The sequence below is a fragment of the Seonamhaeicola sp. ABD4_175 genome, assembly GCF_056160885.1.
Map to the genome: position 1 here is coordinate 403,699 of NZ_JBSWYC010000004.1, position 57,671 is coordinate 461,369.

The 57,671-nt window shown below is 31.0% G+C and carries 58 protein-coding genes and 1 tRNA gene (2 of these 59 only partly in view); 18 read left to right on the top strand and 41 right to left on the bottom strand.

Annotated features, from left to right (window positions below; all coding sequences use genetic code 11):
- The 18 genes from ACXAG4_RS14505 to ACXAG4_RS14590 form a co-directional block, all read right to left on the bottom strand.
- Positions 1–388 carry the 5' end (the start) of a hypothetical protein gene (locus ACXAG4_RS14505; protein WP_475296804.1) on the bottom strand. It extends 428 nt beyond the left edge of the window, so only the first 388 of its 816 coding nucleotides appear in the window; the start codon lies at positions 386–388; its stop codon lies off the left edge, out of view.
- A complete protein-coding gene (locus ACXAG4_RS14510; protein ID WP_475296805.1) occupies positions 381–1,151 on the bottom strand; it encodes a class I SAM-dependent methyltransferase in 771 nt (256 codons plus the stop codon). The genes ACXAG4_RS14505 and ACXAG4_RS14510 overlap by 8 nt, the downstream gene beginning before the upstream one ends.
- Before the next feature lie 21 nt (positions 1,152–1,172).
- Positions 1,173–2,075, bottom strand: a complete 903-nt coding sequence (locus tag ACXAG4_RS14515; RefSeq protein WP_475296806.1) for a glycosyltransferase family 2 protein — start codon at positions 2,073–2,075, stop codon at positions 1,173–1,175.
- Positions 2,068–3,318 (bottom strand): glycosyltransferase family protein, encoded by a 1,251-nt coding sequence (locus tag ACXAG4_RS14520; RefSeq protein ID WP_475296807.1) that lies wholly within the window; start codon positions 3,316–3,318, stop codon positions 2,068–2,070. Before ACXAG4_RS14520 ends, ACXAG4_RS14515 begins: the two co-directional genes overlap by 8 nt.
- Positions 3,318–4,424 carry a non-hydrolyzing UDP-N-acetylglucosamine 2-epimerase gene (gene wecB, locus ACXAG4_RS14525; RefSeq protein WP_475296808.1) on the bottom strand — a complete coding sequence of 369 codons (1,107 nt, stop codon included), beginning with the start codon at positions 4,422–4,424 and terminating at the stop codon, positions 3,318–3,320. Before wecB ends, ACXAG4_RS14520 begins: the two co-directional genes overlap by 1 nt.
- 15 nt (positions 4,425–4,439) lie before the next feature.
- Positions 4,440–5,375, bottom strand: coding sequence for a glycosyltransferase family 2 protein (locus ACXAG4_RS14530; RefSeq protein ID WP_475296809.1), 936 nt, complete (start codon positions 5,373–5,375; stop codon positions 4,440–4,442).
- Entirely contained in the window at positions 5,372–6,208 is an 837-nt protein-coding gene (locus ACXAG4_RS14535; RefSeq protein ID WP_475296810.1) for a glycosyltransferase, read from the bottom strand. Before ACXAG4_RS14535 ends, ACXAG4_RS14530 begins: the two co-directional genes overlap by 4 nt.
- A 78-nt stretch (positions 6,209–6,286) precedes the next feature.
- Positions 6,287–7,453: a glycosyltransferase gene (locus tag ACXAG4_RS14540; protein ID WP_475296811.1), complete on the bottom strand. Its 1,167-nt coding sequence runs from the start codon at positions 7,451–7,453 to the stop codon at positions 6,287–6,289.
- A gap of 10 nt (positions 7,454–7,463) precedes the next feature.
- Positions 7,464–8,495, bottom strand: coding sequence for a glycosyltransferase family 2 protein (locus ACXAG4_RS14545; RefSeq protein WP_475296812.1), 1,032 nt, complete (start codon positions 8,493–8,495; stop codon positions 7,464–7,466).
- Positions 8,492–9,409 (bottom strand): glycosyltransferase family 2 protein, encoded by a 918-nt coding sequence (locus ACXAG4_RS14550; RefSeq protein ID WP_475296813.1) that lies wholly within the window; start codon positions 9,407–9,409, stop codon positions 8,492–8,494. The genes ACXAG4_RS14545 and ACXAG4_RS14550 overlap by 4 nt, the downstream gene beginning before the upstream one ends.
- A gap of 43 nt (positions 9,410–9,452) precedes the next feature.
- Positions 9,453–10,331: an alpha-1,2-fucosyltransferase gene (locus tag ACXAG4_RS14555; RefSeq protein WP_475296814.1), complete on the bottom strand. Its 879-nt coding sequence runs from the start codon at positions 10,329–10,331 to the stop codon at positions 9,453–9,455.
- On the bottom strand, positions 10,328–11,155 hold the full coding sequence (locus ACXAG4_RS14560) for an FkbM family methyltransferase (protein ID WP_475296815.1): 828 nt from the start codon (positions 11,153–11,155) through the stop codon (positions 10,328–10,330). The genes ACXAG4_RS14555 and ACXAG4_RS14560 overlap by 4 nt, the downstream gene beginning before the upstream one ends.
- 46 nt (positions 11,156–11,201) lie before the next feature.
- Positions 11,202–11,903, bottom strand: coding sequence for a class I SAM-dependent methyltransferase (locus ACXAG4_RS14565; protein ID WP_475296816.1), 702 nt, complete (start codon positions 11,901–11,903; stop codon positions 11,202–11,204).
- Positions 11,904–11,908: 5 nt separating this feature from the next.
- Positions 11,909–12,667, bottom strand: coding sequence for an FkbM family methyltransferase (locus ACXAG4_RS14570; RefSeq protein ID WP_475296817.1), 759 nt, complete (start codon positions 12,665–12,667; stop codon positions 11,909–11,911).
- Positions 12,668–12,675: 8 nt separating this feature from the next.
- Complete coding sequence (locus ACXAG4_RS14575) at positions 12,676–13,944, bottom strand: ABC transporter ATP-binding protein (RefSeq protein ID WP_475296818.1); 1,269 nt, start codon at positions 13,942–13,944, stop codon at positions 12,676–12,678.
- Positions 13,945–14,028: 84 nt separating this feature from the next.
- Entirely contained in the window at positions 14,029–14,892 is an 864-nt protein-coding gene (locus tag ACXAG4_RS14580; RefSeq protein ID WP_475296819.1) for an ABC transporter permease, read from the bottom strand.
- A gap of 22 nt (positions 14,893–14,914) precedes the next feature.
- Positions 14,915–17,386 (bottom strand): exopolysaccharide transport family protein, encoded by a 2,472-nt coding sequence (locus ACXAG4_RS14585; protein WP_475296820.1) that lies wholly within the window; start codon positions 17,384–17,386, stop codon positions 14,915–14,917.
- A 9-nt stretch (positions 17,387–17,395) separates the two neighbouring features.
- The gene (locus ACXAG4_RS14590) at positions 17,396–18,193 is read right to left on the bottom strand and encodes a polysaccharide biosynthesis/export family protein (protein WP_475296821.1); all 798 of its coding nucleotides are present in this window, start codon (positions 18,191–18,193) and stop codon (positions 17,396–17,398) included.
- A gap of 105 nt (positions 18,194–18,298) precedes the next feature.
- Here ACXAG4_RS14590 and ACXAG4_RS14595 point away from each other — a divergent pair, with 105 nt between their 5' ends.
- From ACXAG4_RS14595 to ACXAG4_RS14625, 7 genes are all read left to right on the top strand, one after another.
- Positions 18,299–20,161 carry an ABC-F family ATP-binding cassette domain-containing protein gene (locus tag ACXAG4_RS14595; RefSeq protein ID WP_475296822.1) on the top strand — a complete coding sequence of 621 codons (1,863 nt, stop codon included), beginning with the start codon at positions 18,299–18,301 and terminating at the stop codon, positions 20,159–20,161.
- 19 nt (positions 20,162–20,180) lie between these two features.
- Positions 20,181–20,948: an O-methyltransferase gene (locus ACXAG4_RS14600; protein WP_475296823.1), complete on the top strand. Its 768-nt coding sequence runs from the start codon at positions 20,181–20,183 to the stop codon at positions 20,946–20,948.
- 87 nt (positions 20,949–21,035) lie between these two features.
- Positions 21,036–21,608 (top strand): cob(I)yrinic acid a,c-diamide adenosyltransferase, encoded by a 573-nt coding sequence (locus tag ACXAG4_RS14605; protein ID WP_475296824.1) that lies wholly within the window; start codon positions 21,036–21,038, stop codon positions 21,606–21,608.
- A 161-nt stretch (positions 21,609–21,769) separates the two neighbouring features.
- Positions 21,770–21,991: a DUF2795 domain-containing protein gene (locus tag ACXAG4_RS14610; protein WP_019387375.1), complete on the top strand. Its 222-nt coding sequence runs from the start codon at positions 21,770–21,772 to the stop codon at positions 21,989–21,991.
- Between the two features lie 156 nt (positions 21,992–22,147).
- Positions 22,148–25,498 (top strand): preprotein translocase subunit SecA, encoded by a 3,351-nt coding sequence (secA, locus tag ACXAG4_RS14615; protein ID WP_475296825.1) that lies wholly within the window; start codon positions 22,148–22,150, stop codon positions 25,496–25,498.
- Positions 25,499–25,612: 114 nt separating this feature from the next.
- Positions 25,613–26,461: a metallophosphoesterase gene (locus ACXAG4_RS14620; RefSeq protein WP_475296826.1), complete on the top strand. Its 849-nt coding sequence runs from the start codon at positions 25,613–25,615 to the stop codon at positions 26,459–26,461.
- A 196-nt stretch (positions 26,462–26,657) separates the two neighbouring features.
- Entirely contained in the window at positions 26,658–26,858 is a 201-nt protein-coding gene (locus ACXAG4_RS14625) for a YgaP family membrane protein (protein WP_475296827.1), read from the top strand.
- Here ACXAG4_RS14625 and ACXAG4_RS14630 read toward each other — a convergent pair whose 3' ends face one another.
- Both ACXAG4_RS14630 and rimO read right to left on the bottom strand, forming a co-directional pair.
- The gene (locus ACXAG4_RS14630; protein WP_475296828.1) at positions 26,859–27,536 is read right to left on the bottom strand and encodes a peptidoglycan DD-metalloendopeptidase family protein; all 678 of its coding nucleotides are present in this window, start codon (positions 27,534–27,536) and stop codon (positions 26,859–26,861) included.
- A 9-nt stretch (positions 27,537–27,545) separates the two neighbouring features.
- On the bottom strand, positions 27,546–28,850 hold the full coding sequence (gene rimO, locus ACXAG4_RS14635; RefSeq protein ID WP_475296829.1) for a 30S ribosomal protein S12 methylthiotransferase RimO: 1,305 nt from the start codon (positions 28,848–28,850) through the stop codon (positions 27,546–27,548).
- Positions 28,851–28,966: 116 nt separating this feature from the next.
- On the opposite strand from rimO, the gene ACXAG4_RS14640 reads away from it, so the two are divergent.
- Positions 28,967–30,049: a serine hydrolase domain-containing protein gene (locus ACXAG4_RS14640; protein WP_475296830.1), complete on the top strand. Its 1,083-nt coding sequence runs from the start codon at positions 28,967–28,969 to the stop codon at positions 30,047–30,049.
- A 42-nt stretch (positions 30,050–30,091) separates the two neighbouring features.
- On the opposite strand, the gene ftsY is transcribed toward ACXAG4_RS14640, so the two are convergent.
- The 11 genes from ftsY to recR all read right to left on the bottom strand — a co-directional run bounded on the left by ftsY (position 30,092) and on the right by recR (position 38,286).
- Positions 30,092–31,045 (bottom strand): signal recognition particle-docking protein FtsY, encoded by a 954-nt coding sequence (gene ftsY / locus ACXAG4_RS14645; protein WP_475296831.1) that lies wholly within the window; start codon positions 31,043–31,045, stop codon positions 30,092–30,094.
- Positions 31,046–31,324: 279 nt separating this feature from the next.
- Positions 31,325–31,477: a DUF4295 domain-containing protein gene (locus ACXAG4_RS14650; protein ID WP_475296832.1), complete on the bottom strand. Its 153-nt coding sequence runs from the start codon at positions 31,475–31,477 to the stop codon at positions 31,325–31,327.
- A 7-nt stretch (positions 31,478–31,484) separates the two neighbouring features.
- Entirely contained in the window at positions 31,485–31,667 is a 183-nt protein-coding gene (rpmG, locus tag ACXAG4_RS14655) for a 50S ribosomal protein L33 (RefSeq protein ID WP_133354867.1), read from the bottom strand.
- Between the two features lie 26 nt (positions 31,668–31,693).
- Positions 31,694–31,930: a 50S ribosomal protein L28 gene (rpmB, locus tag ACXAG4_RS14660; RefSeq protein WP_147134259.1), complete on the bottom strand. Its 237-nt coding sequence runs from the start codon at positions 31,928–31,930 to the stop codon at positions 31,694–31,696.
- Between the two features lie 79 nt (positions 31,931–32,009).
- Positions 32,010–33,263 carry a competence/damage-inducible protein A gene (locus tag ACXAG4_RS14665; protein WP_475296833.1) on the bottom strand — a complete coding sequence of 418 codons (1,254 nt, stop codon included), beginning with the start codon at positions 33,261–33,263 and terminating at the stop codon, positions 32,010–32,012.
- Entirely contained in the window at positions 33,263–33,604 is a 342-nt protein-coding gene (locus ACXAG4_RS14670; RefSeq protein ID WP_475296834.1) for an Hpt domain-containing protein, read from the bottom strand. The genes ACXAG4_RS14665 and ACXAG4_RS14670 overlap by 1 nt, the downstream gene beginning before the upstream one ends.
- Positions 33,604–34,215 carry a fumarylacetoacetate hydrolase family protein gene (locus tag ACXAG4_RS14675; RefSeq protein ID WP_475296835.1) on the bottom strand — a complete coding sequence of 204 codons (612 nt, stop codon included), beginning with the start codon at positions 34,213–34,215 and terminating at the stop codon, positions 33,604–33,606. Before ACXAG4_RS14675 ends, ACXAG4_RS14670 begins: the two co-directional genes overlap by 1 nt.
- A gap of 49 nt (positions 34,216–34,264) precedes the next feature.
- A complete protein-coding gene (locus ACXAG4_RS14680; RefSeq protein WP_475296836.1) occupies positions 34,265–35,041 on the bottom strand; it encodes an exonuclease domain-containing protein in 777 nt (258 codons plus the stop codon).
- 95 nt (positions 35,042–35,136) lie between these two features.
- Entirely contained in the window at positions 35,137–36,474 is a 1,338-nt protein-coding gene (locus tag ACXAG4_RS14685; RefSeq protein ID WP_475296837.1) for a dihydrolipoamide acetyltransferase family protein, read from the bottom strand.
- Between the two features lie 89 nt (positions 36,475–36,563).
- On the bottom strand, positions 36,564–37,658 hold the full coding sequence (locus ACXAG4_RS14690) for a glycosyltransferase family 2 protein (RefSeq protein ID WP_475296838.1): 1,095 nt from the start codon (positions 37,656–37,658) through the stop codon (positions 36,564–36,566).
- A 10-nt stretch (positions 37,659–37,668) separates the two neighbouring features.
- Positions 37,669–38,286, bottom strand: coding sequence for a recombination mediator RecR (gene recR, locus ACXAG4_RS14695; RefSeq protein WP_475296839.1), 618 nt, complete (start codon positions 38,284–38,286; stop codon positions 37,669–37,671).
- Positions 38,287–38,361: 75 nt separating this feature from the next.
- Here recR and ACXAG4_RS14700 point away from each other — a divergent pair, with 75 nt between their 5' ends.
- Complete coding sequence (locus ACXAG4_RS14700) at positions 38,362–39,810, top strand: sodium:solute symporter (protein WP_475296840.1); 1,449 nt, start codon at positions 38,362–38,364, stop codon at positions 39,808–39,810.
- Here the strand turns inward: ACXAG4_RS14700 and ACXAG4_RS14705 are convergent.
- Positions 39,781–40,143: a CoA-binding protein gene (locus tag ACXAG4_RS14705; RefSeq protein WP_475296841.1), complete on the bottom strand. Its 363-nt coding sequence runs from the start codon at positions 40,141–40,143 to the stop codon at positions 39,781–39,783. The genes ACXAG4_RS14700 and ACXAG4_RS14705 overlap by 30 nt on opposite strands.
- A 133-nt stretch (positions 40,144–40,276) precedes the next feature.
- On the opposite strand from ACXAG4_RS14705, the gene ACXAG4_RS14710 reads away from it, so the two are divergent.
- Positions 40,277–42,766 (top strand): TonB-dependent receptor, encoded by a 2,490-nt coding sequence (locus ACXAG4_RS14710; protein WP_475296842.1) that lies wholly within the window; start codon positions 40,277–40,279, stop codon positions 42,764–42,766.
- A gap of 434 nt (positions 42,767–43,200) precedes the next feature.
- Here ACXAG4_RS14710 and ACXAG4_RS14715 read toward each other — a convergent pair whose 3' ends face one another.
- Entirely contained in the window at positions 43,201–44,211 is a 1,011-nt protein-coding gene (locus tag ACXAG4_RS14715; protein ID WP_475296843.1) for a 3-oxoacyl-ACP synthase III family protein, read from the bottom strand.
- 259 nt (positions 44,212–44,470) lie between these two features.
- Between ACXAG4_RS14715 and htpG the strand changes: the two genes are divergently transcribed.
- The 6 genes from htpG to ACXAG4_RS14745 all read left to right on the top strand — a co-directional run bounded on the left by htpG (position 44,471) and on the right by ACXAG4_RS14745 (position 49,805).
- Positions 44,471–46,381: a molecular chaperone HtpG gene (gene htpG, locus ACXAG4_RS14720; protein ID WP_475296844.1), complete on the top strand. Its 1,911-nt coding sequence runs from the start codon at positions 44,471–44,473 to the stop codon at positions 46,379–46,381.
- 107 nt (positions 46,382–46,488) lie between these two features.
- Positions 46,489–46,713, top strand: a complete 225-nt coding sequence (locus ACXAG4_RS14725) for a hypothetical protein (RefSeq protein WP_475296845.1) — start codon at positions 46,489–46,491, stop codon at positions 46,711–46,713.
- A 152-nt stretch (positions 46,714–46,865) separates the two neighbouring features.
- Complete coding sequence (locus ACXAG4_RS14730; protein ID WP_475296846.1) at positions 46,866–47,240, top strand: VOC family protein; 375 nt, start codon at positions 46,866–46,868, stop codon at positions 47,238–47,240.
- A 148-nt stretch (positions 47,241–47,388) separates the two neighbouring features.
- A complete protein-coding gene (locus ACXAG4_RS14735; RefSeq protein WP_475296847.1) occupies positions 47,389–48,081 on the top strand; it encodes a helix-turn-helix transcriptional regulator in 693 nt (230 codons plus the stop codon).
- Between the two features lie 75 nt (positions 48,082–48,156).
- Positions 48,157–48,789: an MOSC domain-containing protein gene (locus tag ACXAG4_RS14740; RefSeq protein ID WP_475296848.1), complete on the top strand. Its 633-nt coding sequence runs from the start codon at positions 48,157–48,159 to the stop codon at positions 48,787–48,789.
- Between the two features lie 95 nt (positions 48,790–48,884).
- Entirely contained in the window at positions 48,885–49,805 is a 921-nt protein-coding gene (locus ACXAG4_RS14745; RefSeq protein ID WP_475296849.1) for a sterol desaturase family protein, read from the top strand.
- Positions 49,806–49,809: 4 nt separating this feature from the next.
- Here the strand turns inward: ACXAG4_RS14745 and ACXAG4_RS14750 are convergent, their stop codons facing one another.
- Positions 49,810–50,475: a M15 family metallopeptidase gene (locus ACXAG4_RS14750; RefSeq protein ID WP_475296850.1), complete on the bottom strand. Its 666-nt coding sequence runs from the start codon at positions 50,473–50,475 to the stop codon at positions 49,810–49,812.
- A 540-nt stretch (positions 50,476–51,015) separates the two neighbouring features.
- Here ACXAG4_RS14750 and ACXAG4_RS14755 point away from each other — a divergent pair.
- Together ACXAG4_RS14755 and ACXAG4_RS14760 are read left to right on the top strand one after the other, a co-directional pair.
- Positions 51,016–52,278: a DUF819 family protein gene (locus ACXAG4_RS14755; RefSeq protein ID WP_475296851.1), complete on the top strand. Its 1,263-nt coding sequence runs from the start codon at positions 51,016–51,018 to the stop codon at positions 52,276–52,278.
- Positions 52,279–52,330: 52 nt separating this feature from the next.
- Positions 52,331–53,032, top strand: a complete 702-nt coding sequence (locus ACXAG4_RS14760) for a DUF4369 domain-containing protein (RefSeq protein WP_475296852.1) — start codon at positions 52,331–52,333, stop codon at positions 53,030–53,032.
- A 138-nt stretch (positions 53,033–53,170) separates the two neighbouring features.
- Here ACXAG4_RS14760 and ACXAG4_RS14765 read toward each other — a convergent pair.
- From ACXAG4_RS14765 to ACXAG4_RS14795, 7 genes are all read right to left on the bottom strand, one after another.
- Positions 53,171–53,244: transfer RNA gene (locus tag ACXAG4_RS14765), tRNA-Thr, on the bottom strand.
- 58 nt (positions 53,245–53,302) lie between these two features.
- Positions 53,303–53,569, bottom strand: coding sequence for a hypothetical protein (locus ACXAG4_RS14770; RefSeq protein WP_475296853.1), 267 nt, complete (start codon positions 53,567–53,569; stop codon positions 53,303–53,305).
- A gap of 50 nt (positions 53,570–53,619) precedes the next feature.
- Entirely contained in the window at positions 53,620–54,030 is a 411-nt protein-coding gene (locus ACXAG4_RS14775; RefSeq protein WP_475296854.1) for a 6-pyruvoyl trahydropterin synthase family protein, read from the bottom strand.
- Positions 54,014–54,550 carry an isopentenyl-diphosphate Delta-isomerase gene (gene idi / locus ACXAG4_RS14780; protein WP_475296855.1) on the bottom strand — a complete coding sequence of 179 codons (537 nt, stop codon included), beginning with the start codon at positions 54,548–54,550 and terminating at the stop codon, positions 54,014–54,016. Before idi ends, ACXAG4_RS14775 begins: the two co-directional genes overlap by 17 nt.
- 111 nt (positions 54,551–54,661) lie before the next feature.
- On the bottom strand, positions 54,662–56,647 hold the full coding sequence (locus ACXAG4_RS14785) for an OmpA family protein (protein ID WP_475296856.1): 1,986 nt from the start codon (positions 56,645–56,647) through the stop codon (positions 54,662–54,664).
- 12 nt (positions 56,648–56,659) lie between these two features.
- Complete coding sequence (locus ACXAG4_RS14790) at positions 56,660–57,580, bottom strand: PorP/SprF family type IX secretion system membrane protein (protein ID WP_475296857.1); 921 nt, start codon at positions 57,578–57,580, stop codon at positions 56,660–56,662.
- 53 nt (positions 57,581–57,633) lie between these two features.
- Positions 57,634–57,671 carry part of the coding region annotated (locus ACXAG4_RS14795; protein ID WP_475296858.1) for a T9SS type B sorting domain-containing protein on the bottom strand (this coding region is incomplete at its 5' end). Its footprint extends 3,516 nt past the window's final position, so 38 of the 3,554 annotated nt are shown.

Below are 57,671 nucleotides of genomic sequence, written 5' to 3' on the forward strand. Positions count from 1 at the left end.
CTTCTTTAATGTTCCAATCTGCTAAAATTTCTTTAAAATTAATAATAGTAAAAAATGTATTTACCATAAATGGATTGTATTTTCTATGCTTAATTTCACCACCTTCTCTTACTCCAGAGACCGTAATATTTTCTTTCTTCATTTTATCAATTATAGAAAATACCACATTACTTTCCTTAAATATAACATCTTCATCTGCCATCACTAACCAATCTATACCTTCTTTTGAAAGTTTTTTGAACATATAAAAAATACTATAAATACCGTGCATACCATTAGTACCATCAACAACATATTTTCTAATATCCTTTGGAAAGAGATGTGATGTTACATTGTATAACTCAAAATTTGCTACTGTAGTTAATATTCCTATTTTGGCTTTATACATTTGGCTTTTTATTTTTCACAATATAATTTGATAATTCATCATTATCACCTTTATAAATAAAAATCATATTATGATAAAAATGCATAGAGATGATATGTTTATCATAATACGTTTTCTGATAATTTTCAATAATAAACTCCTCATTATTTAGACAATCTATTAAAGATTTAAAAAAACCATTGATAGTATTTCTATTATCAAAATTGGTTGAATCACCTCCATAATCCTCCCAATAAGAAGTTTGGGTATCTTCAACCACATAAATCCCTCCTTTTTTTAGCTTAGGAAAAAGATGCTTAAATGTTTTTATCACATGTTCGTTTACGTGACTACCATCATCAATGATAATGTCTAGTCCTCCTGTTTCTTTTATAATTTCATCTAAAAAATCATAATCTACTTGACTGCCTTTAAATATTTTAATTCTCTTTTCTTGTAGAAATGATTTATCATAAATGTCTAAGGCGTATATTTTTGAAAATGGAAAATATGATTTCCACATTCTTAGCGAATTTCCTCCTATATAGGGGTCTTCATAACCTCCAACACCTATTTCTAAAATGGTATTTTTTTTAAACTTATATTTTTGAAAATGGTTTTGATAATGTGGAGTATAAAAATGATACCCATATTTATCTGTTTTATGAATCCTAGCTATTTTCGATAAATTAAAAGGATATAAAAATGCTTTAAAATACCTTAACTTATATTTTATTTTTAGTTTTTGTTTATATGAAAGGTTGTTCTTTAGCGTGTTGAGCATTTAATTATATGATGTATTTAATTATTTTTTTGGGTTCCAATACAATTTGGTATCAGCTAATTTAGAATATTCTAAAAATTCTTTATTTGATAATCTATTAGCCTGTTTTAATAATCGCGGAAAATTAACAAACAAATCCCCTAAAGCTTGCAAAATAGCTAATAAGGCTCTAAAATCGCCTTTAAAAACTTTTGTTTTTAATTGAATCCACAAGGTATATAAAAACCTTCTAGGGATCGTTTTTAATGGATAAAATAAAACATACAAATACCAACCAGATCGTAAAGACCGCCTTAAACGGATTCTATAATCTTTATGGCTTTTTCGTCCTTTAACATCAACGCGATGGTGTACTAAAATATCGGGGACATAGTGTACCTCCCAACCAGACTTAAATAGCTGATAGCTGGCAAATTCTTCTTCGCCATAAAACACAAACCATTCAGGGTAATGAGGAATACTTCTCCAAGCTTCCATACGCCAAACATGACCACACCCTACAAAACCTTTAACACGCCTATTGGCTAACTTTTGGTTTAAGCTATTAGGTAAAGACCTTCCCCAAAAAATCCTAAAGGCTATAACGGCACATCTTTTATGAGATTCAAAAAACACTTTAATGCTTTCTAAAGTATTTTGCGATACAATATGTGCATCATCATCTAAAGTAATAGCATATAGGGCTCGGGTTAAACCAAGCAACTTGTTTCTACTGTAAATAAGCCCCTTGCTTTTAGAGTTTTTAATTAATTGAATAGAAGGATACTGTGTTGCTATAAAATTTGAAGTACCATCAGTAGAACCATCATCACATATAATACATTCTACATACTCTTGTTTTAGTAAATGAGCTATACTACTTAATGTTATTTTTAAATCAGTAAGCCTATTTTTAGTGGTTATTAATATGGAAAACTCAATCATTATTTAAAATTGCTTCAAGCTCGTTTTTTAAATAGTTTACACCTAAGTAGTTTTCTAAATCCACCCTATCTAAAGCTAAAACTTGAGTTGTTTCTTTCCACTTTAGATAAAGTAATTCTATAATTTCTGAAATTCGTTTCACATCAGTAACAGCAGCACAATAAATATAATCACTTCCTAGTAAACGTCTGGTTTCACTTTGCTCTGGTCCTAAATGAATAATGGGCTTATTGGCTGAAACACAATGCGGAAATTTACCTGGTAAAAAAGGACTTGCTTCTGCATGGGCTTCTAGAATAATATTGGCTGAAACATGATTTTGAAGCCACATAACTTCTCTAAAAGATACATTTTTGAGTTGTAGTTCTAATTGAGGCATGTTTTTAGCATAATTTTCTAGTGTACTTTTATGGTAATCTGCTCCTCCTATTAAAATTAACATAGAATTGCTCTGTGCGTCTGCATTGTTTTCTAAAAATAATTGAAAGCCTTTAATTAAACCTTCCGGATTTCGCTGCTTTAGCAAACTACCAGCATGTAAAATAGTAAACACCTTATTATTAAAATAATTTGGCAATTCTGCTTGCACCTCAATTTCAGTAATTTGATGCGGAATAACAATCCCTGTTTTACTAAAATTATTGAAAAAAGACGCCATCCAGTCTTTCAATAACAAACTTGGAAAAGCACTATATTTAGCATTAACAGAAAGCGTTTTAAAAAAACGTTCTTTTATTTTGTACCCTGGATCTTTCCAAGTGTAAGGTTTAGGATAACAACTAAAAGGATAAGGATCATGTATATAAGCCATCCATTTACTATGTAACTCTGGCATGTTATTCACAGCATAATGTGGTCTAAAACTAGCACCTTTACTAAGAGTTAAAATTAAATCAAATGGTGATACCTCATGCTTTTTAATGGCTGCTTTAATACTGTTTACATCATTAAAAAAAGTAAATGAAAAACCAAAAACGTGCTCTAAATACCTTGCTAAGTTTATTTTAAAATGCCTTTGTATAACCCGTTGTCCTCTGCTTAAAAAATAGAATATGGTGTGTTTTTTTTCTTGTATTGAAATACATTCAATGCCTTCAATTTTAATAGCTTTTCTTGTATAATGCAGTACAGTAACCCCATAGCCAACAGTAACTAAGTTTTTAATTAAACCCACATTGGCTTTAGAACCACTGCTATCATTAACATCTATAGAATCTACTATAACTAGTATGTTATAAGCCATTAAACTAAAAGATTATGTTTAATAAAATTAACTATTGTAACAGCAGCATCACCATGACCATACGGATTAGATAATTTACCTGTATTTTCTTTACTCATAAGTTGTTTAGCGGTAGCTATAATTTTTTTAGTCTCTGTTCCTACTAAAAAAGAACATTTAGCCTTTATACCTTCTTCACGTTCGGTGGTGTTTCGTGTTACTAAAACAGGGATATTTAATGAAGGGGCTTCTTCTTGAATACCACCCGAATCTGATATTATTAAATTAGATTGACTCATTAACCAAACAAACGATGGATAATTTAAAGGGGGTATTAAATGAATATTTTCAACATTCGATAATTTTTCATAAACCACACCTTGCACATTGGGGTTTAAATGTACTGGATAAACAATTTCAACGTCTTTTTGTTTTGATATTTCTAGAATAGCCTCACAAACATTTTCAAACCCTGTACCAAAACTTTCCCTTCTATGCCCTGTTACTAGAATAATGTTATTATTAAAATTTATGTTAGATTTTAAATTTTCAATAAAAGTATTGGTATAGCCCTGTTTAATTTTTTCTAAAGTAATTTTTAAAGCATCTATAACACTATTACCAGTAACTACAACCTTATTTTCATTAACACCTTCATTTAAAAGATTGTTTTTTGCTTGCTGTGTTGGTGCAAAATGATAATCTGAAATTCTCCCTGTGAGTTGCCTGTTTAATTCTTCTGGAAATGGAGATTGTTTGTTGTAAGTACGCAAACCTGCCTCAACATGAGCCACCTTAATATGACGATGAAAAGCAGCCAAAGCTACCAATGCCGATGTAGTGGTATCGCCATGTACCAAAACCATATCAAACAGTTCTTGTTCTAAAATATCATCCATTTCTAGCAATATCCTAGAGCTTAATCTATTTAAACTTTGATTAGGTTGCATGATATTTAAATCGAAATCTGGCACTAGCTGAAAAAAATCTAATACCTGATCTAGCATTTCTCTATGTTGAGCGGTAACACAAAGTTTAAATGGTATGTTTTGTTTAGCCAACTCTAAACAAACGGGAGCCATTTTTATAGCTTCGGGGCGCGTACCAAAACAGATGAGTAATTTCAATTTTTATTTTTTAGGTTAAGAAGTTGTTTTTTTAAATCTAAAAATTTTTATCCAAACAGGGTACAAAACATACTTTAATTGATAAAATAGCCTACGTTTTATATTGGGTTTTGTTTCTTTAATAATACATTTTACTAGTTTAAAATCTCTAAACGAAATTGCCAAATTCATTAAATATTTAAACAAATAAGGCGTAAGCAATCCTTTATTGTATAAATTAGAAACAACCAAGTTTATAGCTTTCTTTTTAGAATTTATTCTAGTCTTGTCTTTTTGCCAATATTCCCCTGTATTGGAGTTTGCGTGTTTTCTATTAAAGTAAAGGTGCTTTTTTATTAAAGCCCCTCTCATGTTTGTACTTAAAATACGTTGATAACATTCCCATTCCTCTGCATACATTAAACGTTCATTAAACCTACTGCTTCTAAAACACGCTTTTTTCCACATAACTGTGCAAGATGCAAAAGGTGTTTTTTGGGTTACTACGTCTTCTAAAATTTGATGATTGGTTTGTACGTAGTTTAAATTAGAATCCTCATCAATTAAATTAGAATCTAATGCACCTATAAAAGACTGTTTTAAATAATTACAAAAATGTAAATCCTCATGTTTTTTAAATACCGATAAGCATAGCTCTAAATTTTGTGGATGTACAATATCATCATCATCAAAAAAAATAATGTAATCTCCGGTTGCTATATCTAAACCATAATTTCTACACCCAGGTAAGCCTTTTAAATAAGTATCTGTTCTTTTAAAAAATTTAAACCTACTGTCTGCTTTTAACAATGGGGCTATAGCGGTTTCTGTATTATCACTACCCCCATCATCAATAATTAAACATTCCCAATGGGTATAGGTTTGTGCTTGTATAGACTTTAAAGTTTCTACAATAAAATGAGCTCTATTGTAGGTGGCCATGATTATGGATACTTTTGGGACATCTTTCATCTTAAAAGTGATTTTATCCATCTTAATGGCATCAAAACTGCTTTACCTATTTTAAACTCTAACCGTTCTATATTTTTTATTTTCTCTTTTTCCTCTCTTTCTATTCGTTTAATTAAATGATGTATAGTTATTTCAAATTTATCAATGTACAAATCTTTGTTTTTAATATAAATATACTTCAATAATCTATACTTTTTACTATTGGCTTTAGTTGTGGTAGAATCAGAACGTTTTCTATAATTATATAATGGTTCTTTAATAACATGAGCAACTCCTCCTTTTGCAAGTAACCTTATAAAAAATTCCCAATCTTCAAACCCCTCTCTCATACTCTCATCATAACCACCACAAAGTTCCCAATCCTTTTTTTTAAACATTGATGTGCCTAAAGCTTGATTTACAAACAAAAAATCTTCAAGTTTTCCTCCATTTGGTTTATATATTAAACTTGTTTCATTTTCAAAAAGTAAATTTGCATAACATGTAACCAATTTTATATCATTTTTTTCTAAAAAAACATTAATAGCCTTTTCACTAAACATTGTTTCAAAGATATCATCACTATCTAAAATTAGAATATACTTACCATGAGCTGCTTTAATACCTTCATTTCTTGCTGTACTTTGTCCTTTATTTTCTTGTGTAATTAATATATCTATTTTAGATTCTAATTCTTTTAAAATAGCTTTTGTTTCCTGATTAGAACCATCATCAACTACAATTATTTCTTTATTGCGATAAGTTTGATTAATAGCAGAATTTACAGCCTGTTCTACATATTCAAAATCATTATAACATGGAATTATTATTGATAGTAAAGAATTATTTTTCATAAGTAACAACTAAATATTTTATTCATACAAATGTCCATACTATTCTTTATTTTAAGAACACATCCACTTTTTTAATTATTAAACAAACCTATTCATGATTTCAGTTAATTTATTCACATAATTTTCCTTTGTGTAAAAATCTATATGCTTTTTGTTTTTCCCTCCTTCTAAGTACCTCATTTCTTTTGATTTTGCTAATTTTTTTAATGCTTGTAACAATTGATCTTCATCATTTTGGATTAAAAAAGGAGAGTCTTTTAATAACTCTTGACACCCTGGATGATTTGTTGATATTACAGGTAACCCATACAACATGTACTCCATAACAGCATTAGGAACCCCCTCAATAGCAGATAGTAAAACACCTATATCTAAAACTGAAAGAACTTTTTCAACCTCTATATTAGATAACAAAAGAACTCTATCATTCAAATTAAAATCTACAACTTTTCTTTGCAGATTTTCGTATTTATTTGAAGTTAATTCAGTGTTATTCCTATTTCCTAAAAAAACCAATTTTGAATTAGGGTATTCTTTAATAAACTTATTAAAAGTATTAAGTAACAGTTCATGAAATTTTTCTGGCCTATAGTGAGCTACCATACCAATAATTAACTCATCTCCATTAATGGCTAATTCTCTCTTAACTATTTCAGTATCATATGCCTTATATTCCATAGATAAGTATTGAGGTAATACAAAAGCCCTGTTTTCAGTTAGACTGTAATCTTTTCTAAACAAATCAAGCCCATTACTAGCATTTGCAATTACACAAGGAATATTGTTTGCTGCAATAGTTTCAAATACATCACACTTTTGAATGTCTAACCCCAACTGATGCCAAAAAGTAAATTTAACAGTTGGAAGTAATTTGTATAAAAAATAAGCGACTTTAGATGGATAATTTAAAAATGGCAAAATAACATCAATATCTAAAGGTTTCAGCCCTTTCCTCATTCGTAACAAATACTTAAAAGACCAATAAAAGCGTTTTATATTTTTGATGCTAAACTCTTTTCTTCCGACTAAATATGGTTCTCCAAAATGATATACTTTTTTTATACAAGAATTATTTAAACACATATCAAACTCCTTCGTTGTTTCTCTAGAGTGTGTCAATAGGAGATAAACATTACATCTGTATTTTCTAGCTAAAAATCTGCCTAGCCCTAAGCCTTGCCTCTCTGCACCACCTAAAGCTCCCTCATGTAAAACTAATAAAATATTCTTTTTATTAAAATTCATTTTAATAATGCTATTTTTTAAGTACAGATTGCTTAAACAAAGAAATCTGTTCTTTTAATTTTTTAACTATAACAAAAGATTTCTCTTTAAAAGGTAAAATACACAAAATGTCTTTTCTCAATTTATAATCAACACCTACTCTATTATTGGTGAAAAATATTTCAAAAACAAACCTCCTTTTTAATGCTTGCACTACTTTTTTGAGTTCTTTATTCTCAAAAACTTGTTGCTTTTTATTAATTCTTAAAATTTGTGTTAACCACTTAAAAAACTGTTTAAATTCTAACAATGAAAATTGATTATTTGAAAACAACATGTTCGTTAGAAATGCATCAGAAAACACGGTTTTATTATAATTTATTTTATGATATAAGTTTAATTTAATGGCTATATCTTGATTTATCTGAACATTTTTGTGCTGTGTAGAAACCTGATTGGTATGAGTTCTATAATAATACAAAACTTCTTGAATATTATACATTTGGCTTTCCCATGCTGTTCTTGCCCAAAAGTCATAATCTTCTGCATGTATTTTAGTTGAATCAAAACTATAATTTTTATAAGATTCCCCGTGTAACATGGTTGCACCTAAACTCATGGGATTACTTAATAATAAATGCGCCTGAATTTCTTTATGATGCTCCCTATGTTTTATAATCTTTGTGCTTGCACCAAAACATTGTAACCAACACCCACAAGCTTTAATATTGGGGTTATTTTGCAAAACATGGAGTTGTTTTTCAAATCTATTTAAAACGTTAATATCATCGCCATCCATTCTAGCAATATATTGCCCTTTGGCTTCTTTAAAACCTATATTTAAACTATCAATAAGGCCTTTATTTTGTTGTTTTTCAATAATTCGTATTCTGTCATCTTGAAAATCTTTAACAACCTTTAAAGTATCATCAGTTGAACAGTCATCAATAACTAACACTTCAAAATCTTGTATGGTTTGGTTTAAAACAGAATCTATAGCCTCCTTTATAAAAGGCGCTACATTATAAACTGGAAGTACAACAGATATTAAGGGTGTTTTCATATCCTACCCAATATTAAAACCATTAAACTTTTTATTTTAAACATCAACTTATAGAGTGGATACGCTGTAAAAGCCTTGTATAACAAATAGTATTGAGAACATTTTTTATTAGAAAATTTAAGACGTTCAAACCGTTTTATATAATAATTAGAAACTAATGTCTTTATATAATTTTTAGAAAAATTATCAATTTCAAGACGTTTCTTTTTTCTACGTTTATAGGCATTAACTATAGCATAAAAATGCCAATATTCGGCTTTATGAAGGTTATCATTATTAGAAATACTATGTTCATGCACTCTATAACGATACAAAACCTTATCTAAAAACAAATGCTTGCCCTGTTCTTCTAACTTGTAATACAAATCTTGATCAACTGCCCGTTTCATAAAAGGGTTTATACCTCCAGATTGTGTATATGCCGCTTTCTTAAAAGTAGCAAAGTGGGTTAAAGCACCATTAGCATAGGTTAAATACGATTTTCCTTTAGGGATGTTACTTCCATAAAAACTTGGCTTAGTAAAATTCATTTCTAAATCTACAAACTCATATTTTGAGGTTACGATAGCAACATCTTTATTTTTAAGGTGTGTGTTAACCATAAGCGCTATAGCTTCTGGAACCAAGGCATCATCTGGATCTAAAAAGCCCATTATGTCTCCTAGTGCTAGTGTGGCACACTTATGCTTAGTATAACCACAGCCTTTATTGGTTTTATTTAAATATAATTTAAACCTATCATCGCCTTTTATCAAATCATTAATGATTTCAATAGAATCATCCGTTGAAGCATCATCAACAATAACAGCTTCCCAATGACTGTAGGTCTGAGCAAAAATGCTTTCATAACAATCTTTAAAAAAATGTCCATTATTGTAATTAGCTATAAGTATAGAAAACTGTGGTTCTTGCATAAGTAACGCCTATAGATTTAAAATACAAACTAATAATTCTTTTTTAAATTTTTATCCATTCTTTAGGTAGCAATGATGAAATATCTAGTTCTTTATTGTTATTCCATGTTTTTGGTGCAAAAACAATTTTTGACGTATTTTTGTTTAACCATGCTCCCCACCAACTAAAGGAACTATTAGCTATAATATTGTGTTTACAAGAACTCATCAAAAACATATCTACCCAGCTATTGTCTAGGTTATTGTCAATAAAATATTTTTGCTGATTTAAATTGACGAATGCTTTTTTAACCCAGACCATATCATCTGAGAAAAAAAATAATGTTAGGTTATCATAACGATCTTCTAACTGTTTTATGGCCTCTATATAATAATCTAAATTACATACACCATGATAGGCATTTGTAATTTCATCTTCAGCATAGTCTCCTCTTCTAATATGGATAGAAATGGAATTTGTTTTTTTAATTGTTTGCAAAAGTTTTTTATTAGAACTAGACAGTGAATCAACATTAAAAGAAAACAACCTCTTAACAAGGTTTTCATATTCAATAAAATACTTATAACTCTGAAAATACCCCTGAAGATAAACATCTTGTTTAAAAGATAATAAATGTGGATTATACCTAGAAAAATTCTCAATATACTTTACAGGATATTTTAATCCAAACCTTTTTTTTATTCGATTTAATAAGCTTAACTCATTAAAAGAAATAATATCTTTTTTTTTAGCAAAATTATAATCATTTTCAAAAATATCTAATTCAAATGCCCGCGGAGTAAACCCAGGTTTCTTTTTTGTATTGTTAAAAAAACTAATATCTAATAAAAGTTTGCTTCTGTTTTTTTTTGCAAGTACACTTCCTAAAGCATATTGAAACATTTGGTTTCCTAATCCTCCTTGTAATTTTATAATTATCATTTAACTACTCGTTCTGCTAAATAATTTGTTGTGGTAAAAGCTTCATAAAGCTCTTTATATTGGTTTATTTTATATAAACCATCTTTTACAATTCTATATATATAATAATCTTCTTTTAATAAGTAATAAAAATCTTGAAAATAGGTTCTAGAGTCTATATTACAACCACCAAACTCAAACTGAATGAAATTAACTTTACTACTATCTAACATTTTTTTTGCTCCTTGTAATACATTCAATTCATTTCCTTCTACATCTAATTTCAAGAAATCAATTTGTGTTATATCATTTTCGGCACAAAAAAAATCAATAGTTTTAATTTTTATATCTTCTTTAAGATTCATACTAATATTAAAATGATCTAAACGTCTATTATATAGGCTTGCCAAACCAGACATTTCTTTATTTGAAAAAAGAGTTACTAATGTATTTTTATCACCAAATCCAAAATTATACAAATCTATATTTTTGAGTTCCTGTGTATTTTGTGTTAACTTTTCGAATGTAGATTTTGAAGGCTCAAATGAGAATATTTTATGATTTTGGGTAAAAACCTCTCCCAATAAAATAGAATAATTTCCAATATTAGCACCCACATCAAAAAGTACTAAATTATCTCTTTGTTTCAGCTTATCAAAAACATAGAGTAAAGCATTTTTCTCACCTGAATTACTGGTGTTAGTCCATCCTCCTATATTCATGCCTTGCAGAGATATATTGTGTAAATCTTCAAATAAAGCTTGATATTGTTTTTGCCCCTTTACTTTATTAAAAAAGCACTTAGCATGTTTAATACAAAATTTTTCAAAAATCCTATTTATCATTTTTAGTCAACTTATAATTATTCAAAACATTTAATGAATAAAATAATTAGCTAACAAACTTTTTTAGTTTATACTTTAAAAATTTTTTAAAGGATATATATGGATACATATTTTCAACACTTATTTCTTTTGTTATTTTCTCTTGTAATTTTACTGCATCCATATGGTAAGTTAGTAGTTCGATTTTATCTACGTGTCTAGACTTAATTTTATCAAACCACTCAAATCCTTGAAAAAAGTAGTTTTTAAAATCATTAATGGCATCGTAATATTTTAGTTCACAAGTTCTATAAAAAAACTTATGTATAGGGCTAAATTTATTTAAACCGCTTTCTGCTTTAGTCATCCAATTTATAACGCCATTATTTTCTAATAAAAACAATTTATGCTCTGGAAAATTATAGATATAATCATAATAAATGGTTGGAAATTCTAAATATCCTTTATTTGCCACTCGTTGAATTTCACTTAAAAAAGCATCGGCATTTTCAACATGTTCTAAAACATGAGAGCATATTACATAGTCAAATTCATTGTTTTTAAAAGGAAATTTTCCACCATCATAAAAAACAACTTCTTTATCTGTTTCTAATATTCCTACATGGCCAGACTGTGCAATTCGCTCTTCTTTAGTTTCATATTTCAATTCTAAAAAAACATCAGACCTAGGATGTGGTGTAGCTCCTGGACCTATTTCTAAAACTTTATAATTTGTTTGAATTGACTTAATTCTATCTGGAAAAAACATATCGCCTATTTTTTTAAGTACCACTGAAATTTTCTGTTGATAAAAGAAAAATTAATTGATAAAAAAAAGTTTTTATTTAAATAAAATTGATCTCCAAAGTCTCCTTCAAATACCGATTTCACTAAAACAAAACCATTTGACTTCATAAAGCTTTCTATATTAGAAGTTATTGGCTGACCCTTATATAACTCTACATTAGATACTTCCATCCAAACAGATTTAATTTTTTTTAAATAACCTTCTGCTCCTTTTAATACATTTAACTCTGCACCTTGAACATCCATATGAACAAAGTCTATTTCTTCTATTTTTTTTTCTTCAAAAATTCTTTTAAGTGTACTAGTTTTAACTTGAATAGTTTCCTTAAAATTTAACCAATAAGGTCTATACGCTTTATTAGGTTGTAATAAAGAACTAGATTTATTACCAAAATCCCAATCTAAATTTTTTGGTTGTTCCTCAGGGTGACCAGATGAAACGTAAAAATTTGAAATCCCTACAGTATCAGATAATGCAAAAGGCAGAAATTCTACATTGTTAATCTTATATTTTGTTAAATTCGCCTTAATTAATTCTTGATTTTTGGGTAAAGGCTCAAAAATATAAATTGATGAAAAAGGGAACAACCTAGAGTACCTTATAGACTCCTCTCCTTCACAACCTCCAATGTCAAAAATTATTAATTTATCTTTTTTATCAAACAGTTTTAACAAATCTCCCTTTAATGGAGTATCCAATGAAATATATTTTTCTCTATCGCGCATATTAAAAATCAGGAAGCTTTAATAATTGACGATTGCATTTGATTAGCAATTAAACCACTCTTGTTATTTTTCACTGCATCGTCTTGATTATAAATGACATCTGAAATAACCACAAAAACATCATTATTAATATACTCAATAACTTCTGAACCTTTTGATAAACCTACCAACAATTTATATTGCCCACTATTAAATTTAATGTCCTTTTCTTGGAATATTGCAACATAGCTACCCTTATCTAAATTTTGAGGTTCTGTCCATGATGTTCTTATTGATAAATCATACATATTTGTCATCCCCAAACCTACCACTAAATTATTAATAGGTTCGTTTAAAGTAAAATACAAAGAAGCTCGCCATGACTTACCTATAGGTATTTCATTCATTAAATTACCATTTAAATCTTCTACTCTTAACTTAGTACTAAAAGCCTTTTTATAGCTTTTTGAATGTTTCTCAAATATATATTCTGAATTATTTAAAACTGACTGACTTAAATAATGATCTATCACTTCATCTGTTTTCCCTTTCATAACTACCTTACCATTATTCAACAATATTGAATTATTGCATAGTTTTTGAATAACTCCCATGTTGTGACTAACCAACAAAACAGTTCTACCTTTCCCTTTAGATATATCCTGCATTTTCCCAATTGCTTTTTTCTGAAATTCGGCATCACCAACAGCCAAAACCTCATCTATAATTAAAATATCAGGTTCTAAAAAAGCGGCTACCGCAAAGGCTAACCTTACTGTCATACCTGATGAATAACGTTTTACTGGCGTATCAATATAACGTTCACAACCGCTAAACTCTATAATTTCATCTATTTTAGAGGCTATTTCCTTTTTGGTCATTCCTAAAATGGCTCCGTTAAGGTATATGTTTTCTCTTCCCGTAAGCTCTCCGTGAAACCCTGTTCCAACTTCCAATAAAGAAGCTACAGTACCTTTAGATTTTACACAGCCTGTAGTTGGGCTTGTAATTTTAGAAAGTATTTTAAGCAGTGTAGATTTACCCGCACCGTTTTTACCAATAATACCTAATACTTCGCCTTGTTTTACTTCAAAATTAATATCCTTTAAAGCCCACACATAACTAGAATTAGCTTTGGCAGTTCTGTCATTCTCCTCGCCTATTTTTTGAAACGGATCTTGTTTACCTCGCACGCCATACCACCACCGTTTTAAATCATCTTTAACGGTACCCGTACCAATAACCCCTAAACGGTATTGTTTGCTTAAATTTTCAACTTTTAATATTATATCACTCATTATTTAGTGAATTGTATCACCACAAACTTTTTTATTTTTTTATACTAAACTAGCATTAAATTTTATAAACATTCACTTTTATCATCAAACCGTATCTATAAAATTCTTTTCTGTTTTATTGAATATAATCATTCCTATAAAAAATATTACCAGAGTAACAGACAATGTATAAATAAACATTTCAATATTAAAACTACCTGAACTTAACAACATATATCTAACACTTTCAACAACAAAGGTTAACGGATTGTATTCTACTACCCATGCATAATCAGGAAGTTTTTCTTTAAAAAAAGAAACAGGATACATAACAGCAGAAATGTACATAAGTAATTGTAAACCAAAATTAATTAAAACCTTTAAATCTCTGTATTTAGTTATTAATGAAGAAATTACCATACCTAAACCCAAACCTAACATACCCATAATAATAATGATTACAGGAAATAAAAAGGTATGCTTATTTAATGAAATTTCTGCTCCTTTGTTGTAATAATATATATAGAATACAGCAAAAACAAGTAGCTGAATACCAAATTTTAACAAGTTTGAAATAACCACTGATAATGGTACTATTATACGCGGAAAATACACCTTACCGAAAATGCCCGCATTGGCAGAAAATGTATTTGATGTTGACATAAAACACACTTTAAAATAGTTCCAAATGGTAATACCCGCCAAATTAAACAAAAACGAAGGCACTGCTCCCGTTGAAATATTTGCTACATTATTAAAAATTAATGTAAAAATAACTGAGGTAAATAAAGGCTCTATTAAATACCACAAAGGCCCCAAAATGGTTTGCTTGTATACTGTTACAACATCACGCTTAACAAAAAGCATTAGTAAATCTCTGTACCTCCAAACTTCTTTTAAATTTAAATCTATTAATTTTCGTTTAGAAGATATTGTAAATAACCACTCGTTTGTTTGATGCTTGCCCAAAAAAATTAAATTATTAGTAGGTTTATTTTTTAATTATAGATTTTATTTTGTCAATTAATCCTGTTTTTGCTTTAGCGGCTTCATGATATCCATTAGCATAGTTACCGTAACCATAGCCATAACCATAGCCGTAACCATAACCATAGCCGTATTTTGCTTTTTGGTCATAACCATTATAAACTATACTAATGTTTTGTATTTGCTTATTTCTATATTTTTCATTTATAAAATTAAGCATACCTTTTTTTGTGTAATCTTGCCTAACCATGTAAATTGAGGTATCTACAAAATCAAATAACTCTAAAGCATCGGCTACCAAGCCCATAGGTGGTGTATCTAAAACAATGTAATCATACTGCTGTTTTAATTGTGTTATTAATTTATGTAACTTAGGGCTGATTAATAACTCTGCAGGATTTGGCGGTATTGGCCCTGAGGTAATAACATCTAAAAACTCAACCTCAGTTGTTTGTACTATATCTTTTAAAGCATCTTGCCCTATTAAATAATTAACTACACCAATTTCATTTTTAATATTGAAGTCTCCAAAAATCTTTGGTTTTCTTAAATCTAAACCAACAAGTACCGTTTTTTTTTCGCTTAATGCAAAAACGGTGGCCATGTTTATTGAAGTAAACGTTTTGCCTTCTCCACTAACTGATGAAGTTACCAAAAGTGTTTTAGCGCCTTCTAAATTTTTAGTTTTATAGAAGTATTGAAGATTTGAGCGTATTGCTCTAAAAGATTCTGCTACGGCCGATTTTGGTTTTCTGTGTACTATTAAATTATTATCTAACGGATTTTTCCCTACAACACCTAAAATAGGTATTTGAGATAGTTGTTCAACATCTAATGGGCTATGTATACTATTGTCTAATAACGTAAAAATAAATGCCAATATTAACGGAATAATTAATGCTATTAAAAACGCAAAAACATACCTAACGTTTAAATTTCTGCCTAAAACTTGTGCGCCTGTATTTTTAGCAGAATCAATTACCAAAATATCAGATACATTTGATGCTTTTATAATTTCTGCTTCACCGCGTTTAGCTAAAAACACATTATATGTTTGCTCACTTAATGTATATTGGCGTTCTATGGTAATTAAACGCTGTTGGTCTTCGGGTAGTTTACTAAATTGAGATTCAACTTTACTTAACCTACTACTAACTAATTTTGATTCGCGTTTTAGCACATTGGTAGCCGCTTTAATATTTTCAAGTAATACATTTTTTAAACCTTCAATTTGCCTATTTAAATCATTAAAAATACTAGCATCATTACGTACTGAATATTGAAGTTTTGATTTTTGAACCGAAAGCTCATTTATTTTAGACACATTATTCAAAATATTAACATCATTTATACCTGCTATTGATGGCGCAGGAATATCAGTAAAAGTGCTACTTGTAGTTAAATACCCTTGTAAATTTGCGTAGTAATTTAGCTGTCTGTTTATACTTTCTTTTTCAGCATCTAAATCTGTAAGTTTTTCATTTAGTATTACGCTTTCATCATCTAAACTAAATATTTTATTCTTTTTTCGGTACTCATTTAAATCTTCAGCATTTTTACTTAACTCGCCTTTTACTCTAGATATTTGTTCATCAATAAACTTAATGGCATTAGTTGCATATTGGTTTTTTCTATTTAGTTGGTCTTCACTTAAAACAGTTACTATTGTGTTTAAATAATCAACTATTTTACCGGTATTTTTATCTATTAACGATATATCAAGAATTGGTGAATTTGCAGGATTTGATACAGATGTTCTGCCTTTATAACTAGCCACAACACTATCAAAATTACTAAACTGAATATAATAACTTGTTTCTGGGCGCACTATTCTGTCTTCTGCTAAAACTACGGTTCCTTTTAAAAATGGTAAATTTATAGGTGCACCTATTTTAAATTGTTTTGTAAAAACACCTGGAGTAACATCAATAGTTTTAGTGTTTTTGGTAATGTAATTTTGCGCAGCTACGGTAGTTCCTGTAAAATCTACCTCTAACTCAAACGTATCACTGTTTTTAAAGGTAATTTTAACGGGTAAATTAATTAATTGATGCGCATTGTATTCATGATTAAACCTAAAAGGCGCTGCTTTGTAAATATCTTCTTTTCTAAAGCGCCCTTGGGTTAAATAACTTTTGTAAAACTCTAAGCGTTCAACTACTTTTTCATGGTGCGAACGCGATTTTAAAGTAACAACCAAGGTTTGAACTTTTGCTGTTACGCCACCCCAATTAAAAGTTAAACTTGCGTTTGATGTGAATAGCGGATTACTATCATCTTCAATAGAAATTTTAGTACCTAATCTATACGAGAATTCCTCTCTTACATTTTTATAATGCACATAATAAAAACTAATGGCTAAAAGCAGTATAAACCATTTCCAGTAGCTTAAAGCTCTAAACAAAAACTTTTTTATATCAAATGCAGAGGCTGATGTGGTGCCCGTATTTTCTAATATATCAAATTCATCATCCATAAATACAACTTACAAGTTTTTGGCTAAAAAGTACGTAGAAACTAATACTGAAAAAATTGATGCTACCGTTGTTAAAGTTTGCGTAGCAGTTTCGCCTGCCCCTAAAACCTTACGTTTTAAAGGTTTTACTAAAATCATATCATTAGGCTGAATGTAATAAAAAGGCGATTTCATGGCTGTAACATCAGTTAAATCTATGTGGTGTATTTTTTGTCCGTCTGGGTATTGCCTTATTACCAACACATCGGTTCTATCTCCAGTGGTTTTAATATCACCCGCATTTGCTAAAGCTTCAATAATATTAACCCTATCTTGGAATAAGGTGTAAACACCTGTTCCTCCAGTTTCGCCTGTTACAGTGTAACGTAAACCAGCTAGTTTTACAGTAACAAAAATTTCAGCAGTTTCTTTAAAATATTGTTTTAAAAGTTCTGTTTTAACCTTGGCTTCAATATCTTTAATTGTATAACCTAACACATTAATTTCACCTAAAATAGGAAACTTTATATTGCCATGTAAATCAACAGTAAAACCCGTAAAGTATAAATTTGCTCCACCTACGTTTTGCCCAGAGTTTTCTTGAGATGTTGGATTAAAAATACTAACCAGCTCTTCATCTAAAGCCTTAACATTTATATACAAAATGTCATTAATTTGAACTCTGTATGGTTTTGAAAGTTCTTTAATTTGAAGCGAATCACTTATTGATGTTCCTTTATCCTGCAAATACACCACATCTTTGTTTGTAATGCATGAGCTAAATAACACAGTAAAAAGCAATATAAGTAACCAATAACAATGTTTCATTAAAAATAGGTTGAGTAAACACAAATATAGGTTTTCAAAGGGAATAATAAAACTTCAATCGGATTTTATAGATATTTGCACGTTATTTGCAAAAAAAGCGGGTTTATGAATTATTTAACTGTTGAAAACATATCAAAATCTTACGGTGAAGTTGTGCTATTTGAAAACCTATCATTTAGCATTCATAAAGACCAAAAAATTGCCTTTGTTGCAAAAAATGGTACGGGTAAAACCTCTATTTTAAATATTCTTTCTGGTGATGACCAAGCCGATACCGGTAATGTTATTTACCGCAAAGACATTAAAGTAGCATTTCTTTCGCAAGACCCAAAATTTGATAAAAACCTAACGGTTGAAGAAACTATTTTTGCAAGCGAAAACCCTATTTTAAAGGTAATTCACAACTACGAACAAGCGCTTTTAAATCCTGAAGACACCGAAGCTTACCAAAAAGCTTTTGAAGCTATGGAACAACATAATGCTTGGGATTTTGAAACGCAATACAAACAAATACTTTTTCAATTAAAACTAGATAATTTAAACCAAAAAGTGGCGCTACTTTCTGGCGGGCAAAAAAAACGTCTTTCATTGGCTAATGCCTTAATAAACAAACCAGATTTACTTATTTTAGATGAGCCTACAAACCATTTAGATTTAGAAATGATTGAATGGCTTGAAGCCTTTTTTGCTAAAGAAAATATTACCCTTTTTATGGTAACGCATGATAGGTATTTTCTTGAGCGTGTGTGTAATGAAATTATAGAGTTAGATGGTGGCGAATTATACAATTATAAAGGCAATTATTCGTATTACTTAGAGAAAAAAGAAGCGCGCAAAGAGCGTGAAGCTATTGAGGCCGGTAAAACAAAACAACTATTTAAAAAAGAATTAGAATGGATGCGACGCCAACCTAAAGCGCGCACCACAAAATCTAAATCTAGAATAGACGATTTTTTTGAAATTAAACACAAAGCGCACCAACGCCGTAAAGAACACCAGGTACAATTAGAACTTAACATGGAACGTTTGGGAAGTAAAATTCTTGAGTTTCATAAAGTTTCAAAAGCCTTTAAAGACAAAGTTATTTTAAAAAGCTTTGATTACACCTTTAAAAAAGGAGAACGCGTTGGTATTATTGGTAAAAACGGCACAGGTAAATCTACATTTCTTAATATTTTAACCCAAACCGCTCAACCCGATGCCGGTAAAATTGTAAAAGGCGAAACTGTAAAATTTGGCTACTACACCCAAAATGGTATTACCGTAAAACCCGAACAAAAAGTTATTGATGTTATTAAAGAGTTTGGTGACTATATTCCTCTTAAAAAAGGTAAACAAATTAGCGCCCAACAACTGTTAGAACGTTTTCTTTTCAGCAGAAAAAAACAATATGATTTTGTTGAAAAACTAAGTGGTGGCGAGCGTAAACGATTGTACTTGTGCACCGTTTTAATTCAAAATCCAAACTTTTTAATTCTTGATGAGCCTACCAATGATTTAGATATTGTTACCCTAAATGTACTTGAAGAATTTTTGTTAGATTTCCCTGGTTGCATTATAGTTGTATCGCATGACAGGTATTTTATGGATAAAGTCATTGATCATCTTTTTGTATTTAAAGGTGATGGTGATATTGAAGATTTCCCAGGAAATTACACAGATTATAGAGTTTATGAAGATAGCCAGCCTTCCATTTCAAAAGCTACGGAAGACAAAAAAGACAAAACCGCTTGGAAAGAAAACAAAGCAAGCAAACTAAGTTACAACGAAGAAAAAGAACTTAAAAATATTGAAAGTAAACTGAAATCTTTAGCATACGATAAAAAACAATTAGAAGACAAATTTTTGAATCCAGATTTAACACAAGAGCAAATAAACAAACTATCAGAAGAACTTCAAGGTATTATTGATACCATTGAAACTAAAGAAGAACGTTGGTTTAAACTATCTGAAAAACTAGAAAACTAGTGTTTTGAAGTTATAAAACATGTTATACCAAACCATACAGTACATAAAATTTCTGTTAAAATCTACCAATCAACATGGTGTACACTCACCTTTTGTGTACAATTTGGTAACCAAGTGTTTTTATAACAAAACAACCTTTAAAGCTTACAATAGCCTAAAAAACTACCAAAAATCACTTCAAAAAAACAACACACGCATTTCGGTAATAGATTTAGGTCCGGGTTCAAAAAAAACAACTTCAAACCACCGAAAAGTAGCCGAAATAGCCAAAACAAGCGGCACTACATTAAAACGAGCAAAGCTACTTTTTAGGCTTTCAAAATATTTAAAACCCAATAATGTTTTAGAGCTTGGTACTTCATTAGGTATTGCTACACACGCTATAGCTCTTGCAAACAACAACACTAACATTTTAAGTATTGAAGGTTGCCCTAATATTTCAGAATTTTCAAAAGAAAACTTAAAAAACTTCAAAAATATTCAAATTAAAAATGGCGATTTTTCAACCATACTTCCTGAGCTTAAAAATCAAAGTTTAGATCTTGTCTTTTTTGATGGCAATCATCAAAAAGAACCTACTCTACATTATTTTGAAACCCTTTTACCAACCGTAAACAACAACACCGTTTTTATTTTTGATGATATTTATTGGTCTAAACAAATGAGTGAAGCTTGGGAAATTATAAAAACACACCCAAAAGTTACTGTAACCATTAACACCTTTTTTTGGGGCTTTGTCTTTTTTAGAAAAGAACAAGGTAAAGAACATTTTGTTATTAGAGTTTAATAATTCTACTTTACATACCATTTTAAAACAAGCAGTAAAAACTTTTAACTTTTGCCTTTTCAGTTTTTTACTTTTAACTTTGAAAATATGAAAATTTACACAAAAACAGGCGATAAAGGCACTACTGCTCTATTTGGTGGCACACGCGTACCCAAACACCATATTCGTATTGAAAGTTACGGCACCGTTGATGAGCTTAACTCATACATTGGCTTAATTAGAGACCAAAATATACAAGAACAGTATAAAAATACACTCATAAAAATACAACATGAACTTTTTACTGTTGGCGCTATTTTAGCCACAGACCCTGAAAAAGCTGTTTTAAAAAACGGCAAAGAACGTTTGAATATTAATAAAATTTCAGACGAAGAAATAACGCGTTTAGAGCACGAAATGGATACCATGAATGCCGCTTTACTACCCATGACACACTTTGTACTTCCTGGTGGGCACCAAACCGTGTCATTCTGTCACGTTGCCCGTTGTGTGTGCCGTAGAGCCGAACGTTTAGCTACAGCCCTTAATGAAACAGAACCTGTTGAAACCAACGTTTTAAAATATTTAAACCGTCTTTCTGACTACCTTTTTGTATTGGCACGAAAGTTGACACTCGATTTACAGGCAAATGAAGTAAAGTGGATTCCAGAAAAACACTAAAACCATTTGGATAACCAAGTATTAACCTTGCAAAATGTAAAATTTTTACGCTTTTGTAACGTAAAGAAAAACGCTCTTTTAATTAATGATTAAATAATGCACTTTTTTCTTGCACGTTTAAACTAAAAATTTATTTTTGCAAAAAATTAAACCTAGAAGAAATGTATTGGACTTTAGAACTAGCATCTTATTTAAGTGATGCCCCTTGGCCGGCTACAAAAGACGAGCTAATTGACTATGCTATTAGAACTGGAGCACCTTTAGAAGTTGTTGAAAATTTACAGTCTATTGAAGACGAAGGTGATTCATATGATTCTATTGAAGAAATCTGGTCTGATTATCCTACAGATGAAGATTATCTGTGGAATGAAGATGAATACTAAATAAAAAGCATAAAAATAGTTAAAAAGTCTCTTTTTTGAGGCTTTTTTTTATTCTTATAGCTACAAAAACATATAACATAATGTATCTTTGAAAGCACATCAAAAATACATTACAAACTACAGGGTAAACACCCTTAGTAAATATAAATACACATTATGAGTTTTTTAAATTCTGTCTTAAAAGTATTTGTAGGAGACAAATCAAAACAAGACGTTAAGGCTATTAAGCCAATTGTTGAAAAAATAAAATCTTTTGAGGCTGCTTTAGAAGCCTTATCACATGACGAATTACGAAATAAAACCGTAGAATTTAAAGCTAAAATAGCCGAAGCTTGTCAAGATTTAAACAACAAAATAGCCACACTTACACAACAAGCCGAAAACACCGAAAATATTGATGAACGCGAAGATATTTACCTAGAAATAGATAAAATACATGACGATGTTTACGCAAAAACCGAAACCGTTTTAAATGATATTTTACCCGAAGCTTTTGCGGTAGTAAAAGAAACAGCAAAACGCTTTGTAAATAATACAAGTATTACCGTAAATGCCACTACTTTTGATCGTGAATTATCAGGCACCAAAGATTATATAACTTTAGATGGCGATAACGCAACTTGGGCAAACTCATGGGACGCCGCAGGAAAACCAATTACTTGGGACATGATTCATTATGATGTGCAGTTAATTGGTGGTATAGCCATGCACCAAGGTAAAATTGCCGAAATGCAAACTGGTGAAGGTAAAACACTTGTTGCTACACTACCCGTTTATTTAAATGCCTTAGCTGGTAAAGGTGTGCACCTTGTGACGGTTAACGATTATCTTGCAAAACGTGATAGCGCGTGGATGGCACCAATTTTTGAGTTTCATGGCCTTAGTGTAGATTGTATTGATTACCATCAACCAAACTCTGACGCCCGAAGAAAAGCCTACAATGCCGATATTACTTACGGTACAAACAACGAATTTGGTTTTGATTACCTGCGTGATAACATGGCGCATGCACCTGAAGATTTAGTGCAACGTCCGCACCACTATGCTATTGTTGATGAGGTTGACTCTGTTTTAATTGACGATGCCCGTACACCATTAATTATTTCTGGCCCCATACCAAAAGGTGATCACCATGAATTTAACGAGCTAAAACCAAAAGTAGATAACATTGTTGGTGTACAGCGAAAATATTTAACAGGTGTTTTAGCCGAAGCAAAAAAACTAATTGCCTCTGGCGATACCAAAGAAGGTGGTTTTCAACTATTACGCGTATACCGCGGTATGCCAAAAAACAAAGCACTTATTAAATTTTTAAGTGAAGAAGGCATAAAACTACTTTTACAAAAAACCGAAAACTTTTACATGCAAGACAACAACCGCGAAATGCACAAGGTTGATGCTGAATTGTACTATGTAATTGATGAAAAAAATAACCAAGTTGAATTAACCGATAAAGGTGTTGAGTTTATTTCTGGTAAAGAAGATCCTAATTTCTTTGTGATGCCAGAAATAGGTATGGAAATTGCAAAAATTGAAAGACAAGGTTTATCATCTGAAGAAGAGGCTAATTTAAAAGAAGATTTATATAAAGAATTTGGCGTAAAGTCTGAACGCATACACACGTTAAACCAATTACTAAAAGCATACGCTTTGTTTGAAAAAGACACGCAATACGTGGTAATGGATAACAAAGTAATGATTGTAGATGAGCAAACGGGACGTATCATGGATGGTCGTCGTTATTCCGATGGTTTACACCAAGCTATTGAAGCCAAAGAAAACGTAAAAATTGAAGATGCTACCCAAACATTTGCAACAGTAACACTTCAAAATTACTTCAGAATGTACCGTAAACTTTCAGGTATGACGGGTACTGCCGTTACTGAAGCTGGCGAGTTTTGGGAAATTTACAAACTAGATGTTGTGGAAATTCCTACAAATAGATCCATTGCACGCGATGATCGTGAAGATTTAGTTTACAAAACTAAACGCGAAAAATATAACGCCGTAATTGATGAAGTAACACAATTATCAAAAGCTGGTCGCCCGGTATTAATTGGTACAACTTCCGTTGAAATATCAGAGTTACTTGGTAAAATGCTTAGCATTCGTAAAATTCCGCATAATGTATTAAACGCAAAACAGCACAAAAAAGAAGCTGAAATTGTAGACCAAGCAGGTAGAAGCGGGCAAGTAACCATTGCTACAAATATGGCGGGTCGTGGTACCGATATTAAATTAAGTGATGAGGTTAAAAAAGCCGGCGGTTTAGCAATTGTTGGTACAGAGCGTCATGATTCACGTCGTGTAGACCGCCAGTTGCGTGGTCGTGCAGGACGTCAAGGTGATGTTGGTAGCTCACAATTCTATGTATCCTTAGAAGATAATTTAATGCGTCTTTTTGGAAGTGAACGTATAGCCAAAATGATGGATAGAATGGGCTTAAAAGAAGGTGAAGTTATTCAACATTCTATGATATCAAAATCTATTGAACGTGCACAGAAAAAAGTTGAAGAAAATAACTTTGGCGTGCGTAAACGTTTATTAGAATATGATGATGTAATGAATGCACAACGTGAGGTAGTTTACAAACGCCGCAAGCATGCCTTACATGGTGAACGCCTTCGTGTAGATTTAGCAAACATGATTTATGATACCTCTGAAGGTATTGCGCAAACAAACAAAGCGGCTAATGATTATAAAAACTTCGAGTTTGAATTAATTAGATATTTCTCAATGAGTTCTCCAATTTCAGAAACTGAATTTGGTAAACTTTCAGAGCAAGATATCACTTCAAAAATATACAAAGCTGCTTTTGATCATTACCGTGAAAAAATGGAACGCAATGCCGAAATTGCTTTCCCTGTTATTGAAAATGTATACGAAAATCAACGCGATAAATACAAACGCATTGTAGTACCATTTACCGATGGTGTAAAAAGTTTAAACGTTGTTACAGATCTTGAAAAAGCTTACCAAACAAATGGTAAACAACTAATTACAGATTTTGAAAAAAATATTACACTAGCCATAATTGATGATGCATGGAAAACGCATTTACGTAAAATGGATGAGTTAAAACAATCTGTTCAATTAGCTGTACATGAGCAAAAAGATCCGCTTTTAATTTATAAATTTGAAGCTTTTGAATTATTTAAAGAAATGATTGACCAAGTAAATAAAGATGTTATTTCATTTTTATTTAAAGGTGAATTGCCGCAAGAAACGCAAGACAACATACAAGAAGCCAGAGCAAGAAAACAAGAAAAAGTACAAACTACTAAAGAAGAAATACCAAATCTTGATGAACGCTCAGCTCAAAATAGAGCTGCTAGTAATACGCAACAGCAGCAAGTTGTTGAAACCATTGTACGCGATAAACCAAAAATTGGACGTAACGATCGTGTTACCATAAAAAATGTAATGAATGGCGAAAACAAAACTGTAAAATTCAAACAAGCTGAACCTCTATTAGCTAAAGGCGAATGGGTTATTGTTGAAGAATAGTATGTATTTCATTACAATAAAAAAGAAAATCCTGATAAGTTTTATCAGGATTTTTTACTTTTCTATATTCGCTTTTAATAACCAATTATAAGCAAAACTCTAAATTTAGCTTTTTTGAAACGTAGAAAATTCATAAAAAAAAGTATTTATAGTACTATTGGTATTGGAGCAGTTACGGGCTTATACGCGTGGCAACTTGAACCTTATTGGTTAGAATTTGTAAACCTACAAATGCCTATTAAAAACTTACCAAAACACTTAGTTGGTAAAACTATAATGCAAATAAGCGATATACATATTGGTAATCATGTTGATGATAATTATCTTATTAAAGCATTTAAAAAAGCTCAAGCTTTAAAACCAGACATTGTTGTTTATACAGGCGATTTTGTGCATTATGATAGCCCTGAACAATTCGAACAATTAAAAAAAGTAATGCAACATGCTGTAAAAGGAAACATGGGCACCTTGGGCGTTTTGGGCAACCATGATTACGGTGAAAATTGGGAAGAAAGCCATGTTGCCAACACCATTACAGATATTGTAAATACGTTTGGAATTACTGTACTTAGAAATGAATCTACTAATATTAATGGTTTAAACATTATTGGAATTGACGATTTTTGGGGTACTAATTTTAACCCAGAAAAAGCGCTTGCTAATTTTAATGCTAACAATGCTAACTTAACTTTATGCCATAACCCTGATGTGTGTGATTTAGATGTATGGAATAATTATAATAGTTGGATTTTGTCTGGGCATACTCATGGCGGACAAGTAAAACCTCCGTTTTTAAAACCTCCTATTTTACCAGTTAAAAACAAATTATACTCGGCTGGTATTTTTAATTTATCAAACCACAGAACATTGTATATAAATAGAGCTTTAGGGCACCTATACCAAGTGCGTTTAAATGTAAGACCCGAAATAACTTGCTTTCAATTAGAAACTAAAATATTTTAACAAATACTAATTTAATTAGATAAACGGTTTATAATTACTTATTTATTAAAAAATAGATGTAAAAAATTTGATTTTATAATAATTAAAATTTAATTTTATAAAAACACCTTCTAATACAGGCAATTAACTAATAATAAGTTGCCTATTTAATATTTAATAAAATAATGTTATGGGTTTATTTAAGATAAAAAAAAACATGGATATTATAGATAGATTACTACGAGGTGTTATTGCGCTGGTAATTGTTATTTTATCTATTACTGGAGTTTTAACAGGAACTGCTAGCACAATACTGTTAATTTTAGCTGGAATATTTATACTAACAAGTATTACTGGAAATTGTCCTTTATATGTGTTATTTAAGGTTAACACCTGCAGAGTAAAACCAAAAAACTAACTACGTTAACTTTAAGATTATATTAGGATCTGGGCAATTTTCTAAATAAAAATTCAACTCATTTTTTGAACACACTCCTGGATAATCGCCTACACAACCTTGTAAATCTTTTATAATTTGAAAGTGTAAATGTGGTGGGTAATTTCCGTTAACAGCTTCATCTCCTAAAGTTGCTATTTGTTCGCCTTGAACAAATGTTTTACCTACTTCTATTTGTTTAATAGATTGTAAACTTAAATGACCATAGAGTGTGTAAAAAGTATGCTTTTCAACCGTATGCTCTAGTATAATTGTTGGCCCATAATCGCCAAAATTGGTATTATTTTTAAAGCTGTGTACTTTACCGTGTAGAGGTGCTAAAATAGGCGTATTCACATCAATCCATAAATCTATACCCAAATGGATATTACGCTCTTGCTCTGTGTTACTAAAATGATTACTTCGTCTGTAAATTCCACGTGCTTCTTTATAACCTCCAAATGCCACTAAAGCATTATTTTTTGCTTTAATTTGATTAATAAAATTCCCTAAATATTTAGGTGATGATACATCTACCTGTTTTAATGCGTCGTTATTTTCCGATAGGTTTAATGCAACATATTGAGATTTTAAAATGGCTTCACTTAAAACATGTAATGGCTTTGAACTAATAGAATTTAAAATAGTGTGCAGCCCCATAAATTATAATTAATTTAAAACATCGGCATACAAATCAAAATCTTCAGCTTCGGTAATTATAACTGTGGTGTATTCACCAGTTTTTAAATAGGTTTTTGTAGCATCAATTAAAACTTCGTTATCAACATCGGGCGAATCAAACTCGGTTCTTCCTATAAAATAATTACCTTCTTTTCTATCAATAATAACCTTAAACTCCTGCCCTATTTTAGCTTGATTTAGCTCCCAAGAAATTTGTGATTGTATCTCCATAATTTGGTTAGCACGATCTATTTTAACTTCTTCAGGTACGTTATCTTCTAAATTATATGCATGTGTGTTTTCTTCATGTGAATAAGTAAAACAGCCCAAACGCTCAAAACGCATTGTTTTTACCCACGCCTTTAATTCTTCAAAATCAGCTTCGGTTTCACCAGGATAACCAACAATTAAAGTAGTACGGATAGTCATTTCTGGAACAGCTTTCCTAAATTGTTCAATTAATTTTGTGGTTTTTTCTTTGGTTGTACCACGGCGCATGCTTTTCAAAATACTATCAGAAATATGCTGTAACGGAATATCTAAATAGTTACAAATTTTAGGTTCGCGTTTCATAACATCAAGCACATCCATTGGAAAGCCAGTTGGAAATGCATAGTGCAGCCTAATCCATTCAATACCTTCAACTTTTACTAAAGCTTCAAGAAGTTCAGCTAAATTTCGTTTTTTGTATAAATCTAGTCCGTAATAGGTTAAATCTTGGGCAATAAGTATTAATTCTTTAACACCATTTGCTGCAAGTTTTTCAGCTTCAACAACTAAATCTTCAATAGGTGTACTACGGTGTTTACCACGCATAATAGGTATGGCGCAAAAACTACAAGGCCTATCGCATCCTTCAGCAATTTTTAAATAAGCGTAGTTTTTTGGGGTGGTTGTTAAGCGCTCTCCAACAAGTTCGTGCTTATAATCGGCTCCCAAAGCTTTTAACAAACCAGGCAACTCTGTAGTGCCAAAATATTGGTCTACATTTGGTATTTCCTTCTGTAAATCTGGTTTATAGCGCTCACTTAAACAGCCTGTTACAAAAACTTTATCAACATCACCTGCTTCCTTTTTTTGCATAAACTCTAAAATAGTATTTACACTTTCTTCTTTGGCATTGTTAATAAAACCACAAGTATTTATAACTACAATATTACCTTCTTCTTCATGAACAACGTCTTTACCACTTGCTTTAAGTTGCCCCATTAACACCTCGCTATCGTAAACATTTTTACTACAGCCTAGGGTTACTACATTTATCTTGTTCTTTTTTAATGTTTTTGTACGCATACTATTTTAAATATGGGTGCAAAGATACGGAATGATTTAAGATTTATAATTTTAAATTAGTTACTATTAAACCTTTAGTATATTTGAATGTCTTAATTATGAAATAACTCCAAATTATGAAAAACCAAACCTACTTATTTCTGTTTTTAGCAATAGTTTTTTTTAATTGTTCTACGGAAGAAACTACCACTAACACCAATGTAGCTGATGATGGTTCTATTTACTTTCCTGAAGCAAATACAACAACTTGGGAAACTACACCCATTGATAATTTAGGCTGGAACACCAATAAACTTGAGACATTATTACAGTTTTTAGAAACTAATAACACCAAAGGTTTTATAATGCTTCACAACGGAAAAATTGCTGTTGAAGCATATATGAATGGACATGATAGCAACAAGCTTTGGTATTGGGCCAGTGCAGGTAAAACACTTACTTCAACACTTTCTGGTATTGCTCAAAATGAAGGTTTAATTGATTTAAACCACAAAATTTCTGATTATTTAGGTAATGGGTGGACGCAAATGCCCATTGAAAAAGAGCATTTAATTACTTGTAAACATTTATTATCAATGAGTTCTGGTTTAGATGATAGCTTAGGAGACAAAACAAACCCTGAAAATCTGCAATATAAGGCCGATGCTGGCACACGTTGGGCATACCATAATGTTTATAAAAAAATGCAAGATGTTTTAGTTGAAGCTAGTGGCACGCCATTTAAAAACTATTTTAACACCAAATTAAGAGATAAAATTGGTATGAACAGTAATGGAAATTGGTTAGAACTAAACGATTTTAATGTTTATTGGAGTGATACGCGAAGTATGGCCCATTTTGGATTATTAATTTATGCAAAAGGCAAATGGAACAACGAGCAAATTGTTTCTGAAGCTTTTTTAAACGAAGCCACAAATACTTCACAAAATATGAATAAATCATATGGTTATTTATGGTGGTTAAACGGAAAACAACAATACTTATTACCAGGAAGTCAATTACAATTTGCTGGTAGTTTAGTACCCAATGCACCCATTGATATGTTTGCCGCTTTAGGTAAAAACGATCAAAAAATTTATATTGCTCCTAGTAAAAAATTAGTAGTTGTAAGAATGGGAAATGCAGCTGAAAAAGAAACCTTTGCCCTTTCTAGTTTTGATAATGACTTATGGAAAAAAATTAATGATCTAACAAATTAATTGTTTAAAAAAAATTCCCGTAAAAAACAGGAATTAAAATTTTTATTTAAAGAAGGAATCTACAAATTCAAACTTATTAAACACTTGTAAATCATCAATACCTTCACCAACACCAATATACTTTACAGGAATTTTAAATTGATCTGAAATACCAATTACAACGCCACCTTTGGCTGTTCCATCTAATTTTGTAACTGCTAATGATGTAACCTCTGTAGCTGCTGTAAACTGTTTAGCCTGTTCAAAAGCATTTTGGCCAGTAGAACCATCTAACACCAAAAGCACATCGTTAGGTGTATCTGGTACAACTTTTTGCATAACGCGTTTTACTTTGGTTAACTCATTCATTAAATTAACCTTATTGTGGAGTCTACCTGCGGTATCAACAATAACCACATCTGCATCTTGTGTAACAGCACTCTGCAACGTATCAAAAGCAACCGAAGCTGGGTCACTACCCATACTTTGCTTTACAATTGGTACATCTACCCTGTCTGCCCATACTTGTAATTGATCTATCGCTGCAGCTCTAAAGGTATCGGCTGCTCCTAAAACGACTTTTAAACCTTGCTTTTTAAATTGATTTGCTAACTTACCAATAGTTGTTGTTTTACCAACTCCATTAACACCTACCACCATAATTACATATGGTTTTTTATCTTTTGGAATGGTAAACTCTGTTTCTTCACCAATATTTGTTTCACTTAATAAGCTAGCAATTTCTTCTCTAAGAATAGTATTAAGCTCATCGGTACCAAGATATTTATCTTTGGCTACTCGTGCCTCTATGCGTTCAATAATTTTTAAAGTGGTATTTACACCAACATCACTACTTACAAGTACTTCTTCTAAATTATCTAAAACCTCATCGTCAACTTTAGATTTTCCTGCTACGGCCTTACTTAATTTACCAAAAAAACTGGTTTTAGATTTTTCTAAACCTTTGTCTAATGTTTCCTTTTTTTCAGAAGAAAATATTTTTTTAAAAAAACTCATTCTTTTGAATGTTTATGTGTTTGTTGTTAGCTTGTTTACTTAATAGCTAAACATTACTTGTGCACTATTACACATTATGATATAACAAATATTTAGCCACTATTTTTTTCTGCCATAATAGCAGAATATTCTTTTTTTATAATATACCTTTTTAGGAATGTAAAATGAAAAACTACTTTTAAAACAGGTTTTTAGTAGTTTAACACGCCAAATATAAACATAAAAAAACTGCTTTCTTACTAAAAGAAAGCAGTTTAATATTTTGATAAGAAAGGCTTACTAATTTTTATTCAAAAAATCATTAACTTCTTCTGGAGACATAATAGCCTCAACAAAAGTATAAGCGCCTGTTTTAGGTGACTTTACCATTTTTATGGCTTTAGTTAACCTTTTAGATCCTGTTTGTAACGATGCTACTGCTTTTTTTGCCATGACTTAATTATTTTATCTCTTTATGAACTGTCATACGCTTAAGGATAGGGTTGAATTTTTTCAATTCCATTCTATCTGGCGTATTTTTTTTATTTTTTGTAGTAATGTATCTAGAAGTTCCTGGTTGACCAGAAGCTTTATGCTCTGTACATTCTAAAATTACTTGTATTCTGTTGCCTTTCTTTGCCATTTCTTAATACTTTTTAAACGCAGCTATTATTTTAAAAATCCTTTAGATTTAGCTTCTTTAATTGCTGCAGATATACCTATTTTGTTAATAGTTTTTAAAGCAGACGTAGAAACCTTTAAAGTTACCCACTTATCTTCTTCTGGAATATAAAAACGTTTTTTAACTAAGTTAGCATTGAATCTGCGCTTAGTTCTATTTAACGCGTGTGATACGTTGTTTCCAACCATTGCTTTCTTCCCGGTAAGTTCACAAACTCTTGACATTATTATATAACTTTAAATTTTTGTTGCTTAAAATCGAGGTGCAAATATACAAAATATTTACATTATGACAATCTTATTTTTATCTATTTTTAAAAATTTCTTTAAGAAGTAATTCTAAAGCCTTATTTACAGCCCTATCTATAACCTTTATTCTGTGATTTCCTAAGCTAAACATTTGAGAAAAAACAGCGTTTTTTGTAGCTATAGCAATGTAAACGGTGCCAACTTCTGCATCAGAATCGCCTTTTGTGGGGCCTGCATTTCCTGTTGTAGCTACTGCAAAATCTGTATTAAAAAGTTTTAAAGCATTACTAGCCATGGCTTCGGCAACTTGCGCGCTAACTACAGAGTGTGTGTTAATTATATCTTTTGAAACGCCTAAAACATTTATTTTAGATTGTGTTGAATACGTTACAACACCACCTTTAAAATATGCTGATGCACCAGAATTTTTGGTAAACTGTTCGGCTAAAGTACCGCCTGTACAACTTTCTGCTATAGCTAATGTTTTACCTATTTTTGTTAATTGTTTGGCAATGATAACCTCGGCAGAACCATCTTCGTCTTCAAAACCAAAAAACTCTTCTTTTATAAGTGGTATTACTTTATCAACTTGGGCATCTACTCGGGCTTTTAAAACGGCTTCATCAAACCCTTTTGATGATAAGCGTAAACGCATTTTTCCTAAACTGGGTAAATATGCTAATTTCATATCGGTTGGTAATGCGTCTTCCCATTGCTCTATTTTTGCTGCCAAAGCACTTTCACCTAAACCATAAACTAAAAGTGTTTTATGAATTATATGCGGGCATTTATACTTAGCTTGCAATTTTGGCACCACAGCATGTTGTATAAGTGTACTCATTTCATAAGGTACACCGGGTAATGAAATTATTGTTTTGTTTCCTTTATCAAACCACATGCCTGGTGCTGTACCAAGCTTGTTCATTAACACGGTTGATTTTGAAGGCACCAAGGCTTGATCTTTATTTACTTGCAATAGCTTACCGCCAACGTGTTTGCGCCACAATTGTTCTATATTTTGAAGCACTTCAGGGCTTCTAACAAGTGTATCATTAAAATACTCGGCTATGGTTTTTTTGGTAATATCGTCTTTTGTAGGCCCTAATCCACCGGTTAAAATGATAATATCCGAATCTTTTTCAGCTTCGTTTAAAGCTTTTAGAATATGGTTTTTATCATCTTGAATAGACGTTATTTGATACACTGAAATTCCTATTTTATTTAGCTGTTTGGCTATAAAAGCAGAATTTGTATCAATAACCTGCCCTATGAGCAGTTCATCTCCAATGGTTATTACGTGGGCTAACATTACAAATTAAAATCGTTCTTTATTTCTACAAGTGCATTTTCTACGGCGGTTGTTACAATTTGTAATTGCGCTGTGATATCTTCATCTGTTTTTGTGAATTTACCCCAATCTTGTACTTCTATTAAAGTATCTAGCACGCCAAGTTCAAATAAATCTACAGTTGGTTTCATTTTATGAGCCGCTTGGTATGCTTCATGATAATCTTTTTCTGCTACGGCAGTTTGAAGTCTTTCTAAATCTGGCGCTACTTCTTCTAAAAAAGCTTCGGCTAGTGTTTTAATAAAATCTTCATCATTATCAGCTAACTCGCGTACTCTAAATAATTTGTAATGTTGTTCCATTATTTTACTGTTATTGAAAACATTTCAGTGGTTTGTATAAAACCTGTTAATTTATCGTTAGCATTTACTTTTCCAACCCCTGCCGGAGTTCCTGTAAATATAACATCTCCTATCTTTAATGTGAAATATTTTGAAACATATTCAATTATTTCATCAATTTGCCATAACATGTGGCTTGTATTTCCTTTTTGCACAATATTATTGTTCTTTTTTAAAGAAAACTCAATTGTGTTAACATTGGCAAAGTTACTTTTAGGCAGCCACTTACCTATTACCGCTGATCCGTCAAAGGCTTTGGCTTTTTCCCAAGGTAAGCCTTTTTCTTTTAATTTGCTTTGCAAATCGCGTGCTGTGAAATCTATACCTAGCCCAATTTCATCGTAATACTTGTGGGCAAATTTTTTATCGATATATTTTCCTATTCTATTAATTTTAACCAAAACCTCTACTTCATAATGTACATCATTTGAAAAATCTGGTATAAAAAAGGGTTGTTTTTTAAGTAAAATGGCCGAATCTGGTTTTTGAAAAACAACAGGTTCTAGCGGCTTTTGGTTTTGCAATTCTTCAATATGCTCAGTATAATTTCTACCTATACAAATGAGTTTCATTTATGCTTTGTTTCAAAATTAATTAGACAATTAATGCATTAAAAAGTTATTAAAACAACTTATTATTAAAGCCTCTTAACTTTATATTTGTTAATACTTTTTTGGTGTATAATGGAAAATCTGCATTTAATAACCAACCAAAATATCCTGGTTCTTCAGTTAAAACATCTACTACTTTTTTTCCTTTATGTTTACCAAATGAGAAACATTCTTCACCATCTTTATTAAATACTATAAAACCTGCAAAATCTGCAAATTGTTTTCTAGAGCTAAACTCGGCTAAAAATTTGGTGTTATTTTCAACCTCTTCATATCTTTCAATTTGAGCTTTTAACACTTCGTATGTGGCTTTAGTATCAGCTTCGGCACTGTGAGCACCATCTAAGTTTTTATCGCAATAGAATTTGTATGCTGCACTTAATGTTCGTTGTTCCATTTTATGAAAAATGGTTTGCACATCAATGGCCAAACGGTTTTTCATATCAAAATCTATATCTGCTCTCAACATTTCTTCGGCAAGTAAAGGAATATCAAACCTGTTTGAATTGAATCCGCCTAAATCTGAATCTTTTATAAGGTTATAAATTTCTTTGGCTAATTCTTTAAAGGTTGGTTTATCTGCAACATCTTCATTTGAAATACCATGAATGGCTGTTACCTCTTTTGGTATATTCATTTCTGGGTTTACCAACCATGTTTTGGTGTCTTCTTTTCCGTTAGGAAACACTTTTAATATGGATATTTCAACAATTCTATCTTTTGAAATATTAATTCCTGTGGTTTCTAAATCGAAAAAACAAATGGGTTTTGTTAGGTTGAGTTGCATTTATGACGCTTTTATAAAAATTAATTTGGTTGATATGCAAAAATAGAAAAACCCAACCACATAAGCAGTTGGGTTTTGTAAGTTTATTTTTATATTTATATTTCTCTGTTAGTGTCCCAAGCTTCTAAATAATCTTTTACAGCTTTTACAAACATGCCTCCTAATGCGCCATTTACTACACGATGATCATAAGAATGCGATAAAAACATTTTGTAGCGAATACCTATAAAATCGCCTTCAGGCGTTTCAATAACCGCAGGAACTTTTCTAATAGCACCCAATGCTAAAATACCCACTTGAGGTTGGTTTATAATAGGTGTCCCCATAATACTTCCAAAAGACCCTACGTTTGTAACGGTATATGTACCATCTTGAACATCATCAGGACTTAACTTATTTACTCTTGCTTTGTTTGCTAAACTATTTACTTTTTTAGCCATTCCAACAAGGTTTAACTGGTCGGCATTTTTTATAACTGGCACTATTAAATTACCGTCGGGTAATGCGGTGGCCATACCTAAATTTATATGCTTCTTTTTAATGATTTTACTATCGCCTTGCACCGAAATATTCATCATTGGATACTCCTTAAGCGCTTTGGCTACAGCCTCCATAAAAATGGGTGTAAACGTTAATTTTTCACCTTCACGCTTTTGAAACGCATCTTTATTTTTATTTCGCCAGTTCCAAATGTTTGTTACATCGGCTTCTATAAAACTTTGTACGTGAGCCGATGTTTGTATAGATTCTTTCATGTGATGCGCAATGAGTTTACCCATACGCGTCATTTCTATAATTTCATCTTCACTACTTGAAACAACTATTTCTTTTGAAGATTTTTCAACAGGTTTTTCTTCTTTTTTAGGTGCTACAGTTTTTGTTTCATTAACTACAGGTGCAGATGTTTTGCTTTCTGTATTTCCTTTATTATCAATATATTTTAAAATATCATTTTTAGTAACTCTGCCGTCTTTACCTGTTCCTGAAATAGCATCTAATTCTTGTTGTGAAATACCTTCTTGCTTTGCAATATTTTTTACTAATGGCGAATAAAATCTATCTGCATTTGATACTACAGGCGCAACAGTTTCTTTAGCAGCAACAATGTTTTGTTCAATTTGAACAGCGGCTTGCTCAGGAGCTACCTCAACGGTTTCATCTGTATTAGCACTTGCTGTTTCAGGCAAACTACCTTCGGTTTCAATTACAGCAATTACTTGTCCAACTTGCACCACATCATCTGCATTAAAAAAGCGTTCAACCAAAACACCATCTACCTCACTTGGTACTTCACTATCTACTTTGTCTGTTGCTATTTCTACTATGGGTTCATCCATCTCAATAGTTTCACCTACTTCTTTTAACCACGATGTAATTGTTGCCTCAGCAACACTTTCTCCCATTTTAGGTAATTTAAGCTCAAACTTTGCCATATGTTTAATGTAATAGTTGTTTTCTATTTTCTGTTTGCAAAATTAATGAAAAATAGCCGATTTATTTAAAAATTCAACAATAAATTAAACTAAAACTGAATAACCTCACCTCTACAAAGCGGACTATTACTCCCCAAAATAAAATTTGATTTTCCTGGTAATATTTTGAACGTTAAGTTTTGGTTATTGTACGCTTCCATGATTGCTATTATTTCCTGGTAACTTAAATGGTTTGCATCTAACACTATTTCATCGGCCTTTTGAAACTGTGTTACATCTGTCTTTAATATAGTTTTTTTGTTTAATACTTTACTTAATTTAGTATGATTGCAATTTGAAAACAACACGTACCTTTTAACTTTTTTTTGAGTTATTTTAGGGGTTCCTCTTAAAACATAAGCTATTTTAACACCTAACCACACAAAAGTATCAAACAAAATGTTTTGCTTAAAATGCTTTTTATAAAATATTTGCATAGCATCATAAAACCTTTTTGCATATAATTTATCTTTTAAGGTACTTTCTCCTTTAAAATGAACAACACTTACTTTACCATAATAATAATTTTTATAACCTGCGTTTGTAAGCTTGTAAGATAAATCTATGTCTTCGCCATACATAAAGTAATCTTCATCAAAACCGCCAATGCTATTATAAACACTACGTTTTAAAAACATAAATGCACCAACAAGCACGGGCACTTTACCAATATCATTTTCATTTATATGGTTTGCATAATATTGTTTGGCATTACCAATCATTTTTTTATAAGCTACTTTTACCAAAGGCAAATTACGCTTACTCTCAGGTAAAAAAGTACCAACACCATTAATTAACTTACAGCCAACTGCTCCTAAATTTTTAGTGTTTTCTGCAAAATCTAACAATTTTATAAAAACATTTTCAGGCACTACTGTATCTGGGTTTAACACACACACATACTCTCCCTTTGCTTGTTTAACACCTATATTATTACCTTTTGAAAAACCAAAATTTTTATTATTTTCAATAAGCTTTACGTCAGGAAAAATTGATTTAACCATGTTACAACTAGCATCTTCAGAGTTATTATCAACTACTATAATTTCAGCATCAATGGTTTTAATAGCGGCTTGTACACTTTTCAAACAAAGCTCTAAAAAGTACCTAACATTATAATTCAGTATTACTACAGAAAGTTTCAATATTGAGAGATTACGATTTTAATGAAGTTTCAAAAGGAATTCTATTAACAATACTTCTGCCCAAAGTAATTTCATCGGCATATTCTAATTCATCGCCTACTGAAATTCCTCGTGCTATGGTTGATGTTACCACATTATAATCTTGTATTTGTTTGTATATATAAAAGTTAGTTGTATCTCCTTCCATGGTTGAACTTAACGCAAATATTAACTCTTTTATTTTACCCTCTTTAACTTTATTTACCAACGTTTCAATATTTAAATCATGCGGACCAATACCATCCATAGGCGAAATTTTCCCTCCTAAAACATGATATAACCCTTTAAAAGAACTGGTATTTTCAATAGCCATAACATCTCTTATATCTTCAACAACACAAACAATTTCAGAATTTCTGTTATTTGCTGAACATATTTCGCACAACGTATTATCACTAATATTATGGCATGATGTACAAAACTTTATATCATTACGCATGGTTTGCAAAGCCTCAGTTAACGCTTGGGTTTGCTCTTTGGGTTGGCGTAATAAATGTAACACCAAACGCAACGCGGTACGTTTGCCAATACCTGGTAATTGTGATACTTCGTTCACGGCACGTTCAAGTATTTTTGAAGAAAATTCCATGGCTGCGAATTTACAATTTTAGATTTAACTTATGGATTCTTATTTGTATTTTGCCACTTATTTATTTTTAAAAACATGACTGCAGCTCAAATTCTATATCTTATTGCCGGCTATTTTGTTGTACTTATACTTATATCTTATTTTACAGGAAAAGAAGATAGTAATGATGCCTTTTTTAAAGCAAACAAATCTGCACCATGGTATTTAGTGGCTTTTGGCATGATTGGAGCCTCATTATCAGGCGTTACGTTTATATCGGTTCCTGGCGCTGTTGAAACAAAACAATTTGGGTATTTGCAAGTAGTTTTTGGCTATTTATTTGGATACATTGTTATTGCTTATGTACTGCTTCCTATTTATTACAAGCTTAATTTAACATCAATTTACACCTATTTAAAAGATAGGTTTGGTACTGTAAGTTACAAAACAGGTTCTGTAGCCTTTTTAATTTCGCGGGTTGTTGGCGCATCGTTTAGGTTATTTTTAGTAGCAAAAGTACTGCAGCTATTAGTGTTTAACCAGTTTAATATTCCGTTTGCATTTACAGTAATAATAACCGTTATTTTAATTTGGCTTTACACATTTAAAGGCGGTATTAAAACCATTATTTTTACTGATACTTTACAAACACTTTTCATGTTAATTTCGGTTGTGGTTACTATATTCTTTTTAGCATCGGCTTTAAATTTGAATAGTGTTTCTGAAATTTATACTAGCGTAAAAAACAACGCAATGAGTAAAGTTTTCTTTTTTAATGATGTTAATGATGCCCAATATTTTATAAAAAGTTTTTTATCGGGTATGTTTATTACCATTACCATGACTGGTTTAGACCAAGATATGATGCAAAAAAACCTGACTTGTAAAAACTTAAAAGAAGCTCAAAAAAACATGATTTCTTTTAGTATAGTTTTAATTTTTGTGAATATTTTATTTTTAGTTTTAGGCTTAATGCTAACTAAATATGCCAATGCTCATGGCATAACGGCTAAGAAAGATGAATTGTTTCCAACCATAGCTATGCTACCTGAAATTGGTATTTTAACCTCTTCATTATTTATTCTTGGTTTGGTAGCTGCGGCATATTCTAGCGCAGATTCTGCTTTAACATCACTAACAACATCATTTTGTATTGATATTATTGAAATTGATAAAAAACCTAATAATACTCAGAAAAAAATTAGAAAACGAGCACACATTTTAATTAGCATTGTACTAGTTATTGTAATTATTTGTTTTGATGCTATTTTTAAAGATGTATCGGTTATTTGGGAATTATTTAAAGCAGCAGGTTACACCTATGGGCCACTTTTAGGTTTATTTGCTTTAGGTATTTTTACTAAAATTCAAATAAAAGATAAATATGTGTGGGTAGTAGCTATTGTTGCTCCGCTTATTTCATACTTTATAAATAAGTATTCTGTAAGTTTATTAAACGGTTATCAAATAGGGTTTGAAATTTTAATTATTAATGGCTTACTTACCTTTTTAGGTTTAATATTGATTGGTAGAAAGCAACACTAAAGTACAAGCAACTTCATAACCAATATTATTTTCTTTTAGAATAGTATAAAACTCCGGGTTTTCGGTTCCAGGATTAAAAATGACACGTTCGGGCTTTAAACCAACTATATAATTATAATATTCTTTTTGGCGAATTGGGTTTAAGTACAATGTTACCGTGTGTACATTTTTGTAGTCTTTCAATTCTGTATCAATTTCAACACCATTAATTTGGCCTTTACGTAAACCAAACGCAAGGGTTTCAAAGTTATTAACGGTTAATTTTTCAACAGCAATATTTGAGTATCTGTTAGGTTTTAATGAGGCTCCTAAAACCAATGTTTTCTTATTCATATAAATTTTTTTTATTTAAATACATTCTAAATAAATGGTTTTTTCTGTTTTTTTTTATAAATGCAGTAACATTATGTGAGTTCTTACGTCTCTTTGGTATCAAATCAAACAAAATCAATCAAAAAACAACAAAATGAAACATGCATTTTTTATGTGCATTTTTTTGCTTTCTCTAATGGCAAATGCACATACAGACCCTACAAAAAACGCCGATAAAAAAGGATCTATAATCGGTACTGTATTAGACGCAACCTTAAAACAACCCTTACCCTATGTAAACGTTATTATTAAAAATAGTAATAACCAAACTATTACTGGCGGTATTACTTTAGACGACGGAACATTTAAAATAGATAAAATTGTTGAAGGTAATGTAATTGTTAGCATTCAATATATTGGCTACAAAACATACTCAAAAAACGTTACTATTGGCAAAGGTAATTACAATGTAAATTTAGGTGATATTTTTTTAGAAGAAGAAGCCGAAAGCTTAGAAGCTGTTACCGTTATTGCAGAAAACTCCACCATACAACAAAAAGTAGATAGAAAAGTTATAACTATAGGTAAAGACCTAGCTGCAACCGGTACCGCATCTCAATTAATGGTGGGTATTCCATCTGTAAATGTTGATGCTCAAACAGGCGATATTAGTATGCGTGGCAACCAAAACGTACGCGTAATGGTAGATGGTAAATTATCAAACATACCAACAGCGCAATTGTTAAAACAAATTCCATCAACAGCCATTAAATCTATTGAGTTAATTACAAATCCTTCAGCTAAATATAATCCTGAAGGCATGAGTGGCATTATTAATATTGTGTTACACAAAAATACCATGGTTGGTTTTAATGGTAATTTTAATGTTGGTGTTACACACGAAAAAGAAGCCAAATTTAACAGTGCTTTAAATATGAATTACCGCAACGGAAAATTCAATATTTTTGGCAGTTACAGTAATAATATTTCAAAAAACAGAAACCTTGGTGAAGTTATCAGACCAGAAAACAACTCGTTTCAAAACTTTTCATTTTTAGATTCTCGAAAAAACCATCAATTTAAAGTGGGTTTAGATTTTTATTTAAACGAAAAAAACACCATTTCTGTTTTTACAAACCAAAACATTACAGACAATAGTACAATTGGAAAAACGCTTGTTAATTTCATTGATAATGAAGCTTTTAATCAAAACCAAATTTTTACAAATATTGGCGAAAACACTTCAGAACAATACAACTTTAACTACAAACTAGATTTTGCTAAAGAAGGTGAAAATATTGAATTAGAAGTAGATTACAACACTTACGATGGCGAAAACCCTGTGTTTTTCAATCAAATTTTAGGTCCGTTAAGAGATTATACAGATTTTAATGAAACAGACAGAAAACGTACTACGGTAAATTTAGATTATGTAAATCCGCTATCTGAAACTGCAAAACTAGAAGTTGGCCTAGAAGCGCGTTTATTTAATACTGATATTAGCTACGCCTCAACAGGCGATTCTTATGACCAAACCGGATCACTAATACCAACACCAAGTACTAATTTTGATTATACACGTGATATTTATTCGGCTTATGTTAATTTCAACAAAAAAATTAATAAATGGACATACCAAATTGGTGTAAGAGCTGAAAATGTAAATGTAGAAACCTTAGCCGTACAACAAGATGTTACAACAAACAACATAACAAACATACCTTTTGATAATGATTATTTTGAATTATACCCATCGGTTTTTATAACCTATGAAGCTTCTGAAAAAAACTCATATCAATTTAGCTATAGCCGACGTGTAGACAGACCAGGCATTGGGCAAGTTAATCCAATAAAAGAATGGAGTACGCCACTAATCTCATCATTTGGTAATCAGGCATTAGTACCACAATTTACAAACTCTGCTGAAGTTAATTATACACGTAACTTAAACAACCGCAAAGGTAGTGTTACGGCAGGTGTTTTTTACAGAGCTATTTCTAATGAAATTAACCGCGCTTTGTTTATTGATAGAAGTGATGTAACATCTGGTCGTGTTATTTTAACTCACGATAATTTTGATGATACATCAGCTTTTGGTTTAGAACTTTCAACAAACTACAGAGCAACAAAATGGTGGTTTATTAATAGTAGTTTTGATTTATACTCGCAAACTCAAAAAGGTATTGCCGAAAATATAGTTGATGGCGTGCTTATTGAAAACGCTACCATTGCCGATATTGAAACCCAAGTAACCGAAGTAGATAACGTAGCTTGGAATTTTAGAATGTTTAACAATTTTAGTTTAAGTAAAAACTTAACCTTTACAGCGTTTGGCTTTTACCGCGGAAAAAACAAAAACATACAATTTGACGTTAAACCTATGTACTTTGTAAACTTAGGCATGCGTTACAGTTTCTTAGAAAACAACAAAGCTACATTTGCCTTTAACTTAAATGATATTTTTGATACCCAACGTTTTGCTTTTGATGGAGAAAGACCTTTTGTACAAAATGGCGAATTTAATTGGGAAAGCAACACATGGAACATAAGTTTAAGCTACCGCTTTGGCGGCGGAAAATACCGTGCTAAAGCGCGTAAAAAAAGAGATGACAATGTTAAATCTGGCGGTGGCGGTTTCATGTAAAAAATTAAAATATTAATAGCCTGCATAATAAAATTGATGGTTAGTGTTACGTAAGGCTATTAAAAGAAACCCCAAGGTTTTATAAACTTTGGGGTTTTGTTTTATTTTTTTTAACTACCACACAATAAAACACATAGCTTTACGTTTAGTGCTATATACTGTCTAACCAATTACGAAAAAAATATAATTATTTAGAGTTAGTCGTCTTATACAATATTTTATTGCTTCGTATAACAGGTGGGTATAAATAGGAAAAACTCGAAATTTAGGTTTCGGGTTTTTTCTCTTTTATGTTAAAAAAAGTTAAATAATATAATGCTATGCAATAAAGCTATAGGTTTTACGTCTAAGGTAATAGATTCTTCAACAGAGTGTTAGTTGAGTTGATTAATAGCTAGTTTAAACCCTGAAACATTAAGTTTCAGGGTTTATTTTTACCATTTTATTATTACACTGCCCCAAGTAAAGCCACTACCAAAGGCTGCTAAAACCACCGTATCACCTTCTTTAATTTTACCTTCTTCCCAAGCTTCGGTTAAAGCAATGGGTATAGATGCTGCAGTTGTGTTACCGTATTTTTGAATATTATTAAACACCTGATTATCATTTAAACCAAACTTCTTTTGTATAAATTGTGCAATACGCAAATTAGCTTGGTGTGGTATAAGCATGTCTATAGCTTCTTTTTGTAAATTATTTTTCATTAAACCTTCCATAATTACTTCGCTAAAACGTACAACGGCATTTTTAAATACAAACTGCCCATTCATGTGCGGAAAATAACTTTCATCATTAGGGTCGTTATCATCTAAAATATCATTAACCCAACGTTTTCCCATACCTGGAGCTACTAAAACCAATTCTTCGGCATGTTCGCCTTGGCTATGCAAGTGTGTAGATAGAATACCTTTTTGTGTATTTTCCTCGCGTGTTAATACAGCTGCACCAGCACCATCACCAAAAATAACACTAACACTACGTCCGCGGGTAGTTTTATCTAAGCCATAAGAATGTAACTCACTACCAATAACCAGTATGTTTTTATACATGCCCGTTTTTATAAAATTATCGGCTACAGACATGGCATACACAAAACCAGAGCATTGGTTTCTAACATCTAAAGCCCCAACGGTTTTTATATTTAAAGCGTGCTGTACTTGCACACCCGGACCCGGAAAATACATATCAGGACTTAAGGTTGCAAAAATTATAAAATCAATATCATCTTTATCAATTCCTGCGCGTTCAATAGCTATTTTAGCAGCTTTAACACCCATGGTTGCAGTGGTGTCTCCACTACCCTTTTTTACCCAACGGCGTTCTTTTATTCCTGTGCGTTCTTGTATCCATGCGTCATTGGTATCCATCATTTTAGACAAATCATCATTTGTAACCACATGATCGGGTACATACTTACCAAGACCTATTATTTTTGAATTATACATGTTAATATCTATTTTATTTGGCCTTTTACTTCAACATAAAAGACGTCGTTTAGTTTTTCTTATTACAAATTACAAAATATAAAATTCAAATTACAACTTTTTAAATTTTAGACTTTACTTTACATTTTCTTTTAAAAAAATTGTGTCAGTTTGTCACTTTTTATGTCTTGGTATTTTTTTTGTCTATTTCAAACACATAAATAAACTATTAAATTAACTAGGTTTCCGCTACGCGGGAATAATAAATACACAATTTATCATGACAAAAGGAAGTATTAATGTTTCGGTAGAAAATATTTTTCCGTTAATTAAGAAATTCTTGTACAGTGACCACGAAATATTTTTACGTGAGTTAATTAGTAATGCTACTGATGCTACTTTAAAACTTAAACATTTAACAAACATTGGTGAAGCCAAAGTAGAATACGGCAATCCTAAAATTGAAATTAAAGTAGATAAAGACGCTAAAAAACTTCATATTATAGACCAAGGTTTAGGTATGACTGCCGAAGAGGTTGAAAAATACATAAACCAAGTAGCGTTTTCTGGTGCTGAAGAGTTTTTAGACAAATACAAAGATTCTGCTAAAGATTCTGGTATTATTGGTCATTTTGGATTAGGATTCTACTCTGCATTTATGGTTGCTGAAAAGGTTGAAATTATAACCAAATCTTTTAAAGATGAACCTGCTGCTCATTGGACTTGTGATGGTTCGCCAGAGTTTACACTTGAGCCACATGATAGAACTGAAAGAGGTACAGAAATTATTCTTCATATTGCTGAAGATTCTACAGAATTTCTAGAAGAACCACGTATTCGTGAGCTATTAAACAAGTACAACAAGTTTATGCCTGTGCCAATTAAATTTGGAACTAAGGAAATTAATGACCCTGAGCATGAACCTGCAACTATTACTGATAAAGACGGCAAAGAAACCAAAGAGCCACACAGACAAATTACGGTTGATGACATTATTAACAACCCAGACCCAGCGTGGACAAAACAGCCTACAGATTTAAAAGAAGACGATTATAAAAACTTTTACCGCGAATTGTACCCAATGCAATTTGAGGAGCCGTTATTCAACATACATTTAAATGTAGATTATCCTTTTAACTTAACTGGTATTCTGTATTTCCCTAAAATGGGACAAGACATGAATATTCAAAAAGATAGAATTCAGCTGTACCAAAATCAGGTTTTTGTAACCGATAATGTTGAAGGTATTGTACCAGAATTTTTAACTATGTTACGTGGTGTTATTGATTCTCCAGACATTCCATTAAACGTATCGCGTTCTTACTTACAAGCCGATGGTGCTGTAAAAAAGATTTCATCATACATTACCAGAAAAGTTGCCGATAAATTAAAATCGTTATTCAATAATAATCGTGAAGATTTTGAAGCAAAATGGAACGATATTAAAGTGGTTATTGAATACGGTATGCTTTCTGAAGAAAAATTCTTCGAAAAAGCTGATGCTTTTGCGCTTTACCCAACCGTTGATGGTACGTATTACACTTACGAAGAATTATTCAACAAAATAAAAGCAAACCAAACTGATAAAGACAACAAGTTAGTTATTCTTTACGCTTCAGATAAAGATGCGCAACACAGCTACATTGAGTCTGCTAAAGCTAAAGGATACGAAGTATTGTTGTTAGATTCTCCTATAGTTTCACATTTAATTCAGAAATTAGAAACTTCAAAAGAAAACATATCTTTTGCACGTGTTGATGGTGATCATATTGATAATTTAATTAAGAAAGATGACAACACCATTTCTAAATTAGATGAAGACCAAAAGAAAACGCTAGATGAACTTTTAAAAGAGGTTATTCCTTCTGAAAAATTCACTATTCAGTTAGAAGCTATGGATAGCAGCGCCAACCCATTTATTATTACGCAACCAGAGTTTATGCGCCGCATGAAAGAAATGCAAGCTACCGGCGGTGGCGGCATGAACATGTTTGGTAATATGCCAGAAATGTACAATTTGGTTGTTAATACAAACCACGATTTAATTAGCGATATTTTAAATACCGAAGCTAAAGAAGATAAAGAACGCTTAATAAACCAAAGTTTAGATTTGGCACGTTTATCTCAAGGTTTACTTAAAGGCGAAGCTTTAACAAACTTTATTAAGCGTAGTTATAATATGATTAAATAACCCTTTTATTACAGCACTTAATACAACTTTAAGTGTTAAAGTTTATAAAACCATTTTGCTTTTGCAAAGTGGTTTTTTTATAATAAAAAATTATAAACCATAAACTAATGAAAAAAATAGGAAAAATTATAGTAGTAATTTGTTTATCATTAACAGTTACAAATTGTGCCACCATTTTAGGCGGCCCCATAAATTCACACCAAAAAACAAAACCAGCTCCTGGGCAACCACAACGTGATGTTAGAGTTGTTGCTTTAATTGCAGATATTGTGTTGTTTTTACCCGGTACAATTGTAGATTTTGCAACTGGCGCTATTTACAAGCCTCATTAAGCAATATTTTTATAAACGTATTTTAAAAACCACTTTGTAATTTCAGGGTGGTTTTTTAATTAAAACTTCAAAACAAAATAAACCCCTGACACATAACGGCATTAAGCCTATTAAATTTGCATGTAAGTTTAATTTAAAAATCAAAAAACAACATGAAACATGCAATTAACTGGTTTGAAATTCCTGTAACAAATTACGAGCGCGCAAAACAATTTTATGCTACGGTAACAAATTCTGAAATTAAAGATCATCACATGCCTGAACAAAACACAAAATATGGTGTGTTTTCACATGGTGATAAAGATAGTATTGGTGGTGCTATTATTGAAGCTGAAAACCAAACACCATCAAACCAAGGCGCTACAATTTACCTTAACGGTGGTGATGATTTAAACGTTCCGTTAAATAAAGTTGAAAGTGCTGGTGGTAAAATAGTTATGCCTAAAACTGCTATTGGTGAAGATGGATTTATTGCGCAATTTATTGATAGCGAAGGTAACAGAGTAGCTTTCCATTCTTGGAATTAAACTGTTTATACCTTTAGTAATTTTAAAAAAAGCATCAATCAAACAAACGAATAGAAAGCGAATTGATTTAACAATTCGCTTTCTTTCATAAATTAAAATTTTAACTTTAATTTGATAAACACCAAACAACCCTATTATTTTTGTTAGCATGTCTCAATTAGCAAGACTCATATCAATTTTAACACTTTTACGATCTAAACGCTTACTAACCGCGCCAGAATTAGCCCGTAAATACAACGTAAGCGTTCGTACAATTTACAGAGATATGAGAAAACTTGAAGAAGCTGGCGTGCCCGTTACAACTATTGAAGGCAGGGGCTATTCATTAATGGAAGGTTACCAAATTGCGCCCGTACAATTTACTGAAAAAGAAGCCAACGCATTAATTACAGCTCAACATTTAGTGAGCCAAACTAAAGATGCCCAATTTACAAAAGACTTTCAGGAGGCATTAACAAAAATAAAATCGGTTTTTAGAACTTCAATTCAAAAAAAGAGCGAAATTTTAGAACGTAATATTCGTGTTTTTGATTTCGATTTTGAAAACATTTCAAGCAACGCACTTTCTGATTTTCAATTAGCTATTACTAATTTAAATTATGTTGAAATTAACTACCAAAAGGCCAACGATACAAATATTAGCTTCAGAAAAATAGAACCTTACGCCTTTTACTCTTTTAATAATAAATGGATTTTAATTGCTTGGTGTTATTTACGTAATGATTATAGAGCTTTTAGAATTGATAGAATTAAACATTTTAAAATATTGCACGATACCTTTACAGATAGAAACTTCAATCTTCAAAAATATTTTGAAAACTGCCCCTACAAAGAAAATTAGTCTGTTTAAAACACTGTACTTTGTAATGTTTAATACTATTTTCGTCTAAAAGCTAATATCTATTAAATATTCATCATGAAAATTATAGCCACCAACATTGCAAAACCAACAACTATTATTTGGAATGATAAAGAAATAACCACAGGCATTTACAAAAAACCAACTAGCAGTTCTATTTACTTAGGAAAAACTGATGTTAAAAATGATGAAGTAACAGACCGCAAGCACCATGGCGGCACGTTTAAAGCTTGTTATTTGTTTTCTGCTGAAGAATATGATTATTGGAAAAACCTATACCCAAATTTAGATTGGAACTGGGGTATGTTTGGTGAAAACTTAACTGTAGAAGCTTTAAACGAAAAAACACTTATAATAGGCAATATTTATAAAATTGGCAATGCTTTAGTACAAGTAACGCAACCAAGAGAACCTTGTTTTAAATTTGGTGTTAAATTTGGTTCACAAGATGTTTTAATGCAATTTATTAAGCGGGGTTTACCAGGAACATATATACGTGTTTTACAGGAAGGTAGTGTACAAGCAGGAGACACGTTTGAGCTAGTTGAAACATCAAAAAACAGTTTAACAACAGCACAATTTTTCAAACTATTATATCAAAAAAATAAAGATAAAAAATTGGTGAATTTAGCTATAACAAACACCGCTTTACCAGAAAGCAAACGAAATAAAATGGCCAAATTTATATAAAAAGCTAGCAATTTTAGTTATACTTTAAAAAATCTGTTTATATTACCAAACACCCTAATAAAAACAGATTTACTAATACACACTACTTTTTTTTAATGGATTTTACAAACCCGCTAGTTTACGGCGTACCTTGTTTTTTAGGCCTTATTTTAGTTGAACTTACATATAGCAAAGCTCACAAACATAAACTTTATAATTGGAAAGACTTAGGCTCAAGCCTTTTTATGGGTATTGGCTCTGTTATTTTAGCGCCTTTAATTAAAACTATTTCGGCCATTGTTATTTTTAATTATTTGTATGAATTATGCAACCCCATTGTAAACGGGGTTAGAACCAATATATTAGGTTATGAATCTTTTGGGTATGCTTGGTACGTTTGGATAGCTTGCCAATTTTTAGATGATTTTACTTATTATTGGTTTCACAGGCAAAACCACATGGTTAGGTTTTTATGGGCTGCTCACATTGTGCATCATTCTTCAGAAAATTTTAACTTAGGTACCGCTGTACGTAATGGTTGGTTTACCATTTTATATAAGCCATTATTTTATATGTGGCTTCCGGCAATAGGTTTTCCTCCAGAAATGGTTGTGGTTTGTTTAGGTATTGAAGCTCTATGGCAATTTCAGTTGCACTCTGTATATATTCCAAAACTTGGTATAGTTGAAAAAATTTTTAACACACATACCATGCACCAAGTTCATCATGCAAAAAACTTAGAATATATGGATAAAAACCATGGCGGTTTTTTAAATATTTTTGATAAAATTTTTGGCACTTGGAAAGCGCTTGATGAGAATATAGATATTGAATATGGTGTTACTAAACCGCCAAACTCTTATAATCCGCTTGTAATATTAACACATGAATACAAAGACATTTGGAAAGACACCAAAAAAAGTTCTAATTGGTATCATAAATTCATGTACATATTTGGCCCACCAGGATGGAGCCATGACGGAAGCACCCTTACAATTAAACAAATACGAGCACAGCAATTACAAAAAAGTAAATAAGTTGTTATTCTATTGGAAAACTAAAATACGTTTTAGGAAAAGGCTCATGCCTTAAGGTAAAATGCCACCACTCTTTTGAGTAGCCTCTAAAACCAAATTTAGCCATTACACTTTGTAATAACTGCCTATTAGCTTTTTGCTTTGGTGTAATTTTATCATAATTTACCCAAGATTGTTTGCCAAAAAAATCAAAGTGACTTCCCATATCTAATGGCACTCCTGTATTTCCATCTATAATAGTTACATCAACAGTACTACCACGGCTATGACCAGATTTTGATGCTATATAACCTTCATTAAAAAGATAGCGTTTCTTTACGCTTGGGTAAAATTGCTTTTTATTTAAAGTATCATTTAAATTTCTAGCCCATTTTACAAAATGATTAACAGCTGTTTGTGGTCTATAACCATCAAACACCATTAAACATAAATTTTTACTTTGTAAATAGTTTTGAACCTTTTTTAAAGCATTTGCTGCTTCTTTTGTTAAAATAAGTCTGTTTGTATTATAACCGCTTATAGGCTTACCAATAAAATTGTTTTTTGAAAAATATCTTAATTCAACATCTAAATCTGTTACAACTTCATCTACATACACAAAACCATCTGGCAATTGTGCAAAACAACAATTTAAACTAAAAATTATAATTATGTATTTAATAAGTGTCATTAGCAGCCAATATAATTAAAATTGTAATCAGAAAAGTTTAAACACAAAAAAACCGAGTTCCCTCAAACCCGGTTCTTTCTTAATTTGCTTTTTTATTACGAAGTAGATTTAGGGAATCTATATCAACGACATAATGCAAATATTAATTAATTAATCCATTGAACTAAAAAGTATGTTATTTAGTACACCTCAAAGATAGTATTAGATTTGAATTACAACGTTTAAAAACATATAAAATCGACAAAAAGCATATTTTTTTAACATTTAAAGTCAAAATCATGTATTTCATCGACAAAAAGCAGCATTAAATATTTTTCACAAAAGCCATTAAAAACAAAAAAGCATCTTTTACAAGATGCTTTTTACTAACTAACCAACCAAAAATATGAATTACAATTACTAAGTTTAAAGTACCACTCAATAAACTTTTAATAATTGAATGTATTTACTTTTTATAACACAATGTTCGTGCCAAACTAAAAATCATTCAAATTTTATTTTAATTATATTGTGCTCTTTTATTGAAAACTTCAAATTAATATGAAAAGCACACCGCTGTTTACTAATGACACCATTGTTTTTGGCCTTTTAATGCTAATGCTAGCCATTGTTTTTTATACATCATCAAAAAAAACAGGTTTTTGGGCTAAATTTTACAGTATTGTTCCTGCGCTATTAATGTGCTACTTATTACCTGCAATTTTAAATTCTTTACATATTATATCACCTAAAAATTCTGAAATTTACACCATTGCAAAAAATTATTTATTACCCGCAGCTATTGTTTTAATGACACTTAGTTTAGATTTAAAATCTGTATTTAATTTAGGCCCTAAGGCTTTAATAATGTTTTTTACAGGTACCGTAGGCATTATTATTGGTGGCCCAATTGCAATTTTATTAGTATCTATTTTTAGTCCAGAAACAGTTGGTGGTGTAGGTCCAGATGCCGTATGGCGAGGTTTATCAACCGTTGCAGGTAGCTGGATTGGTGGTGGCGCCAACCAAACCGCCATGTATGAAATTTTTAAATTCAACCCTGAAAAATACGGTAGCATGATTTTAATAGACATTGTTGTTGCGCAAATATGGATGGCTGTTTTACTTTTTGGTATTGGTAAAAAAGACAAAATAGACAGGTGGCTTAAAGCCGATAATTCAGCCATTGAGGCTCTTAAACAAAAAGTAATTAATTACGAAAAAAGCGTAATGAAAACACCTAACTTAACTGATTACATTATTATGCTAGGCATAGCTTTTTTTGCTGTAGGTGTTTCGCATTTAGGCGCCAATAATATTTCAACCTATTTATTAAATAATTTTGAAGTTTTTAATGATAAAACTTCGGCATTAGCTTCATTCACTTCTACATTTTTTTGGATGATAACAATTGCAACTATTATAGGTATTGCTCTATCTTTTACAAAAGCAAAAAAATATGAAGGTGCAGGTGCCGGTAAACTAGGTAGTATTTTCATTTACATATTAGTGGCTAGTATTGGTATGAAAATGAATTTAGCATCAATTTTTGAAAATCCAGGCCTTATTTTAGTTGGGTTAATTTGGATGTCTATACACGTTATACTTTTAATAACCGTTGCTAAAATTATAAAAGCACCTTATTTCTTTTTAGCTGTTGGTAGTAAAGCCAACGTTGGTGGTGCAGCCTCGGCGCCTGTAGTAGCAGCTGCGTTTCATCCATCATTAGCAACTGTTGGCGTTTTATTAGCTGTTGTTGGGTATGCAATTGGTACATTTTCGGCACTATTTTGTGCCAACTTAATGGAAATAGTATCTCCGTAATACCACTTAAATAATATTTTAAAATATATTTGCCCACAAAATAAATTTCTGAATGAAAAAAATAGCATTATTATTTATTATTCTTTTTGCAATTGCCTGCGGAAAAGAAAAACATGATTTAGTAGTTAAAACCAATATTAAAGGTTTAAAAAAAGGCACTGTTTATTTGAAAAAAGCCGAAGACACGCTAATTGTTACTGTAGACTCTATTGTAGTAAACGGTAATTCTGAATTTGAACTTTATAGTGATTTAGAATCTCCTGAGGTTTTCTATTTGTATTTAGATAAAAATAGTAAAGAAGAAGACAGAATTACATTTTTTGCTGATAAAGGTGTTACCGAAATAAATACAACGCTTAAAAATTTTGCTTTTGATGCTAAAATAAACGGTAGCGAGCAACAAAAAACATTAGAAGAATACTTAAAAGTTATAGCTAAATTAAACAATAAAAATTTAGAATTAATAAAAGAAAATTTTGAAGCTCAAAAAACTGGTGATACAGCTAAACTTAATGACATTGAAAAACAATACAAGAACACTATAAAACGCAAATATTTATACACTGTAAATTTTGCTATAAATAATAAAGATAGTGAAGTTGCGCCTTATTTAGCTTTAACCGAAATTTACAATGCTAAACTTAACTTTTTAGATACCATAAACAAATCTTTAACCTCTGAAGTAAAACTTTCAAAATATGGTAAAGCGTTAAATCAATTTGTTGAAGATATAAAAGCAAAAGAGACCAAATAGTCACAAAAATTATTTAACATAAAAAATCCTTTCAATTTAAAACTGAAAGGATTTTTTTATTTTATAGCAATAAAAACAATATTACACTAATTACTACATAAAAAAAACGCCTCATATAAGAAGCGCTTTATTTTTTTGAGCCGATAGAGGGACTCGAACCCACGACCTGCTGATTACAAATCAGCTGCTCTAGCCAGCTGAGCTATATCGGCTTATGCGGGTGCAAATATAATATCAAATTTATAATATGCAACACCTTTTTAAAAAAAATTAAAGTTTATTTATTTTTTCTAATAAAGCGTTTCCTTTTGCCTCTAATTCTGCGTTTATAGATTTAAAATGTGCTTTTACATCATCAACATCTTTAGCGTTTACTTTTTCAATTAAATCATCAAATGTAGCAATGGCTTCATCTATAATTGCTTCACTCTCTTTTGTGTCTTTATCTGTATTATCAATTTCCCAAACGTATACTTCTTCAATAATATCTCCTAATACGTTATTAATATCTTTTTTTAAGTTTTTTACACTTGCCATTTTATACGGGTTTTAGTTTATTATAAATATAAGTAATTATTTCAATAAAATTAATTACCTGCGTAGGTTACAAAATTTCTTGGGGTTTCGTAAAGTGTTATTTCTAGCTCTAAATTTGGTTCTATTTTGGGTTTTATTTTGTTGTAAATAACAACTGCAATATTTTCGGCAGTTGGGTTTAAATCTTCAAACTCTGGTACTTGAAGGTTTAAGTTTTTATGATCAAAAGCGTCTTCTACTTCAGCTTTAATAATGTTTTTCAACACTTTCATATCAACCACATAACCTGTTTCTTTATTTATTTCACCAGTAACACTTACAATAAGCTCATAGTTATGGCCATGAAAATATTGGTTGCTGCATTTGTCAAAAACTTGGTTATTTTTTTGGTCACTCCAATCTTTACGGTACAACCTATGGGCTGCGTTAAAATGGGCTTTTCTGCTAACGGTTACTTTCATTGTTTACATTTATGTGTTGGTAAAATTTATCAAAAATAACCTTAAACCATGCTGTATATATTTCTGGATTTAATGCTATATCTACTTTTACGGCTTCTAAAGGCATCCATTTCCAATTAGCAACTTCACTTGGGTTTATTGTTGGAGTGTTGTTGTAATTTCCTAATAAAATATGATCGTATTCATGTTCTGTTAAGCCATTATCAAAGGGTGCTTTGTATATAAATGAAATGGATTCTTTAAGCTCTGTAACAAACCCCATTTCTTCCATTAAACGGCGTTTTCCTGCTTCAATATTTGTTTCGCCGTTTCGTTGGTGACTACAGCAGGTGTTTGTCCATAACCCTGGAGAGTGATACTTATCTAAAGCACGTTGTTGCAGCATTAGTTCATTTTTATCATTAAAAACAAATACAGAAAACGCTCTGTGCAACAATGCTTTTTCATGAGCTTCCATTTTTGGCATTAGGCCAATTTGCTCATCGTTTTCATTTACTAAAATCACCTTTTCTTCTTCCATGTAGCAAAAATACAAACAAATTTATACTTGGTTGCTAAACTGTTCAAATAAAAAAAAAGCAGTTAAATTATTTTTAACTGCTTTTTTTTGGTCTTTTAATAGGAATGCTTGCTACATTTTTATAATGATAAATTCTGACCTTCTATTAAGTTGATGCTCTCCTTCAGAACATTTAACGCCATCTTTACAACGGTTTATTAATTGTGTTTCTCCGTAACCTTTTGCACTTTCTATTCTGTTGCTTTCAATACCGTTACTTATTATATAATCTCTGGTTGATTTTGCTCTTCTATCTGAAAGACTTAGGTTGTACTCATGTGTATTTCTAGAATCTGTATGAGATTCTATTTTAATTACCATTTCTGGGTATTGTTTCATTAATAGCACCACTTTGTTAAGCTCTATTGAAGCATCATTTCTAATGAATGATTTATCTAAATCAAAATAAATAATGCCTATTTTAATTTTTAGTAGTCCGTTTTCTTCAACAATTAACTTGCTTAATGTTTCTAAACCTAAAGCAACTATAGTTTCACCTGGTTCATTTAGTGTTTTGGCTAATTTATCTTTTTTAGCATATCCTGTTTTTGTAGCTATTACTTGATATTTTGTATCACAGTTTAATACTTTTTTAAACTTGTATGCGCCATTTACATCTGTTGTAGTAGTTTCTAATTCATTGCCTTTATCAGATAACAAAACCATTTTTACATCGGGTATGCGCTCTCCGGTTACATTGTTAGACACATAGCCTTTTATGGCTTGGTTACATGTTGGTTCTGGTAATCTTACAAAAGAATAAATATCATCATCACCTTTACCAGATAGCCTATTTGAACAAACAAACCCTTTATTTTCTTCTTCTTTAATAATGAATGCAAAATCATCTAATTCACTATTTAGTGGTGCTCCTAAATTTGTTGGGGCACCTAAACTTTGGTCTGTAATATTGCTTTTATAAACATCTAAACCGCCAAGACCTAAATGACCATCGGAAGCAAAGTATAAGGTATTGTTGGTTATAAACGGAAACATTTCTCTTCCGGCTGTATTTACTTTGTCTCCTAAATTTCTTGGTTTAGAGTAACTTGTACTGTCTGTATCTTTTTCATTTAAAATATCAACCACAAAAATATCTGTTGCACCAATAGAACCAGGCATATCTGACACAAAATACAATAACTTACCATCAGCACTTATTGATGGATGCCCTACCGAATAATCTTCACTATTAAATGGTAACTCTTTTACGTTTTGCCACGTTAATTCGTTATCTTCATTATTCAATAAATCTGCACTATACAGTTTTAAATGGTTGGTACCTTTACTGTCTCTACCTAAATCTCCGTTATAGTTATTTCTTGTAAAATACACTTTGGTTTGCTCTGGGTTAAAAGCTAAAGTAGCTTCATGATACCTGGTATTTAGTTTTTTAGAGAACTCTCCTTCTTTTTTTAAATCAGATTCAATTTCATTTAAATCTCCTACGTACATGTTTAAAAAAGGTTGTTCGTTCCAGTGATAAATTCTGGTATGGTAGTTTGAAGAATCTACCGCAGATGAATAAATAAGCTTATCTTTATAATACATTGGTCCAAAATCTGAATACTTTGTGTTTACAGATACATTTTTTAGAATAAATCTTGGTTCTATATTTAAAACATCTTCAACCGTTAGCTCTATTTGGTCCAAATGTTCAGCTCTATCGTCTTCACTTTCTGTTCTTTTAGAAAACTCTTTCATCCAACGTTTAGCGTCTCTGTATTTACCTATACCTTCAAGCGCATGGGCATATCTAAATATATATTCTGGTTCAACACTTGAGAAAAATTCAGATACTAATTTATCATACCATATATAGGCATTTTCCATATCTGTATTAAAAAAATAGGCATCGCCAGTTCTTTGAAGTAAGGTTTTATATTTACCCGAATCTTTTGAATCTTTATTCTCTAAAGACCTCGCTTTAGCCTCGTATAAAACAGCCGCTTCTTTGTACCATAATCTTTCAAATAATTTATCTGCTTTTTTTGTTTCACTTTGTGAAAAAACAAAATTAGCCACGCATAAAATTGTTATTAAAAATATTTTCTTCATAGTTACTTAGGATTAAAAGAAACGAGGTGATTTTAGTTGTTTTTCTTTAGATTTTAATTCGAAACGCAACATAATTTCATGTGTTCCGTTGTTAAAATTTTGAAGTTCGGTAGTAGTAAAATCATAGGCATAACCTACCATTAACTTTGGTCCTAATTGTAGGCCAACTAAACCACTAACAGAATCATCCCAACGGTATGCTACACCTAACCTTAACACTTCGCTAAACAAAAAGTTAGCTGATAAATCTGCAATAATTGGGGCTCCTACAACAAACTTACCTAAAAAGGCTGGTTTAAATTTTACTGTTGGACTTAAATCAAACACTTTACCAGCAATTAAAAAATAGTGCAACCTTTCGGCAGCTACAGCATCTTGTACTTCATCATAATGCTCATCTGTTAAAAAATTTGGAACAGATAAACCTATATAACTATTATCACTATGCCAATAAATACCGGCTCCTACTGTTGGTAAAAACCTATTATTTATATTCTCAAAAACACCTTCTTGCTCTTGGTAATCTCCTTTGGTAAAATCTACATTTAACATTCTACCGCCTCCTTTTAAGCCAAATGATAATTTACTATCATTATCTAAATTAATTGTGTATGAAAAATTGGCATCAAAATAAAACTCATCTGATGGTCCCAATTTATCATTAACAATTGAGAATCCTAAACCCACGTTTTTACCTACGGGAGACTCTATACTAAAAGATTGGGTCTCAGGTGCTCCATCTAAACCTACCCACTGAGTTCTATGTAACCCCGTGATTGCTAAGTGACCTCTAGACCCGGCATATGCAGAGTTTACTGTTAATGTATTAAACATATAATCTGTATACTGCGGATCTTGTTGCCCATTACTAACATTAGTTAGCAACAGCGATAAAATTAACACTACTATTGATAGGCTATGCTTTACGTTCATATCTAAACTTTTATATTTTGTGAACATTTTAAATTTTAATTTTTTAATGATTTTTACCTAACTATATATAACCAACCTGCTTTTGCTTTAG

Coding starts and splice junctions, on each gene's coding strand:
- ACXAG4_RS14530 (WP_475296809.1), bottom strand. CDS start 5,375: ATGAAAGATGTCCCAAAAGTATCCATAATCATGGCCACCTACAATAGA.
- ACXAG4_RS14650 (WP_475296832.1), bottom strand. CDS start 31,477: ATGGCAAAAAAAGCAGTAGCATCGTTACAAACAGGATCTAAAAGGTTA.
- htpG (WP_475296844.1), top strand. CDS start 44,471: ATGACAAAAGGAAGTATTAATGTTTCGGTAGAAAATATTTTTCCGTTA.
- ACXAG4_RS14705 (WP_475296841.1), bottom strand. CDS start 40,143: ATGAATAAGAAAACATTGGTTTTAGGAGCCTCATTAAAACCTAACAGA.
- ACXAG4_RS14785 (WP_475296856.1), bottom strand. CDS start 56,647: ATGAAGAAAATATTTTTAATAACAATTTTATGCGTGGCTAATTTTGTT.
- ACXAG4_RS14540 (WP_475296811.1), bottom strand. CDS start 7,453: ATGAATTTTAATAAAAAGAATATTTTATTAGTTTTACATGAGGGAGCT.
- ACXAG4_RS14585 (WP_475296820.1), bottom strand. CDS start 17,386: ATGGATGATGAATTTGATATATTAGAAAATACGGGCACCACATCAGCC.
- ACXAG4_RS14560 (WP_475296815.1), bottom strand. CDS start 11,155: ATGATAAATAGGATTTTTGAAAAATTTTGTATTAAACATGCTAAGTGC.
- ACXAG4_RS14570 (WP_475296817.1), bottom strand. CDS start 12,667: ATGCGCGATAGAGAAAAATATATTTCATTGGATACTCCATTAAAGGGA.
- ACXAG4_RS14510 (WP_475296805.1), bottom strand. CDS start 1,151: ATGCTCAACACGCTAAAGAACAACCTTTCATATAAACAAAAACTAAAA.
- ACXAG4_RS14725 (WP_475296845.1), top strand. CDS start 46,489: ATGAAAAAAATAGGAAAAATTATAGTAGTAATTTGTTTATCATTAACA.
- ACXAG4_RS14595 (WP_475296822.1), top strand. CDS start 18,299: ATGAATTATTTAACTGTTGAAAACATATCAAAATCTTACGGTGAAGTT.
- ACXAG4_RS14665 (WP_475296833.1), bottom strand. CDS start 33,263: ATGTTAGCCCACGTAATAACCATTGGAGATGAACTGCTCATAGGGCAG.
- rpmB (WP_147134259.1), bottom strand. CDS start 31,930: ATGTCAAGAGTTTGTGAACTTACCGGGAAGAAAGCAATGGTTGGAAAC.
- ACXAG4_RS14550 (WP_475296813.1), bottom strand. CDS start 9,409: ATGCAAGAACCACAGTTTTCTATACTTATAGCTAATTACAATAATGGA.
- ACXAG4_RS14610 (WP_019387375.1), top strand. CDS start 21,770: ATGTATTGGACTTTAGAACTAGCATCTTATTTAAGTGATGCCCCTTGG.
- ACXAG4_RS14735 (WP_475296847.1), top strand. CDS start 47,389: ATGTCTCAATTAGCAAGACTCATATCAATTTTAACACTTTTACGATCT.
- ACXAG4_RS14700 (WP_475296840.1), top strand. CDS start 38,362: ATGACTGCAGCTCAAATTCTATATCTTATTGCCGGCTATTTTGTTGTA.
- ACXAG4_RS14675 (WP_475296835.1), bottom strand. CDS start 34,215: ATGAAACTCATTTGTATAGGTAGAAATTATACTGAGCATATTGAAGAA.
- ACXAG4_RS14605 (WP_475296824.1), top strand. CDS start 21,036: ATGAAAATTTACACAAAAACAGGCGATAAAGGCACTACTGCTCTATTT.
- ACXAG4_RS14710 (WP_475296842.1), top strand. CDS start 40,277: ATGAAACATGCATTTTTTATGTGCATTTTTTTGCTTTCTCTAATGGCA.
- ACXAG4_RS14790 (WP_475296857.1), bottom strand. CDS start 57,580: ATGAACGTAAAGCATAGCCTATCAATAGTAGTGTTAATTTTATCGCTG.
- ACXAG4_RS14590 (WP_475296821.1), bottom strand. CDS start 18,193: ATGAAACATTGTTATTGGTTACTTATATTGCTTTTTACTGTGTTATTT.
- ACXAG4_RS14740 (WP_475296848.1), top strand. CDS start 48,157: ATGAAAATTATAGCCACCAACATTGCAAAACCAACAACTATTATTTGG.
- ACXAG4_RS14535 (WP_475296810.1), bottom strand. CDS start 6,208: ATGAAAAATAATTCTTTACTATCAATAATAATTCCATGTTATAATGAT.
- ACXAG4_RS14515 (WP_475296806.1), bottom strand. CDS start 2,075: ATGATTGAGTTTTCCATATTAATAACCACTAAAAATAGGCTTACTGAT.
- ACXAG4_RS14770 (WP_475296853.1), bottom strand. CDS start 53,569: ATGGCAAGTGTAAAAAACTTAAAAAAAGATATTAATAACGTATTAGGA.
- ACXAG4_RS14715 (WP_475296843.1), bottom strand. CDS start 44,211: ATGTATAATTCAAAAATAATAGGTCTTGGTAAGTATGTACCCGATCAT.
- recR (WP_475296839.1), bottom strand. CDS start 38,286: ATGGAATTTTCTTCAAAAATACTTGAACGTGCCGTGAACGAAGTATCA.
- ACXAG4_RS14640 (WP_475296830.1), top strand. CDS start 28,967: ATGAAAAACCAAACCTACTTATTTCTGTTTTTAGCAATAGTTTTTTTT.
- ACXAG4_RS14685 (WP_475296837.1), bottom strand. CDS start 36,474: ATGGCAAAGTTTGAGCTTAAATTACCTAAAATGGGAGAAAGTGTTGCT.
- ACXAG4_RS14730 (WP_475296846.1), top strand. CDS start 46,866: ATGAAACATGCAATTAACTGGTTTGAAATTCCTGTAACAAATTACGAG.
- rpmG (WP_133354867.1), bottom strand. CDS start 31,667: ATGGCAAAGAAAGGCAACAGAATACAAGTAATTTTAGAATGTACAGAG.
- ACXAG4_RS14630 (WP_475296828.1), bottom strand. CDS start 27,536: ATGGGGCTGCACACTATTTTAAATTCTATTAGTTCAAAGCCATTACAT.
- ACXAG4_RS14680 (WP_475296836.1), bottom strand. CDS start 35,041: ATGCAACTCAACCTAACAAAACCCATTTGTTTTTTCGATTTAGAAACC.
- rimO (WP_475296829.1), bottom strand. CDS start 28,850: ATGCGTACAAAAACATTAAAAAAGAACAAGATAAATGTAGTAACCCTA.
- ACXAG4_RS14775 (WP_475296854.1), bottom strand. CDS start 54,030: ATGAAAGTAACCGTTAGCAGAAAAGCCCATTTTAACGCAGCCCATAGG.
- ACXAG4_RS14625 (WP_475296827.1), top strand. CDS start 26,658: ATGGATATTATAGATAGATTACTACGAGGTGTTATTGCGCTGGTAATT.
- ACXAG4_RS14555 (WP_475296814.1), bottom strand. CDS start 10,331: ATGATAATTATAAAATTACAAGGAGGATTAGGAAACCAAATGTTTCAA.
- ACXAG4_RS14575 (WP_475296818.1), bottom strand. CDS start 13,944: ATGAGTGATATAATATTAAAAGTTGAAAATTTAAGCAAACAATACCGT.
- ACXAG4_RS14745 (WP_475296849.1), top strand. CDS start 48,885: ATGGATTTTACAAACCCGCTAGTTTACGGCGTACCTTGTTTTTTAGGC.
- ACXAG4_RS14520 (WP_475296807.1), bottom strand. CDS start 3,318: ATGGCTTATAACATACTAGTTATAGTAGATTCTATAGATGTTAATGAT.
- idi (WP_475296855.1), bottom strand. CDS start 54,550: ATGGAAGAAGAAAAGGTGATTTTAGTAAATGAAAACGATGAGCAAATT.
- ACXAG4_RS14545 (WP_475296812.1), bottom strand. CDS start 8,495: ATGAAAACACCCTTAATATCTGTTGTACTTCCAGTTTATAATGTAGCG.
- ftsY (WP_475296831.1), bottom strand. CDS start 31,045: ATGAGTTTTTTTAAAAAAATATTTTCTTCTGAAAAAAAGGAAACATTA.
- ACXAG4_RS14750 (WP_475296850.1), bottom strand. CDS start 50,475: ATGACACTTATTAAATACATAATTATAATTTTTAGTTTAAATTGTTGT.
- ACXAG4_RS14600 (WP_475296823.1), top strand. CDS start 20,181: ATGTTATACCAAACCATACAGTACATAAAATTTCTGTTAAAATCTACC.
- secA (WP_475296825.1), top strand. CDS start 22,148: ATGAGTTTTTTAAATTCTGTCTTAAAAGTATTTGTAGGAGACAAATCA.
- ACXAG4_RS14755 (WP_475296851.1), top strand. CDS start 51,016: ATGAAAAGCACACCGCTGTTTACTAATGACACCATTGTTTTTGGCCTT.
- ACXAG4_RS14565 (WP_475296816.1), bottom strand. CDS start 11,903: ATGTTTTTTCCAGATAGAATTAAGTCAATTCAAACAAATTATAAAGTT.
- ACXAG4_RS14760 (WP_475296852.1), top strand. CDS start 52,331: ATGAAAAAAATAGCATTATTATTTATTATTCTTTTTGCAATTGCCTGC.
- ACXAG4_RS14670 (WP_475296834.1), bottom strand. CDS start 33,604: ATGGAACAACATTACAAATTATTTAGAGTACGCGAGTTAGCTGATAAT.